62 protein-coding genes and 7 tRNA genes (1 of these 69 running past the window's edge) are annotated in these 57,671 nt (G+C 43.8%); 36 read left to right on the plus strand and 33 right to left on the minus strand.

Annotated features, from left to right (window positions below; genetic code table 11):
• Positions 1-213: 213 nt before the first annotated feature.
• Positions 214-585, minus strand: coding sequence for a CoA-binding protein (locus tag NZ875_07170; GenBank protein ID MCS7175519.1), 372 nt, complete (start codon positions 583-585; stop codon positions 214-216).
• Between the two features lie 14 nt (positions 586-599).
• Positions 600-1,604 carry an ATP-grasp domain-containing protein gene (locus NZ875_07175; GenBank protein ID MCS7175520.1) on the minus strand — a complete coding sequence of 335 codons (1,005 nt, stop codon included), beginning with the start codon at positions 1,602-1,604 and terminating at the stop codon, positions 600-602.
• A 287-nt stretch (positions 1,605-1,891) separates the two neighbouring features.
• On the opposite strand from NZ875_07175, the gene rpsF reads away from it, so the two are divergent.
• From rpsF to NZ875_07205, 6 genes are all read left to right on the plus strand, one after another.
• Complete coding sequence (gene rpsF, locus NZ875_07180) at positions 1,892-2,236, plus strand: 30S ribosomal protein S6 (protein MCS7175521.1); 345 nt, start codon at positions 1,892-1,894, stop codon at positions 2,234-2,236.
• Positions 2,237-2,242: 6 nt separating this feature from the next.
• On the plus strand, positions 2,243-2,698 hold the full coding sequence (locus tag NZ875_07185) for a single-stranded DNA-binding protein (GenBank protein ID MCS7175522.1): 456 nt from the start codon (positions 2,243-2,245) through the stop codon (positions 2,696-2,698).
• Between the two features lie 12 nt (positions 2,699-2,710).
• The gene (gene rpsR, locus NZ875_07190; protein ID MCS7175523.1) at positions 2,711-2,944 is read left to right on the plus strand and encodes a 30S ribosomal protein S18; all 234 of its coding nucleotides are present in this window, start codon (positions 2,711-2,713) and stop codon (positions 2,942-2,944) included.
• 73 nt (positions 2,945-3,017) lie between these two features.
• Positions 3,018-3,956 carry a carbamate kinase gene (gene arcC, locus NZ875_07195; GenBank protein ID MCS7175524.1) on the plus strand — a complete coding sequence of 313 codons (939 nt, stop codon included), beginning with the start codon at positions 3,018-3,020 and terminating at the stop codon, positions 3,954-3,956.
• 49 nt (positions 3,957-4,005) lie between these two features.
• Positions 4,006-4,080 (plus strand) — tRNA-Val (locus NZ875_07200).
• A gap of 8 nt (positions 4,081-4,088) precedes the next feature.
• Positions 4,089-4,164: transfer RNA gene (locus NZ875_07205), tRNA-Phe, on the plus strand.
• Positions 4,165-4,239: 75 nt separating this feature from the next.
• On the opposite strand, the gene NZ875_07210 is transcribed toward NZ875_07205, so the two are convergent.
• The 15 genes from NZ875_07210 to ffh form a co-directional block, all read right to left on the minus strand.
• Positions 4,240-5,205, minus strand: coding sequence for a TRAP transporter substrate-binding protein (locus NZ875_07210; GenBank protein MCS7175525.1), 966 nt, complete (start codon positions 5,203-5,205; stop codon positions 4,240-4,242).
• Positions 5,206-5,261: 56 nt separating this feature from the next.
• A complete protein-coding gene (locus tag NZ875_07215) occupies positions 5,262-6,440 on the minus strand; it encodes a Gfo/Idh/MocA family oxidoreductase (GenBank protein ID MCS7175526.1) in 1,179 nt (392 codons plus the stop codon).
• Positions 6,441-6,453: 13 nt separating this feature from the next.
• Complete coding sequence (locus tag NZ875_07220) at positions 6,454-7,551, minus strand: aminopeptidase P family N-terminal domain-containing protein (GenBank protein ID MCS7175527.1); 1,098 nt, start codon at positions 7,549-7,551, stop codon at positions 6,454-6,456.
• Positions 7,548-9,041, minus strand: a complete 1,494-nt coding sequence (locus NZ875_07225) for a tripartite tricarboxylate transporter permease (protein MCS7175528.1) — start codon at positions 9,039-9,041, stop codon at positions 7,548-7,550. Before NZ875_07225 ends, NZ875_07220 begins: the two co-directional genes overlap by 4 nt.
• 10 nt (positions 9,042-9,051) lie before the next feature.
• Positions 9,052-9,501: a tripartite tricarboxylate transporter TctB family protein gene (locus tag NZ875_07230; protein ID MCS7175529.1), complete on the minus strand. Its 450-nt coding sequence runs from the start codon at positions 9,499-9,501 to the stop codon at positions 9,052-9,054.
• A gap of 48 nt (positions 9,502-9,549) precedes the next feature.
• Entirely contained in the window at positions 9,550-10,509 is a 960-nt protein-coding gene (locus NZ875_07235; protein MCS7175530.1) for a tripartite tricarboxylate transporter substrate binding protein, read from the minus strand.
• A 242-nt stretch (positions 10,510-10,751) separates the two neighbouring features.
• Positions 10,752-11,375, minus strand: a complete 624-nt coding sequence (gene upp, locus NZ875_07240) for a uracil phosphoribosyltransferase (protein ID MCS7175531.1) — start codon at positions 11,373-11,375, stop codon at positions 10,752-10,754.
• A gap of 38 nt (positions 11,376-11,413) precedes the next feature.
• A complete protein-coding gene (lepB, locus tag NZ875_07245) occupies positions 11,414-12,268 on the minus strand; it encodes a signal peptidase I (protein MCS7175532.1) in 855 nt (284 codons plus the stop codon).
• A 5-nt stretch (positions 12,269-12,273) separates the two neighbouring features.
• Positions 12,274-12,618 carry a 50S ribosomal protein L19 gene (gene rplS / locus NZ875_07250; protein ID MCS7175533.1) on the minus strand — a complete coding sequence of 115 codons (345 nt, stop codon included), beginning with the start codon at positions 12,616-12,618 and terminating at the stop codon, positions 12,274-12,276.
• A gap of 9 nt (positions 12,619-12,627) precedes the next feature.
• Positions 12,628-13,194: an RNA methyltransferase gene (locus tag NZ875_07255; GenBank protein ID MCS7175534.1), complete on the minus strand. Its 567-nt coding sequence runs from the start codon at positions 13,192-13,194 to the stop codon at positions 12,628-12,630.
• Positions 13,136-13,924 carry a tRNA (guanosine(37)-N1)-methyltransferase TrmD gene (gene trmD, locus NZ875_07260; GenBank protein MCS7175535.1) on the minus strand — a complete coding sequence of 263 codons (789 nt, stop codon included), beginning with the start codon at positions 13,922-13,924 and terminating at the stop codon, positions 13,136-13,138. The genes NZ875_07255 and trmD overlap by 59 nt, the downstream gene beginning before the upstream one ends.
• Positions 13,924-14,427, minus strand: a complete 504-nt coding sequence (rimM, locus tag NZ875_07265) for a ribosome maturation factor RimM (protein MCS7175536.1) — start codon at positions 14,425-14,427, stop codon at positions 13,924-13,926. Before rimM ends, trmD begins: the two co-directional genes overlap by 1 nt.
• Positions 14,424-14,648, minus strand: coding sequence for a KH domain-containing protein (locus NZ875_07270; GenBank protein ID MCS7175537.1), 225 nt, complete (start codon positions 14,646-14,648; stop codon positions 14,424-14,426). The genes rimM and NZ875_07270 overlap by 4 nt, the downstream gene beginning before the upstream one ends.
• The gene (gene rpsP / locus NZ875_07275; GenBank protein ID MCS7175538.1) at positions 14,632-14,928 is read right to left on the minus strand and encodes a 30S ribosomal protein S16; all 297 of its coding nucleotides are present in this window, start codon (positions 14,926-14,928) and stop codon (positions 14,632-14,634) included. The genes NZ875_07270 and rpsP overlap by 17 nt, the downstream gene beginning before the upstream one ends.
• A gap of 12 nt (positions 14,929-14,940) precedes the next feature.
• On the minus strand, positions 14,941-16,242 hold the full coding sequence (ffh, locus tag NZ875_07280) for a signal recognition particle protein (protein ID MCS7175539.1): 1,302 nt from the start codon (positions 16,240-16,242) through the stop codon (positions 14,941-14,943).
• A gap of 238 nt (positions 16,243-16,480) precedes the next feature.
• On the opposite strand from ffh, the gene NZ875_07285 reads away from it, so the two are divergent.
• Complete coding sequence (locus NZ875_07285; protein MCS7175540.1) at positions 16,481-17,719, plus strand: MFS transporter; 1,239 nt, start codon at positions 16,481-16,483, stop codon at positions 17,717-17,719.
• On the opposite strand, the gene NZ875_07290 is transcribed toward NZ875_07285, so the two are convergent.
• From NZ875_07290 to NZ875_07320, 7 genes are read right to left on the minus strand one after another with little or no spacing between them, the layout of a single operon-like run.
• Positions 17,707-18,435 carry a sulfite exporter TauE/SafE family protein gene (locus tag NZ875_07290; protein ID MCS7175541.1) on the minus strand — a complete coding sequence of 243 codons (729 nt, stop codon included), beginning with the start codon at positions 18,433-18,435 and terminating at the stop codon, positions 17,707-17,709. The genes NZ875_07285 and NZ875_07290 overlap by 13 nt on opposite strands.
• Positions 18,436-18,448: 13 nt before the next feature.
• Positions 18,449-19,432 (minus strand): M42 family metallopeptidase, encoded by a 984-nt coding sequence (locus tag NZ875_07295; protein MCS7175542.1) that lies wholly within the window; start codon positions 19,430-19,432, stop codon positions 18,449-18,451.
• A gap of 45 nt (positions 19,433-19,477) precedes the next feature.
• Positions 19,478-21,007: a hypothetical protein gene (locus NZ875_07300; protein ID MCS7175543.1), complete on the minus strand. Its 1,530-nt coding sequence runs from the start codon at positions 21,005-21,007 to the stop codon at positions 19,478-19,480.
• Between the two features lie 4 nt (positions 21,008-21,011).
• Positions 21,012-21,773 carry an ABC transporter ATP-binding protein gene (locus NZ875_07305; GenBank protein MCS7175544.1) on the minus strand — a complete coding sequence of 254 codons (762 nt, stop codon included), beginning with the start codon at positions 21,771-21,773 and terminating at the stop codon, positions 21,012-21,014.
• Between the two features lie 11 nt (positions 21,774-21,784).
• Positions 21,785-23,026 (minus strand): PhoH family protein, encoded by a 1,242-nt coding sequence (locus tag NZ875_07310; protein ID MCS7175545.1) that lies wholly within the window; start codon positions 23,024-23,026, stop codon positions 21,785-21,787.
• Positions 23,020-23,553: a 3'-5' exonuclease gene (locus NZ875_07315; protein MCS7175546.1), complete on the minus strand. Its 534-nt coding sequence runs from the start codon at positions 23,551-23,553 to the stop codon at positions 23,020-23,022. The genes NZ875_07310 and NZ875_07315 overlap by 7 nt, the downstream gene beginning before the upstream one ends.
• A gap of 32 nt (positions 23,554-23,585) precedes the next feature.
• Positions 23,586-24,362 carry a mechanosensitive ion channel family protein gene (locus tag NZ875_07320; GenBank protein MCS7175547.1) on the minus strand — a complete coding sequence of 259 codons (777 nt, stop codon included), beginning with the start codon at positions 24,360-24,362 and terminating at the stop codon, positions 23,586-23,588.
• Between the two features lie 107 nt (positions 24,363-24,469).
• Between NZ875_07320 and ftcD the strand changes: the two genes are divergently transcribed.
• Genes ftcD through NZ875_07365 form a run of 9 tightly spaced genes read left to right on the plus strand, consistent with a single transcriptional unit; the run spans position 24,470 to position 32,236 of the window.
• Positions 24,470-25,396 carry a glutamate formimidoyltransferase gene (gene ftcD / locus NZ875_07325; GenBank protein ID MCS7175548.1) on the plus strand — a complete coding sequence of 309 codons (927 nt, stop codon included), beginning with the start codon at positions 24,470-24,472 and terminating at the stop codon, positions 25,394-25,396.
• Positions 25,393-26,592, plus strand: a complete 1,200-nt coding sequence (gene hutI / locus NZ875_07330) for an imidazolonepropionase (GenBank protein ID MCS7175549.1) — start codon at positions 25,393-25,395, stop codon at positions 26,590-26,592. The genes ftcD and hutI overlap by 4 nt, the downstream gene beginning before the upstream one ends.
• Positions 26,582-27,034 carry a 23S rRNA (pseudouridine(1915)-N(3))-methyltransferase RlmH gene (locus NZ875_07335; GenBank protein ID MCS7175550.1) on the plus strand — a complete coding sequence of 151 codons (453 nt, stop codon included), beginning with the start codon at positions 26,582-26,584 and terminating at the stop codon, positions 27,032-27,034. Before hutI ends, NZ875_07335 begins: the two co-directional genes overlap by 11 nt.
• Positions 27,035-27,053: 19 nt before the next feature.
• Entirely contained in the window at positions 27,054-28,355 is a 1,302-nt protein-coding gene (locus tag NZ875_07340) for a hemolysin family protein (protein ID MCS7175551.1), read from the plus strand.
• Entirely contained in the window at positions 28,321-28,707 is a 387-nt protein-coding gene (locus tag NZ875_07345; GenBank protein MCS7175552.1) for a cytidine deaminase, read from the plus strand. Before NZ875_07340 ends, NZ875_07345 begins: the two co-directional genes overlap by 35 nt.
• A 2-nt stretch (positions 28,708-28,709) precedes the next feature.
• Positions 28,710-29,597: a GTPase Era gene (era, locus tag NZ875_07350; GenBank protein ID MCS7175553.1), complete on the plus strand. Its 888-nt coding sequence runs from the start codon at positions 28,710-28,712 to the stop codon at positions 29,595-29,597.
• Positions 29,584-30,672 (plus strand): alanine/ornithine racemase family PLP-dependent enzyme, encoded by a 1,089-nt coding sequence (locus NZ875_07355; protein ID MCS7175554.1) that lies wholly within the window; start codon positions 29,584-29,586, stop codon positions 30,670-30,672. Before era ends, NZ875_07355 begins: the two co-directional genes overlap by 14 nt.
• 14 nt (positions 30,673-30,686) lie before the next feature.
• Positions 30,687-32,051, plus strand: a complete 1,365-nt coding sequence (uxaC, locus tag NZ875_07360) for a glucuronate isomerase (GenBank protein ID MCS7175555.1) — start codon at positions 30,687-30,689, stop codon at positions 32,049-32,051.
• A 5-nt stretch (positions 32,052-32,056) separates the two neighbouring features.
• Positions 32,057-32,236, plus strand: a complete 180-nt coding sequence (locus NZ875_07365; protein MCS7175556.1) for a hypothetical protein — start codon at positions 32,057-32,059, stop codon at positions 32,234-32,236.
• A gap of 48 nt (positions 32,237-32,284) precedes the next feature.
• Here the strand turns inward: NZ875_07365 and NZ875_07370 are convergent, their stop codons facing one another.
• Positions 32,285-32,857: a hypothetical protein gene (locus tag NZ875_07370; protein ID MCS7175557.1), complete on the minus strand. Its 573-nt coding sequence runs from the start codon at positions 32,855-32,857 to the stop codon at positions 32,285-32,287.
• A gap of 61 nt (positions 32,858-32,918) precedes the next feature.
• On the opposite strand from NZ875_07370, the gene NZ875_07375 reads away from it, so the two are divergent.
• Positions 32,919-34,913 carry a S9 family peptidase gene (locus NZ875_07375; protein ID MCS7175558.1) on the plus strand — a complete coding sequence of 665 codons (1,995 nt, stop codon included), beginning with the start codon at positions 32,919-32,921 and terminating at the stop codon, positions 34,911-34,913.
• Between the two features lie 155 nt (positions 34,914-35,068).
• Here the strand turns inward: NZ875_07375 and NZ875_07380 are convergent, their stop codons facing one another.
• Positions 35,069-35,194: a hypothetical protein gene (locus tag NZ875_07380; protein ID MCS7175559.1), complete on the minus strand. Its 126-nt coding sequence runs from the start codon at positions 35,192-35,194 to the stop codon at positions 35,069-35,071.
• Positions 35,195-35,889: 695 nt separating this feature from the next.
• On the opposite strand from NZ875_07380, the gene NZ875_07385 reads away from it, so the two are divergent.
• Positions 35,890-36,402, plus strand: a complete 513-nt coding sequence (locus tag NZ875_07385) for a rubrerythrin family protein (GenBank protein MCS7175560.1) — start codon at positions 35,890-35,892, stop codon at positions 36,400-36,402.
• Positions 36,403-36,417: 15 nt separating this feature from the next.
• On the plus strand, positions 36,418-36,810 hold the full coding sequence (locus NZ875_07390) for a class II SORL domain-containing protein (GenBank protein MCS7175561.1): 393 nt from the start codon (positions 36,418-36,420) through the stop codon (positions 36,808-36,810).
• A gap of 14 nt (positions 36,811-36,824) precedes the next feature.
• Here the strand turns inward: NZ875_07390 and NZ875_07395 are convergent, their stop codons facing one another.
• A complete protein-coding gene (locus NZ875_07395; protein ID MCS7175562.1) occupies positions 36,825-37,766 on the minus strand; it encodes a DUF523 and DUF1722 domain-containing protein in 942 nt (313 codons plus the stop codon).
• A 223-nt stretch (positions 37,767-37,989) separates the two neighbouring features.
• Between NZ875_07395 and NZ875_07400 the strand changes: the two genes are divergently transcribed.
• The 11 genes from NZ875_07400 to NZ875_07450 all read left to right on the plus strand — a co-directional run bounded on the left by NZ875_07400 (position 37,990) and on the right by NZ875_07450 (position 50,824).
• Positions 37,990-39,327 (plus strand): alkaline phosphatase, encoded by a 1,338-nt coding sequence (locus tag NZ875_07400; GenBank protein ID MCS7175563.1) that lies wholly within the window; start codon positions 37,990-37,992, stop codon positions 39,325-39,327.
• Between the two features lie 241 nt (positions 39,328-39,568).
• Positions 39,569-40,792, plus strand: a complete 1,224-nt coding sequence (locus NZ875_07405; protein MCS7175564.1) for an ABC transporter substrate-binding protein — start codon at positions 39,569-39,571, stop codon at positions 40,790-40,792.
• Between the two features lie 45 nt (positions 40,793-40,837).
• Positions 40,838-41,707 carry a sugar ABC transporter permease gene (locus tag NZ875_07410; GenBank protein ID MCS7175565.1) on the plus strand — a complete coding sequence of 290 codons (870 nt, stop codon included), beginning with the start codon at positions 40,838-40,840 and terminating at the stop codon, positions 41,705-41,707.
• The gene (locus NZ875_07415) at positions 41,704-42,534 is read left to right on the plus strand and encodes a carbohydrate ABC transporter permease (GenBank protein ID MCS7175566.1); all 831 of its coding nucleotides are present in this window, start codon (positions 41,704-41,706) and stop codon (positions 42,532-42,534) included. Before NZ875_07410 ends, NZ875_07415 begins: the two co-directional genes overlap by 4 nt.
• A gap of 11 nt (positions 42,535-42,545) precedes the next feature.
• The gene (locus NZ875_07420; GenBank protein MCS7175567.1) at positions 42,546-44,384 is read left to right on the plus strand and encodes a beta-galactosidase; all 1,839 of its coding nucleotides are present in this window, start codon (positions 42,546-42,548) and stop codon (positions 44,382-44,384) included.
• A gap of 3 nt (positions 44,385-44,387) precedes the next feature.
• Positions 44,388-45,377, plus strand: a complete 990-nt coding sequence (locus tag NZ875_07425) for a LacI family transcriptional regulator (GenBank protein ID MCS7175568.1) — start codon at positions 44,388-44,390, stop codon at positions 45,375-45,377.
• Between the two features lie 147 nt (positions 45,378-45,524).
• Positions 45,525-46,082 carry an MBL fold metallo-hydrolase gene (locus NZ875_07430; protein ID MCS7175569.1) on the plus strand — a complete coding sequence of 186 codons (558 nt, stop codon included), beginning with the start codon at positions 45,525-45,527 and terminating at the stop codon, positions 46,080-46,082.
• A 27-nt stretch (positions 46,083-46,109) separates the two neighbouring features.
• Complete coding sequence (locus tag NZ875_07435; GenBank protein MCS7175570.1) at positions 46,110-46,358, plus strand: LysO family transporter; 249 nt, start codon at positions 46,110-46,112, stop codon at positions 46,356-46,358.
• Positions 46,358-46,924 carry a lysine exporter LysO family protein gene (locus NZ875_07440; protein MCS7175571.1) on the plus strand — a complete coding sequence of 189 codons (567 nt, stop codon included), beginning with the start codon at positions 46,358-46,360 and terminating at the stop codon, positions 46,922-46,924. Before NZ875_07435 ends, NZ875_07440 begins: the two co-directional genes overlap by 1 nt.
• Before the next feature lie 55 nt (positions 46,925-46,979).
• Positions 46,980-49,448, plus strand: coding sequence for a VWA domain-containing protein (locus tag NZ875_07445; GenBank protein MCS7175572.1), 2,469 nt, complete (start codon positions 46,980-46,982; stop codon positions 49,446-49,448).
• 14 nt (positions 49,449-49,462) lie between these two features.
• Positions 49,463-50,824, plus strand: a complete 1,362-nt coding sequence (locus tag NZ875_07450) for a CehA/McbA family metallohydrolase (GenBank protein MCS7175573.1) — start codon at positions 49,463-49,465, stop codon at positions 50,822-50,824.
• 31 nt (positions 50,825-50,855) lie between these two features.
• Here the strand turns inward: NZ875_07450 and NZ875_07455 are convergent, their stop codons facing one another.
• From NZ875_07455 to NZ875_07480, 6 genes are all read right to left on the minus strand, one after another.
• Entirely contained in the window at positions 50,856-51,119 is a 264-nt protein-coding gene (locus tag NZ875_07455) for a stage V sporulation protein S (protein MCS7175574.1), read from the minus strand.
• Positions 51,120-51,188: 69 nt separating this feature from the next.
• Positions 51,189-51,264, minus strand: a tRNA-Arg gene (locus NZ875_07460).
• Between the two features lie 7 nt (positions 51,265-51,271).
• Positions 51,272-51,348, minus strand: a tRNA-His gene (locus NZ875_07465).
• A gap of 5 nt (positions 51,349-51,353) precedes the next feature.
• Positions 51,354-51,430 (minus strand) — tRNA-Arg (locus NZ875_07470).
• A tRNA-Gly gene (locus NZ875_07475) sits at positions 51,431-51,505 on the minus strand.
• 129 nt (positions 51,506-51,634) lie between these two features.
• The gene (locus NZ875_07480) at positions 51,635-52,135 is read right to left on the minus strand and encodes an NAD(P)H-dependent oxidoreductase (protein MCS7175575.1); all 501 of its coding nucleotides are present in this window, start codon (positions 52,133-52,135) and stop codon (positions 51,635-51,637) included.
• Between the two features lie 238 nt (positions 52,136-52,373).
• On the opposite strand from NZ875_07480, the gene NZ875_07485 reads away from it, so the two are divergent.
• The 6 genes from NZ875_07485 to NZ875_07510 form a co-directional block, all read left to right on the plus strand.
• Positions 52,374-52,449: transfer RNA gene (locus tag NZ875_07485), tRNA-Thr, on the plus strand.
• 50 nt (positions 52,450-52,499) lie between these two features.
• Entirely contained in the window at positions 52,500-53,798 is a 1,299-nt protein-coding gene (gene tilS, locus NZ875_07490; protein ID MCS7175576.1) for a tRNA lysidine(34) synthetase TilS, read from the plus strand.
• 1 nt (position 53,799) lies between these two features.
• Positions 53,800-55,680, plus strand: a complete 1,881-nt coding sequence (ftsH, locus tag NZ875_07495; GenBank protein MCS7175577.1) for an ATP-dependent zinc metalloprotease FtsH — start codon at positions 53,800-53,802, stop codon at positions 55,678-55,680.
• On the plus strand, positions 55,637-56,038 hold the full coding sequence (locus NZ875_07500; GenBank protein MCS7175578.1) for a thioesterase: 402 nt from the start codon (positions 55,637-55,639) through the stop codon (positions 56,036-56,038). The genes ftsH and NZ875_07500 overlap by 44 nt, the downstream gene beginning before the upstream one ends.
• Positions 56,022-57,467 (plus strand): B12-binding domain-containing radical SAM protein, encoded by a 1,446-nt coding sequence (locus NZ875_07505; GenBank protein MCS7175579.1) that lies wholly within the window; start codon positions 56,022-56,024, stop codon positions 57,465-57,467. The genes NZ875_07500 and NZ875_07505 overlap by 17 nt, the downstream gene beginning before the upstream one ends.
• A 39-nt stretch (positions 57,468-57,506) precedes the next feature.
• On the plus strand, positions 57,507-57,671 hold the 5' end (the start) of the coding sequence (locus tag NZ875_07510) for a TetR/AcrR family transcriptional regulator (protein MCS7175580.1). It continues 1,032 nt past the right edge of the window; only the first 165 of its 1,197 coding nucleotides appear in the window; its start codon is at positions 57,507-57,509; its stop codon lies off the right edge, out of view.

Genomic DNA, 57,671 nt, shown 5'->3' on the forward strand with positions numbered 1-57,671 from the left:
CCTTTCAACACATTGCCACGGGACAGAGATGATATAACAGTCAAACCAAATATTCCGAGCCAGAAATATTCTGGCGGCTCAGACTTCAAGACAATAACGAGTAAACATCAGATCAATCAAAGGTATCATTAGTTCAAACAAACCTTTGTAGATCGAGTAAGGCACGCTTAAAAGCTTCACTAGTACCTCAGGTTTCATCGATGTGGATACAACTTAAAAGCTCGTTTCAACCATTATGCATCGACCAAAGGAATATTCAATACCGTTGTTTTTAAGAAGATCCTCTATCTGCTTTGAACCTGCCCCGGGCTGGAACCACAAGCGTTTGAACCCCAACCTAATAGCTTTCTCCACTACTTGTATGCCGATCTCGGGTGGAACGACTAGCACTATCAAATCCACATCCTTAGGAAGTTCTTCTATATCCCTGTAAGTCTTGATCCCTTCGATCGACTCAGCTTTGGGATTGACTGGATAAACTTCAAAACCCTTCAAAGATAAGTCTCGAACGATTTTGTTGCCGTATTTTCTCCTATCCTCACTGGCGCCTACAACCGCAATCTTTCTAACACCACTCAGATCCAATTTTCCACCCCCAGCTACACATAAATAGCTTTACTGATTCCGTATCTCTTCATGGCATTCTCAAGAATATGTAGAACCAGTTCTTCGTACGTGAACCCAGCAGCTTCAGCAATCCTCGGCAAATCTGAAAAACCTCTAACCATACCAGGCAAAGGGTTGATCTCCAAGAAATATGCGTTTCCATCTTCTTGCGAGACCCTAAGGTCTATACGAGCGACGTCTTTTATATCGAGCGTCTTACAGACCTTAATTGCCATGTTCGTGAGCTTTCTTTCGAGCGCAGGATCTATCTTCGCAGGACAAGTGTAATCAACGTAGTAATCTGAGTTTTTCTTCACCTTGTAACTGTAGAACTCCTTACCATGTTTGAAGTGTATCTCCATGATCGGTAAAACTCTATATTTTTCACCTTCCTGCAGGACACCTATCGTGAACTCTCTTCCTTTGATGTACTCTTCGACGAGTACAGGTTCGTTGTACGTGGTGAAAAGCCTTTCGATTTCCCTTTTGTACTCAACTACGTCGTGAACCAAGCCCGTGTCAGAAATACCTTTCGAAGAACCTTCGGCATTCAATTTCAGTATCAAAGGAAATCTCATGTTCTTTCTCAATTTTTCATCCACGGAGCGTATCACTTGAAACCTGGGGGTACGCACATCCTTGGTCAAAAGCACTTGTTTCGTCAAAGCTTTGTCGAGACATATGGCCAGCGTGGTAGCATCAGAACCTGTGTAAGGAATCCCATAGAAACTGAGAATAGCTGGAACTTGCGCTTCTCTTGCTCTTCCGAATGTGCCTTCCGCAAAGTTATAGACAATGTCGATCTTTTCACTGAGGAGAGTGGGTATGAACTTCTCAGGTATCGCTTCCATGAGGATAACTTCGTGCCCTCCACTTTCGATGGATTGCTTGATATCCATAACAACTTCCATTGAGTCGTATTCTGCTTCCCAGTCTTCCACATCTGGTCTTACACCACGCTGCACGTTGTACGCTAAACCAACTTTCGTAAAGACCACCTCCGAAGGAATATCTTCAGTTACATTATCACGCAAAATGACGTAACGGAGTTTTTCAGAACTGGAATGATCTGTTGACTTTTTGTAGAAGAATGATCGATGATGCTCTTTCGAAAATCCCTATGAACCAGCTCCCATAAAAAACTTCACACACATTTAGTTGACATACGATTCTGTAGTGTGTATAATGACGTGGCGCGAAAACTTATGGTAGATTATAAGGAGAAACTCCCGTCTTGCCAAACAGTGGATGGTAAGACCGGAAGGCCGAGGGAGGAGGTAAATGGATGAGGATCTATGAAACCATGTTCATCATCGATCCACGGTTGAGTGAACAGGAACGTGAGACTTTCGTGGAAAAGGTCAAGAACGTGATCAACGAGCGTGTGGCAGGCAAAATCAGAGAAATGAACAGGTGGGGTTTAAGAAAACTCGCTTACCCCATCACGCACCAAACGGAAGGAGACTACACGGTAATAATCTTCAGCGCGGAACCATCGAATGTGAACAAACTCGAAGAATTTTACCGTGTGACACCCCAAATCATTCGTTGGCAAACTTTCAGAAGAGAAGATCTCGAGAAGAAAGAAAAGAAGGAATTACAGCCTAGTTCAGCTGAGCAGAAGGAGTAATACGTCGTGCCGTATTACAACAAGGTGATCTTGGTTGGTCGGCTCACGAGGGATCCAGAGACACGTATGACTACCACAGGTTCGGCTGTGACTTCCTTTGTGCTCGCCGTTGATAGACCGACGAGATCTTCTGATAGTCAAAGAGTTACCGATTTCATCAGAATAGTGGCATTCAACAAATTGGCGGATTTTGCCAGATTGTATTTGAAAAAAGGCCAATTGGTCTTGATCGAAGGTGAACTGAGGATAAACAAATGGCAGTCTCGCGATGGAACAAACATGACAACACCTGAAATATGGGCAAGAGATATCAGGTTCATGGAGAAAAAATCTGTCACTCCGGAAGAAGTTGTTGAAGAAGGGATCGAAAGAACTATTGAAGAGCCCATCGTGAATCCAGACGAAATGTTCGGCTTGGAGGACCAAACAGATAGTGAGGACGACGATAAACCACCCTTTTGAGGAGGTGTCGGTGTGGAACAACAAAAGAGAAGGAGAAAAAAGAAGGTCAAAAGGTGTAAGCTTTGTGAGATGGGAGTCGAATATGTCGATTACAAAGATATCAGATTGCTCAGCGAATTTTTGAATGAAAAGGCAAAAATCATACCGAAACGTGTGAACGGTAATTGTGCGAAACACCAAAGAATGGTGAAAGTTGCCATAAAGCGCGCTAGGCACATGGCACTTTTGCCCTACATCAAGATGTGAATCTTCAAAATTTTTTAGAAATTCGTTGGAGGGACTTCGTGTCCCTCCGCTCGTTTTTAGGGGAGGGACAGATATGAAGAAACTTGCCGTGGTTGCGATTGGTGGAAACGCTGTGAACAGACCTGGAGAGAAACCAACCGCAGAAAACATGTTCAGCGCGATCGAAGAGGCCATGAGCTATTTGGTTGAAATGTTGGACGAGTACGACATCGTCATCACTCACGGTAACGGTCCACAAGTAGGTAACATACTGATTCAACAGGAGATGGCTAAGGATTTGATACCACCTTTCCCAATAGATGTCAACGACGCTCAAACCCAGGGTAGCCTTGGTTACATGATCGTTCAATCCTTGAGGAACCAGCTGGAGAAAAAACAAATCAAAAGAGAAGTTGCAGCTATCATAACACAGATAATCGTTGACAGGAACGATGAAGCATTTAAGAAACCCTCAAAACCTATCGGACCGTTTTACACAGAAGAAGAAGCAAGAAAGTTGATGAACGAAAAAGGCTGGATCATGAAAGAAGACGCAGGTAGAGGGTGGCGGAGAGTCGTTCCTTCACCGAAGCCGCTGGACATAGTTGAGAAAGAAATCATAAAAATGCTTTTGAGAAATGATGTGATAGTTGTCGCGGCAGGTGGTGGTGGTATTCCTGTGATCAGAGACAACGGTTCACTCAAAGGCGTAGAGGCTGTCATAGACAAAGATAGAGCCAGTGCCTTATTGGCGATAGAAATTGACGCTCAAGAGTTGATCATTCTCACTGGTGTTGAAAAAGTGGCGTTGAATTATGGAAAACCCAACCAAGTGTTATTGGACACTTTGACAGTTCAAGAAGCTGAAAAATATCTCAAAGAAGGACACTTCCCAGCAGGAAGTATGGGACCGAAGATAGAGGCTGCAATAGATTTTGTCACAGCAACAAAAAGAACCTGCTTGATAACGGATATGAAAAAACTGAAGGAAGCTCTGATTGGTCTGACTGGAACGAAAGTGGTCTATGGTTGAAAGGTCTTCTCAAAGAAGATTATCTGTGGTATATTAATGAAGGAGCGGTGGGTGCGTAGCTCAGAGGAAGAGCGTCTGCCTTACGAGCAGAAGGTCGTAGGTTCGAGTCCTGCCGCACCCACCAAAAGAAGTGGCCAGGTAGCTCAGTTGGTAGAGCACTGGACTGAAAATCCAGGTGTCGGCGGTTCGATTCCGCCCCTGGCCACCAAGAGTTTTTCTAGACATTCGTTATTGACAACAAAAAGCCCGGCGTTGAAGCCGGGCTTTTTGATTCAAACTTTGTTCATTGCTTCAATACTTCAGCCCAAGTTGTGACTGGCCAAGTGGTCTTGAAGAGTTCTTCAACTGCTGGTGCTGCTAGATCCCTGATCGATTTTAATGCTGTTTCATCGAGTTGAATCAGCTTCATGCCTTTTTCCTGCAAGAATTTGATGATATCTCCCTCACTCGCTTTCAATTTTTCTGTAGCCCAGGTGCACACTTCATCCATGATTTGATGTACGAGCTTCTTTTCTTCAGCAGTTAATCTGTCGTAGGCAGCTTTATTCATTGTGATCCAACCGACACCACATTGATGGTTCGTTATGATCAAATAGGATTGAACTTCGTAGAGTTTGAACGAAGAAATCTGTGTGACATCACCTTCGGAAGCTTCCGCTCTTCCTTCTTTGAGGGCTTGATAGAGCTCCGTCAATGGCACAGGTACAGCCGTCGCACCGATGGCTTCCCAGATCTTGACCCACGTTGGAACCACTGGCAGTCTGAGCTTCAATCCTTTAATGTCCTCAGGACCACGTATTGGCTTGTTCGCTGTCATTTGCCTGTAACCACGATAGACCGTCCCCAAACAGACCATGTTTCCTTTCTCAGCTATCAGCGCCTTAGCTTTTTCACCGATGGGACCATTCCAAACTCTCAAGAAATGTTCATAATCTCTGATCACAAACGGTGCATTAACGAAGAAATACTGTGGAGCGAAAACTTCTACTGGACGACCACCTGTGAACTGCATATCCACGATGCCCTTGGAACACTGATTGTTAGCTTCTTCTTCTGAAACCTTCCCGATCTGTAGCTCCACCAAAATCGTACCATTCGTCGCTGCTTCGATCTTTTCCTTGAATCTCTTCATGGCCTCTGCCAAGATGTGTCCTTCTTGGAAAGGCGTCGTCGCCTTCAAAACAATTTGAAATCCGAACAATCCCGTGACGATAACCAAAACCAGTGCCAATGCAAAAAATTTCCTCACAGCCAACACCCCCTATCAGAAATTTGAAGATTCTCCCTTGCGATACACCTCTCACATCATTCAATGAAAATCTTCTTGCCAAGCTCTGCCGAAACATAAGCCGCATACATCACCAACATCGTTTCTTTTGCAAGTTGGAAACCACTCAAAACATCTTTACCCTCCAGAACAGCACATGCAAAGTCTTTCATTTCCTGTGGATAACCCCTCGTCCAGAACTCGTCTGGCGAAGGAAAAGTGTAACCAGCTTTGGTCTCGAGCTTTTCGCTGATGTACTCATCACCCCAAACATTTTCATTCGGTGCGAAAGCCACCATAGAATTGTTGGGTGTAATGTTGGCGATTATCATACCTTTGGAACCAAAAAGTTCTATTCTGTTTTTCACACCCCCCAGACTCACATCGGTCGAAAAAACCACCGACCTAGAACCATCCTCGAACTCAAGAACAACAACTGACCAATCCTCGACATCGTGCCAGGAACTAACCACGTAACAAGGTTTCCCCTGCAGCGTTTTCATCTTGGTCACATTGCCGACGCTCGCCAGCACCGCCACTGGTTTTATAGGCTTGCCGTCCCTCATGAAGCCTTCATAATGTTTCAAATGAATCACAGTAGCGATTGGGTGCGAACCCAGGCGCATTAAACTTCCCCCACCGGAGGTTTTCCATCTTCGTGAGTAAGCCGCTTGAGAACCTGAATGGCTACACTCAGCGCGCAACTCGAACACAACCATGTCGGAGACCTTCATCATCCGCTTCATTTTTTCAACGGCCGGTGCATATACCCAATTTTCGGCATACATGAACTTGCTACCAGATTTGTTGATTTTTTCCTCCAACAGACTGATCTTCTCTTTCACTTTTTCGAACATGTGCGCCTTTGACAGCAAACCAACATCTTCAACGCCTGGTTTATCCTCTCCGAAATAGCCTGTCAATGGTTTTTCGCAAATGATATGCTTATGATTATCAGCAGCACAGATTATCACGGCATCATGCAAGTTCGTCGGTGTGCAAACATCAACAACATCGATCTCCGAGCTCGCACAAAGTTGTTCGAAATTGTCAAATACACGGGGTATTCCATACTCTCTAGCGAACCTCTCAGCGTTTTCTCTGTGCCCAGAGCATACTCCGACTACGTCGACGATTTGATGATTTTCCCGGAAGGCAGCCATATGTATTTTGGCTATGAAACCAGCTCCTACGATTCCGATTCGAACCTTTTTCACGCGTATAACCCCCTCACAGAATGAGCATGCCTGGTCTAATGAAGTGAACACCATTCACTTTCAGTTCTAATCTTGGAAAAACGAATGGTTTGGTGATCATCAGCAGGCCAGATTCAGTGACGATGAAACCATCTTCAGATTTAGTACCACTGATCGTGGGATTCCAACAAAACGCTTGATTCTTTCTCACGATCTGCTGACAATCCGGTGTGACTCTGATGTCTCTCGCGTAGTACCCCATTGGTCCACCTTGATGGTGCAACTTCCACTCATCGTGATAACCACGTTTTTTGTATTCTTCTATCGCTGCAAGCACAGGTAGATTCATCTTCTCTCCGATCTTCGTTCGAGATATCATGATACATTCGATCTCAACGTTCTCTTCATACTGTTTCATCAATTGTTTTGGTGGTTCACCGAAGTGAACCATGCGTGTCACCGTGGTGATCAAACCTTTGTATCTCGCATTGACGGAAACCATGACCAATCTTTCTACCTTCTTCATAGTCGGTATAGGATGTCTATAGAGCCTCGCTCGGTCGTCTGCAGCAACCATGAACCCTGTAGGATCTATCCTGTACTTCCAAAGTTCTGCACTGATTCTACCCGCTATTTCTGCCTCGACATCGCCTGGTTTTGTGAACAAAAGAACACTTTCCAAAGCCCTAGAAAGCTTTTCACCGAGGTACAAGTACCGTTCGATCTCTGACTCAGTCAATTCGTATCTGAGTTCATTGAATTCACCTTCAACATGAATCAAACCCGGTATAGGGCTGTCACACCCAACTTTTTCTCCGGCGATCTTCTTGACGATCTCAAGCTCTCTGTTCTCGTACCACTCATGGGAAACAACTTCAAAACCCAATCCGTCTATTTCCTCATCCTTCATTCTCGGAGCTTCAATCTTGTTGGCGATCAAGTAACAATTATCCTTAGTCACGAGCACTGAGGTCACACCCATCTCGGTTGCAATGCCAACCATGTTGAGACCACCAGCTGTGATCCAAGAAAAATTCGGTTGCTTTTTAATCAGCATTCCAGATAAACCTTTTCCGTCCATGAACTTTCTGACGCGTTCAAGCTTGATCTTCACTTCTTCAAGCCTAGTCATGATTTCACGGTCCCCCTCTTCGAAGTCCGATAGATTCCAATTAGAGAGAACGCGACTGAAGCTATTGCAGCCAGCAAAAGTGCGAGCGAAATAGGTCTTCTAAGCAAAATAGTCCAGTCATTTTTAGCGATCAACAGGGTTCTGTTGAGATTTTGCTCGGCCATGGGACCAAGGATGAGGCCGAGTACCAACGGCGGCATGGGAAAGCCAGCTTTCCTCATGAGGTAACCTAACACACCGAAACACAATGCGACTCCAACATCGTATATGCTGTTTCTCAGGGAGAAAGATCCTATGATGCACAAGACTAGAACTATGGGCATGAGTATCTCGTCTTTGATTTTCAGGATATTAGGTGCTAACAAAATTGAGATGAACCCAACAAGGAGCATCATGAACTGAATGATGAACCATCCTGCAAAGAAAGAGTACACAACCTTTGGTTGTTGGGTGAACATGAGTGGACCAGGGCGAACACCAATGAGCACAAAAGCACCGAGCATCACTGCGGTGACAGCGTCGCCAGGTACTCCGAGTGACAGCGTGGGAACCATGGCTCCCCCAGTGACCGCATTGTTGGCTGTTTCACAAACCGCGACACCTTCGAGTGCACCTTGACCGAACTTTTCCTTATTCTTAGACCATCTTCTCAACTCATTGTAAGCTAGGAAGGTTGCAATCGTACCACCAGTGCCAGGTAGAACGCCTATCAGAGTGCCAATGATGATACCCACAATCATTGGAACAATCAAACTTTTCAATTCATCCAGTGTGAGAAATAGGTTACCTAATGAAGTCGTGATGGGAACTTGTTCGCTCTTTTTTTCAAGCCTATCTAAAACTTCAGAAACTGCAAAGACGCCTATCATGACCGGTAGGAAGTCAAAACCGTTGGCGAGCAAATCTATACCTAGTGTCAATCGCTGTGAACCAGTGATGTTGTCTATTCCTATGAGTGAAAGCAGAAGACCTATAAGACCTGCGATCAAACCTTTGACTAGATCCTTTCCTGACACACTCGCGATTATGGTTAAGCCAAAGACTGCGAGTGAAAAGTACTCCGGTGGTCCGAATCTCAGAGCAAACTTAGCCAGCAGCGGAGCCAAAAGAACCATGCATATTCCACTCGCAAGTCCTCCCACCACAGAGCCTATCAATGCGGCAGAAATTGCTTTACCTGCTTTACCCTGTCTAGCCAACGGATAACCATCTATTGCCGTTGCTGCTGCAGAAGGTGTGCCGGGTGTTTTCAACAGAATAGCTGAGATTGAGCCACCAAACATTGAAGCACAGTACATACCCGTGAGAAGTAATAGAGCGGTTTCTGGTTTCATATAGTAGGTGAAAGGAAGTAGTAGAATGATACCCATAGAAGATGTCACACCGGGGAGTGCTCCAACAACGATGCCACTCGCAACACCTATCAACATTATCAAAAGATTTGATGGTTGAACAGCTATTTTCAATCCTTCTACCCAATAATTGATCATCTTACACACCTCACGGGGAAAACCTCGGTAGTGGTACTTTGAAAACTGTAGTGAACACGTAGTAAAGAACTAAAGACGTCACAACGCTCAACACAGCATTCGTTATGTACCTCCTGGAACCAAAGAGATACATCGAGAAAAACAGGAAAAGCGATGTTAAGATCAAAAAGCCAAGTTTTCTGAGTAGATAGGCATACAAAGTGAACAAAACAACACAACCCAGAAGGCTCAAAACGAAAGAACGACTAATTTTAATGGTACGTTCATCCTTCCTTTTTGCAAAAAGAGTTTTCACGATCAAGACGATGGCACAAAGAATCAAACACACCGTGACCAATCTTGGAAAGCCTGCTGAACCGAGTCCCAATCGGGGCTTTTTCATGCCAATCGTGTTCAGAAAAAAGGTCAAACCAACGACTAAGAAAATCAAACCTGAAGCCAAATCGATTTTTTTAGACATATCAACTCACCTGAAAACCCCGCCCCTTGAACAGGGCGGGGAAGTTTCTCATTTTCCGTATTTCTCTCCAACCTTCTTTGTTTTCATGAGCATCTCCCAGAAAGCGTTCTGTTCTCTAACGAACTTTGTGTAGCTGACAGTATCCATGTAATGAAGGATGTTACCCATTTCTTTAACTTTGGCCAAGAACTCAGAATCGTTCATACACTTATAGAAAATATCATGCAATGCTTGTACTATCTCGGGTGGAGTTCCCTTCTGTACTGCCACACCTCTCCACATTCCCAGCGTGAAGTTATAACCAAGTTCCTTCGCAGTCGGTACATCTGGAAAGATGCTCAACCTTTGCGTTCCAAGCACAGCCAAAACTCTGAGTTGACCAGCTTGAACTTGTGGTACCCCTTCTGGGGCAGCTGCCATCACTGAATCTATATGGCCAGCCACAAGGTCAGTGATTGCAGGCGCACCACCATTGTAAGGTACATGAATAAATTTCACACCTACGAAATCTTCGAAAGCTAGAGCCACCAGATGGTTACCACCGCCAGCACCACCGTTACCCATCGTGATGGTTTCAGGTTTCTTGCGTGCCGCATTCAAAAGATCCTCAAGTGTTTTGTAGGGCGAGTTCGCATTGACAAGGATATAACTAGGATCGTTCACTATGTTGATCACTGGTATGAAGTCATCCACAGTGAACTTCACTTCGCTCCAGTGGATCCTCGTAATGATCGGGGTAGCTAAGGAAAGCAAGGTATAACCGTCTGGTTGTGCTTTGAGGAATTCCATCGTTCCAGTCACAGCACCCGCACTAGGTATGTTGTTGACAATCAGAGGATGACCATTTGCATATTTTGGAAATACTGAAGCGATCGCTCTGAAGAGTAAATCCGTTGCACCACCAGCGGACCAAGGTACAATGATAGTCACAGGTCTTGTGGGAAAATTGACTTGTGAGAACGCAAGAACGCTAAAAAGGACCATTACCAGTAACATCTTCAGTTTCATACGAACACCTCCTCACCTTCGAGTATGAATATTTTTTCCAAACCTTGCTATCTACTTGATGAACCCAGTGATACTTACCAGTCACATAGAAAAAGTTTTTTCTGATTTTTTTCGTAAATGGACTTCCAAAACTTGTCAAAAAAATTTTATCCCGTAAAACCAGAAAACGTGCATGTAATGTGATTACAAGATAGTTTCGTGTAGTTTACACAAAAGAGAAACAAAGATTGATTGAAGACAAATCACTTTGTTCTGTAGAGCCTGTCTCCGGCGTCGCCCAACCCAGGCAGGATATAACCATGATCGTTCAGTTGTCTGTCAAGTGAAGCTGCGTAGATAGCCACATCTGGATGATGATTCTCGATCACCTGTACTCCTTCAGGTGCAGCTATGAGACAGACCACGACAATGTTCCTTGCACCTCGTTCTTTCAATATGTCCACAGAATGTAATGCTGAGAATCCTGTCGCGAGCATAGGGTCTAGAAGAAAAATGACACTCTTGTCATCTATTTTCGGTAACTTGCAGTAATACTGAACGGGCCTAAGGGTTTCTGGATCTCTGTAGATTCCGATATGACCAACCGATGCGTTCGGCATTAACTCCAGGATGCTGTCCACCATTCCAAGACCTGCCCTGAGTATCGGTACCACAACCATTTTTTTGTCCTCGATCGCATAGCCTTTCGTTTTTTCCAAAGGCGTTTCGACTTCGATCTCCAACGTTTCTATGTTCCTAGTAGCCTCGTAAGCCAATAAAAAGGTTATTTCTCTGAGAAGCTCTCTGAACTCTTTTGGACCTGTTGCTTTACTCCTCATGATCGTAAGCTTATGTTTTATGAGTGGATGCTCCACTACATGAAACATAGTTTAAACCCTCCCAAGGACAAAATAAAAGGGAGCATTCAGCTCCCTTGTACCGGTCCAAAATCTTTCAATGGCCATATACGCAATATAGGTTTTCCGATGAGGTGGTCTTTTGGCACGAAACCGAAATAGCGACTGTCAAAACTGTCATTGCTGTTGTCTCCCATGAAGAAGTAAAAGCCCTTTGGGACCTCAACTTCGATGCCATCAGGTGTTACCCTGATGTATTTACTCAAATCAACATTCTTGTAGATTTCCGAGAATGTGCGGTCGAACGGTACACCCAAAGGTACAGGGTACATCCCTCCAACGACTGAAAACACAAGGTTCGCAGCGTAAACATCTTTCTGTGCGAGTTTCTGCAGATACTGTCGATACGCCGTTTGGTTGTTTCTCAATCTACTCGCCTCAACGAACCAATTCAAAAGTTCAGGATATTTGAATATGCCCTCAGGTGCATAAACGATATCCTTCAACTTTTCGTTCAACTTGCCGTTCACATAGAGATGATACTTGCCATCATCTGCGAGTTTTATTTGTAGCACATCGCCTTCCTTACCGACCAATCGTTTGACGTACTTCACCCTGCCTCTGAACCTGCTGGGAGCGAACAGATCCATGAACTTATCGAAAGGTCTGAGCATCGTGAGAGCGCGCTCGTCTATGAACGGAGCCCAGAATACAACGATGTCTCCGATCTGTGGTTCTTTGACGGTATAAGTTATCTTCTCAATGAACAAGCGATCACCAATGTTTATGGTGGGTATCATCGAACCTGTTGGAACAAGCATGGTTTCGAACACATAAAGTCTCACAATCGTTGCCGCGACGATTGCATAGGCCAAAGATTTCAACCAGTCCAATGCGTATTTCCTCAATTTGTCCCTGTCCATGAACGTCACTCTCTTTTTTCCTTCAACTTGATCTTCCCTCTCACATCACGCAAATAGTAAAGTTTTGCTCTCCTTGTCTCTGCTCTCTTGACCACTTCAACTTTCTCAACAACCGGTGAATGGTACGGGAAAGTTCTTTCAACTCCTATGCCTCCACTGGCAATCTTACGAACTGTGAACGTTTTGCTCAACCCAGAACCTCTGATTCTGATGACGATCCCTTCAAAAACTTGTGTTCTTTCCTTACCAGCCTCAACAACTTTAACATGAACTTTAACGGTGTCACCAGTTCTGAACTCAGGAAGTTTCCTGTATTCACTTTTCTCGATCAACCTCACGAAGTTGTCCATGCTCACGATTCATACCTCCTCTCCTATCAATCTGTCTATGATTATTGCGGCAGCCGCCCTCACTGAGAGATGATTGTAATCAGATCTCGCTCGGACAGGCTCCAAAACGTAGTCACACATGTCGAGCAACTCTTGTGGCATACCCCAGCTCGTTCCAAAAAGCACAAGCACAGGCCTATCAGTGGACCTTACGATCTCTCTTCCCTCTTCATAACTGATGCTGTTGTTCCTCTTCTTAGCAGAAGTGAAGAACATCAACGGTTTTTTATTTGTTTCTGCCTCGATTGTTTCGATGACGTCCTCGATGTAAGACTTCAATTCAACTAACTGTAGTGCCTCTGTTCGACTGATATTTTGTTCTTTTCCGATACCATCCACCCAGTACTTCAGCACCGCTTTGACCACTTCTTGCTGTGCCGGCAAGTTCGTCACAACGTAATACTTTTTGATCCCATAGCTCCTCGCAGTTCTGGCTATATCGTGTATGTCGAGGTTCGTCACCGCGCTGGAGATTATCTTACCATCTTTTCCCAGAACCGGATAATGGATCAGGGCTATCCTGACGTCGCTCAACATACCTCACCAACTCCTGTAAGAGCCAAACCAAAGCTTTCTTTTCCTGTGTTGAAAATTCCCTTGAGAGAAACAGATCAGGTCTTCTCAAAGCTGTCAGCTTCAAACTTTCAGCCGTTCTCCACAGTTCCACCATTTCATGATCTCCACTAAGCAGAACGTCAGGTACTCGCATGCCTCTATACTCAGCAGGTCTGGTGTAATGTGGATGATCCAACAAGTCGTTGTAAAAGGAATCTCGTTTCACAGACTCTTCTTCAACTACTCCTGGGACAAACCTGCTCACTGCATCACAAATGACCATCGCTGCAAGTTCTCCCCCACTGAGCACGTAATCTCCTATCGAAATTTCCAGATCTACTAGATTCTTCACTCTTTCGTCAACACCCTCGTACCTTCCACACAATATCAAAAGATTTTTCTTTTTCGATAGCTCCATTGCAAGCTTGTTGTTCAACGTGACTCCTTGAGGTGATGTCAATACGGTATAGATTTCCCCAAACGTTCGCCCGCAATAATCATGCAATTCAAAAAAAGGTTCCGGTTTCATGACCATGCCAGGTCCACCACCGTAAGGATAATCGTCGACGATACGGTGTTTATCGTGTGTGAAATCACGAAGGTTGAGTATTTGAATGTCTAATTTTCCTTTTTCTATGGCTTGTGCTATTACTCCATATTCTTTGACAACCTTCACAAAATCTGGAAAGATCGTCGCTACGATTATCCTCATTACATCCACTCCGAAAGTTTCACCACGAGCTTTCTTTCCGGTTCGAAGCTCACCACGTATTCCTTCACCATTGGAATGAGAATCTCTCCATCTTTCGTCTTCACAACAACAACGTCGTTTGAACCGGTTTCTATAATGTCGATCACTCTGCCGAGTTTCTCACCTGCTTCGCTGTACACATCAACGTTCAAAAGCTGGTAGAAGTAATACTCGTCGGATGAAAGCTTCGGTAGCTCCTCCGTCTTGAGTAAAAGTTGCATACCAATGATTTTTTTAGCTTTCTCCAGACTGTCTATACCAGCGATTTTTAACAAATAATTCTTGCCAATCTTCTTGACTTTTTGAACGTTGACTCTGTAAATGCCGTTGCGTGTCTCGTCCTTTACGAAGACTTCTTTCAAATTGAGAAAGATCTCTTCCACATTGGTCATTGGAACAACCTTCACGTTTCCAAATAAACCATGTGTTTTTGTGATCTTTCCGATCACAATATATTCATTCACCTTACCACCCTCAAGGTGAAATCTTCGGTGTCGAACAGTGCAGACATGAGAACTTTCAGTGACTTGATCGTCCTGCCGTCCTTTCCTATGACTTGGCCTACGTCTTCCTCGTTCACAACGATCTCAAACACTTTGCCTGTGGCTTCGTTGAATTCGACGATTATGACTTCTTCAGGATGTTTAACTATACCTTTCACTATGTGCTCAAGAACTTGTTTCATTTGTTGCCTCTCTCTTGCCATACTTGATCTCGTGCACCTTCTTCAGCACGCCCGCTCTACTGAGTATATCCCTCACCGTGTCACTCGGTTGCGCACCTTTCAGGATCCACTCGACGGCTCTCTCAACATTTACCTTTATATCCGCCGGTGCGCGGAGTGGGTTGTAATAACCCAGCGACTCGATGTAAGCACCATCTCTTTTTTTTCTCGAATCAACGACCACTATCCTGTAGAATGGCATGTTCCGCTTTCCAAGCCTCGTTAATCTGATCCTTACCACGCGAACACCTCCTCAAAGCCCAAAAGGCAATTTCAACTTTCCGTGCTTCAATTTTTGCACGAGTTCTCTCATCTGCTCATAAGATTTCAAAAGTTTGTTGATGTCTTGTACAGTTGTGCCACTACCTTTTGCAATCCTAAGTTTTCTGCTCGCATTCAAGATCCTCGGATTTCTTCTTTCCTCTGGCGTCATGGAATTGATGATTGCTTCGATCTTCTTGAGTTCCTTCTCACTCGCTTCTACATCGATCTTGGGGGCACCAGGTAGCATCTCCACTATTGAAGCGAGTGGCCCAAGTTTTTTAAGTTCTCTGAGTTGCTCACGAAAATCTTCAAGTGTGAACTGAGATTGCAATAACTTCTTAGCTGTAACTTCCATCTTTTCCCTGTCGAGTTCTTTCTCAACTTTTTCTATGAGACTCAGTATGTCTCCAAGACCAAGGATTCTACCTGCGATTCTGTCCGGATAGAATGGTTCAAAAGCGTCGAGCTTCTCACCCACACCAATGAATTTGATGGGCTTCCCTGTAACATAACTTATCGAAAGAATGACACCTCCACGAGCATCTCCATCCAGCTTCGTCACAATGAAACCAGTCAATGAAAGTCTTTTATCGAACTCCGAAGCCGAATTCACAGCATCTTGACCAACCATCGCATCGACGACCATGAGTATCTCGTCTGGATCCATCATCGCCTTTATATCTTCAAGTTCCTTCATCATCTCTTCATCTATGTGGAGTCTACCAGCGGTGTCAAGCACAAGTACGTTGCAATGAAGATCTTCGGCAACTTTCAGTGCATCCTTGACGATCTTCAAAGCATTCTTCCTATCTCCACAGAAGACTGGCACATTTATGTTCTTACCAAGCTTTTCAAGCTGATCTATCGCAGCAGGTCTATAAGTATCTGCAGCAACGAGCAAAGGACTTCTACCAGATTTTCTCAAATACAAAGCCAACTTACCGGCAGTGGTGGTCTTTCCACTACCTTGAAGTCCTACGAGCATAACGACAGCTGGATGGTGCTTCAACTGCAATGGAACATTCGTACGTCCCATTATGTTTATGAGTTCATCTCTGACAATTTTGATGAATTGCTGATCCGGAGTGAAACTCTTGAGCACCTCTTCGCCGAGGGCTTTCTGTTTAACGGTTTCTATGAAATCTTTGACCACTTTATAGTTCACATCAGCTTCGAGCAGGGACAACTTCACCTGCTTCACCGCTTCACTGATGTTTTTCTCTGTTAACCTTCCTTGACCAGTTATCGCCCTGAAAACCTTCGATAGTTTTTCCTGAAGATTTTCGAACATCAGCAACACCTTTACTCATATTACGCTACCGTCGGTAAGAAATCAATTAACGCACGAAGCTTTTTCGATACGGTTAAAGCTCAATTATGTTACAAGTGTTGAACGATGAATGTGTGTGTTATTTTAATTGAAAAGAAAATATCATGAATGTATCACAAACCGATCCGAGATTTTTTCAACGAGTGTTCAACTTTTTGAGTGTTCTAAGTTAACTTATGTGCTGTATAAATTTGTTCGCATGGCGAAGTATTCAAATCCATTCAGAGCGCTTAGGAACAGAAACTATCTGTTGTTTTGGTTACCCCAGAGTGTTTCACTGATTGGAACTTGGATCGATACAACGCTCAGGGGTTGGGTTGCCGTCAACCTATTTTCAGAAAACGAAGCTGCAGGGTTCATAGGTTTGGTTGCCTTCCTGAAAGGTCTACCGACGGTGATACTCTCTCCAGTGTGCGGTGTTATGATAGACTGGTTTGGTCCCAAGAATGTTTTACTGTTCACACAAATAGCTGATGCATTGAATGCAACTTTGATGGCTTACTTGGTTCATAAAGGTGTTCTCAGTGCCCTTCAGTTGCTTTTCCTTAGCTTGGTCATGGGGATCTCCCAGGCGTTCTATTTACCTTCGCGAAACACTTTCATTGGGACCATAGTACCACGAAGCTTGTTATCAAACGCACTTGCATTACACGCAATGATATTCAATTTCGCCAGAATGATAGGTCCATCCATAGCTGGGTTCATCGTTGAATACAAAGGTATGAGCTTTGGTTTTCTAATCAATGCGATCACCTTCTTACCACTCATAGTCTCATTGTTTTTCATCAAAGGTGAAAAAGCTAACGTTCAACAACCTGAGCGAAATTTCTTTACTGACATGCGTGCAGGGGTTGTTTATATCGCATCCCACAAGGTATTACTGGTAACCTTCTTATCCTCAACAATTTATGCCGTTTTCGGGATGCCATACAGCATGCTCATGCAAGCGTTCGCAAAGAGCGCTGTGAAAACAGGGCTCGTAGGTTACGGGTTGATCATGGGGTCCATGGGCCTTGGAGCGTTGGTTGGGGCAATGCTTGCTGGTTCACTTGAAGTGGATACAGTCGTCAAATTCAGGGAAGAATATTTGATACTTTGGATAGGCTTGAGCACACTGGTTTCGTTCATGTATCCTCCTGCTGCTTTCGTGATGTCATTCGTGAACGGAGCTTCACAAACGATCTTTTTCAACACCGCTAATACGAGGACTCAATACCTTTCACCGGCGAACATGAAAGGTAGGACTATGTCGCTCTACGCTTTGATCAACAATGGAGGTTCACCCGTTGGTACTTTTCTGTTCGGCCTTTTGGGCAACAAAATTGGTATAAGGAATACATATGGTGTACTCGCTTCTGCAATGATTGCATATTTCTTGGCGAGAAAAAGTATCAAAGCTTTGCAAATCGACCTAGAGGATCTCCCTCAGATCAGATAACTTACACCGCTCACAATCACGCTTGCCAGCAGAATGTATCTCAACCAATCAATGCCTTTTTTGACTGCAAATTTAGCTCCAAACCAAGCACCCACCATGCTTCCGATGCCTAAAACGAGTCCAGCCAAAATTTGAACCTTCCCATTCAGGAGGAAGATGAGCAATGAAAAGGGTGTGTACAAAAGTACGATGAAGACCTTCAATGCGTTGTTTCGCACCAAATCAAGCCCAAGGAGGATGGCAGTGAAAAAGACGAAGAAGAAACCTACCCCAGCTTGTATGAAACCTCCATAGAAACCGATCCCAAAAAATATCAATGTCACCAGTGGAACATTGAAACGCACCTTTTGATTACCAGTCCACATGGAAGGTTTCGCAACAATGAAAAAGGCCATCATTAAAAGTAGAACGCCTACGATCCTTTTCAACAGCAACTGTGGAATGTTGATCACCACATAGCTACCCAAAATGGAACCGATGGTGGCTGGTATCGCACAGAGGAGGGAGAGTTTCACCGGCAGCACTCTGTCTTTATGAAAACTCCTCACTGCTGTGATGTTTTGCAAGAGAATCGCAATCCTGTTTGTGCCGTTCGCTACACTCAGATCCATGCCAAGCAACGTCAGAAGTGGTAGGGTGATCAAACTACCCCCACCACCAACAACGTTGAGAAAACCAGAAGCTATGCCAGAAAGAAAAACGAGAAAGTACAGCAAGGTTCAATCCCCCTTAAGATTCAGTTACTAAAACAGTCAAAAGGTCGATCAGGTTTTTCAAATCTTTCAGAGAAATGTACTCAGCTGGTGAATGAAGATATCTCACAGCCAATGTGACTGGGACCATCTGAGCTCCGAATTCCATCGCCACGGATCCGTCTGTACCACCACCAGTCACGCCTACCTGAACAGGGATAGCGTTTTTCTCGGCTAAAATGAGGATTTTTTTCATCAATTCATAACTTGCAAAAGCACTGTTATCGAGCATCCTTAAAACTGGCCCATTGCCTGGAGAGATATCACCTGTGAGGGTAGAACAACACGCGAACGAATCGATAGCGTAACAAACGTCGACGTTGTGTCTGGCGACGAAAGCTTTCGCACCCTTCAAGCCTATCTCTTCTTGAACGGTCCAGACAAAATGCACTTTTTTCGCGAGCCTTTTGTTCTTCACCTTGTTAAGAACTTCGAACAGAGCGAGACAACCGAATCTATCATCGAGCGATCTCATGGCGAGGAATTCTCGATTAAGAAAACTCGCATGTTTTTTAAACACAGCGTAATCGAGAGCTTTCACGCCGAGTGATTCGGATTCTTGTTTCGTTCTACAACCTATGTCTATCTTGAGATTCTCAGCTGATTGAGTGGATGATAAATGCGGGGGTGTTACTCCAATCACACCTTCGATCGAACCAAATTCGGTAACGATTTGTAGATGGGCACCGAGGAGTAACTTATCATCGAATCCCCCGATCTTCCTGAAGTTCAAAGTTCCATCTGAGTTGATACCCGTCACAACGAGTCCAATCTCGTCCATGTGTGCCATCAACGCTATCGTTTCGTTACCCTCACCGAGAGTGACTATCAAGTTGCCCAGATTGTCCACTTTGTACGGCACATCGAGTTGACCTATCAAAAAGTCGCGTACTTTTTCTTCCCTACCAGACACACCCGGAATGGAGCAAAGCTCGATTAATCTTTCAACCAGTTTGTCCACATTATCACCTCGAAAAGGATTGTACCAAAAAGTTCGTTTCAGTAACTATTCGATTCGTCGGAACAAATAACCAATGCGTTTGATCAGTTTTTTTATCAAAAGGATCATCGTCGCACAGAACACAATGGGAAGAGCACAGATCAAACTTGTCACAAAGGACGTCGATTTGAAGATCATGAACAACAAAGATTGAAACTGCTCGGAAAAGATCGGCAAGATGCTGATAGATGAAATCAGCAGAATGAGGCCTTGGATGGTCAAAATTTTTGTTGGATTCAGCACGCGAGAAGGATTCACTAGTTCAACCTTGGTAGGTTGTTTTAGATAGAAGAACGTACCCAACGTTGATGCGAAGCTATACAAGATGAACACAAACGGTAGTAATATGTACGCAAAAATCGGTAACGAGAACCAGACATAAAAGAACACTAACATGCCGGCAAAAATGACGCTGTAAACAAAAGATGGTATGAATAGCTTCGGTAAAAAAAGTTGAAGCTCACTCACGGGGAAAGTAGCAGGTAATGGCCAGCAGGAAAGTTCTTGCTTTGTCAGCGACGCTGCGCTATAGGAAACGTACGTACCACTTATGATTGTGACCATCAGCAAAGCTGGGACAAACGAACGTGCAACGATGGCAAGCAAGATACCGAACACCACAGGATAGATCAGAGTGAAGATGGATTGCTCGCTTCTGAAAAGCAACTTGAAATCTTTCCAAAATAAACCCCCTCCAGAGAAACTGATTTTTTTCGCTGGCTGAGCAAAACTTTTCTGTTCGAAAGTGAGCCATTCGCTCACTTGCACAGAGGCAATTAAAAGTGAAAAGCTAAAAAGTAACATGAAGAATACATACAAGGGCTCATCGATAGCTTTGACTGGCCAACCAAATATGTTCAAAGGATGTATAAAACGTTTAAGAGAAAGAGTCAGAGTATGTACATCACTGTTCAAAAGTTCCTTCGCGTAAGTTGGTAAGAATTGGCTCACCATCAGAAAAATAACAACTGTGACTATGAGACTCACAACGGTCAATCGTTTTGCCGTCGATCTGCTGAGGAACAAACCAACGAAGCAAGAAAGAAGAACGGATAATGATAGGAGCATCATCGTGAAGAGAACAGCACTCATCAATCCGAACAGTGGATGTTTACCACGAGCGAGAGCATAAGCTGGAAGCACAAACACGTACAACACGACGGGAAGCGGTTGCAAAAGCAAAGTGAGACACATTTGGTATGAGACTATAGCCCAACGTCTGATAGGCAACGCTAAAAGAAGCTGCAACTCTTCATTGCGAACGAAAGAACTCACAAGGTTTGGTATGAAGGAAACTAAGAATAGAAAACCACTCACCAATGACCACTGCATGGCCAGCAAACTTGAAAGATCATATTTTTCAATTGGAAAAGAAGAAAGGACTTTGAACATCTCAAAAAATATCGAAGCGATTGGTAAACCGAAAGCGATCGATGCGGCGAGGATGAGAACAAAACTGGGAAATCGACGCATTCTGCCGCTGGAACGGTTGAAAGTCTTCAAACCGTATTTCAAAAGTACAAGAAATTGTCTCACGTCTCTACAACTCCTTGATTATCTGCGATATATCCTCTGTCGCCGTGAGCTGCAGGAAAATGTCTTCAAGACTCGCCATTCTATCTTTCACCAAATTTCTTAATTGTTCCATGGTACCTTCCACTATGAGGATCCCTTTGTCTATTATCCCTATCCTTGAACACATTTTTTCTGCTATCTCCAAAACATGTGTGGTCATGAAGATCGTGCATCCTTCAGAAGCATACTTTTGTAAAAGTAATTTCAAAATTTTTGCAGATTTGGCATCGAGTCCCACGGTGGGTTCATCCAAAAAAATCACTTTCGGTTTCCTCATCAGCACACTTATCAGAAGTATCTTTTGTTTCATACCGTGGGACATATCGGCAATGAACTTGTCCAAATAATCGACACCAAACACTGAACAAAGCTCTTCCACCCTCTGTTGTGCTATTTTTTCGTCCATATCAAAGATCTCAGCTACAAACTTCAAAAACTCGTAACCTTTCAAATTCGAATACATGCGCGGCTCATCAGGCACGACGCCTATGGATCTTTTGATTTCTATCTCTTTGCCCCACATATCCATTCCCAAGATTTTTACAAATCCAGAGGTCGGTTTGAGAGTACCTGTGAGCATTCTGATGGTCGTAGTCTTTCCAGCACCGTTTGGACCAAGAAAGCCATATATTTCTCCTTCAAACACTCTCAAATTCAATCCTTTAACAGCACAAACCTTTCCAAAGTTTTTCACTAAATCTTTGGTTTCTATGACCACGTTCGCCAAATTCATACCTCCTACAGCTTTTCAGCCACGAGACTCGCGAGTGGAGATCTGACACCCTTTTTGAGTGTTATATGCGCAACCAATGGATTCCCCATCAATCTCGAAGCCGCGTACACCAAACCGTTGCTGTCCTTGTCTAGGTAAGGAGTATCGATCTGATATGGATCTCCCACCAGCACGATCTTAGCGTTGTTGCCAGTCCTTGTGAGAATCGTTTTCACTTCGTGCGGCGTTAAATTCTGTGCTTCATCTATGATGATGAATTGATCAGGTATGGTTCTTCCTCTTATGAAACTCAATGCTTCTATTTCCATGATTTTCTTTCTCAAAAAATCTTTCAAATTCATTCCAACTTTATCGAAGAGAAACTCAAGATTGTCCATGATAGGCTGCATCCAAGGCTGAAGTTTTTCCTCGAGTCCTCCTGGTAGATAACCTACATCTTTTCCCATTGGGATGAGGGGACGAGCCACAATTATTCGCCGATACTTTTTTTGATTGATGGTTTTTTCCAATGCACAAGCAAGCGCTATCAAAGTTTTGCCTGTACCCGCCATACCGACTATCGTCACGAGTGAAACACTGTCGTCCAACATAGCATCCATAGCATAGAGCTGTTCTTCATTCAAAGCTTGGATACCCCACACGACATTAGAGAAGTCAATGGAAAGTTTCACTGCAACTCCTTTTTTTACCTTGAAATATCCTTTAGAACTTTTGATGTATTCGTTCTCATGAAAACCATCCAATTTTTGTCCTTCGACGATCACTTCTTCAACCTCTCTGTAACCATCTGGGAGCGTAGTCAGGTTTGAACGGTCAGTGAGGTAATCCTGAGCTTCAATACCAAGTGCTGAGGCTTTCACTCTCAAACTTATATCCTTCGTGACTAGGATCGTTGGAATACTACTCGTTCTGCTCAATCTGACTACGTAAGCCAAAATCCAGTTATCGAGATACTTCGAATGGAAATACTCGATGAAGTCCCTTCTCAAATCAGTGAGGCTCATCACGAACAATGTTCCTCCGTTCTTAAGCTTGACACCCCTCGAAAGATCACCCAATTCTCTGAGCTTGTCGAGTTCCCTCACGACATGCCTCGCGGATCTGCCAACCGAGTCTGATCTTCGCTTGAGTGAATCGAGCTCCTCCAGAACAACTAAAGGTATCACCACGTTGTTATCCTCAAAGGCGTAGATGCTTTCAGGATCGTGCACTAGTACATTCGTATCTAACACATAATTTTTTACCATTCCTCACCACTCCAAGTTTTCACTAGTTCTGTCACATCCATTTCCAGTTCCTTGATCATCTTCAAGAAGACTTTTGCTGTTACGATGGCATCGTCCAACGCTCTGTGTGTCGGCTGTGGTAAGTCATAGTGTTTCGCGAGCCAAGGGAGTGTTTTTCTTTCTTTAAAGATGTACTGAGCGATTTCGTGAGTGTCAAGGAAACGAATCGTTGGAAGAAAAGTGCCGACTTCCTTGGCTGCGAAATCGAGAAAAGTCAGATCAAACTGTGCTCGATGGAAAACCATTATCGATTTAGTCATGTAAGCTTTGATCTTCTCAAAGACTTTCTCCATATCTGGAGCACTTTGAAGTTGTTGGTTGCCTATACCATGAACTTTTTCAATAACGGCTGGTATTTTTATCTTCGGATTCACCAGAGAATGGTATATCCCCCTATAGAGGATCTTACCTTTGTAGATGGGAACAAGCGCGACCTCAACGATTCGATCTCCTGACGAAGGGTCTGTTCCCGTTGTCTCAGTATCCATAGCACAAAATATATGATCGGTGAACTTGTTTCTCAAAGTATTCTCCCCTTAATATGAACATCGAGTTGCGGTAGCGGTATGACTATACCATTTTCTTCAAATTCCTTCTTTATTCTTTTTGCCAAGGCGTTGATGGCATCAAAGTAGTTTTCTTTCCTAACCCAGAAGAGTACTTCAAAATCGATTGAAGAGGACGCGAACCCACTGAAAAGAATCACATTCGCACAAGATTTTTCAACCAAAGGTTCTTCCTCAAGACACTTTTTGAGAATTTCGATCACCTTTGCAAAATCACTGTTGTAGGAAACAGAAACTCTCATGGAGAACCTTCTAGTATCACTCGGCCAGTGATTGATAAGTCTTTGATTCCACACTTGTTTGTTTGGGATCAGTACTTGCCTACCATCGAAAGTTCGCAGCACTGTATGGTTGTAGTTGATCATTTCAACTGTACCAACGATACCGTCTATCTCAACTATGTCTTCCTCGCGTAATTTTCCGGTCAAAAGGACTAATAAGCCAGAAATGAAGTTGGAGAGCGGTTCCTGTACGGCAAAGCCCACGGCTATACCACCTATACCGAGCGCAGTCAAATAAGGGATCAAACTGACCTGCCAGATATCCATGATCACAAGAACCGTCACAAGTCCAATGAGCGTTGCGAAGATCGTTCGAAGGGTATTCCTCATCCTGATCCTTTTTCCAAGCCTATCGGCAGCCTTGACTGCCGCATTGTAGATGAATTTATAGACTAGAAAAGCCACAACGATGGCTATGGCAGTTTTGATGAGTGTGACTATGGTATGCATATTCAGCGCGTACCTCCCTCCTTCGGTCAAACAAAAATAATAACATACAACCCGCTCGAGCTTCCGCTTCGAGTATAATCAGTTTGTGAGTGTAGGAGGTGGAAGATGTGAAGATCGTGGAGTCCGCACCGAACTTCAGTGAAGGTAGAAGGGAAGAAATAGTGAGGGAAATAATTGCTCAGGCTGAAGGAGTTAAGGAAGTCTGGATTTTGGACTGGTCTATGGATCCAGATCACAACAGATCTGTCGTGACGCTCGTTGGGGCACCGGAACCTTTGATTGAAGTTCTTTTCAAAATGACGAAGAAAGCTATGGAACTGATAGACATGAGAGTACACAAGGGGGAACACCCACGCATGGGTGCAACGGACGTTATACCACTGGTACCAGTGATGAACATAACAATGGAAGAATGCGTAGAACTCTCAAAAAAGCTCGGAAAAAGAATTGGTGAAGATCTGGGTATACCAGTTTTCCTGTATGAAAAATCCGCCTCAGCTTCGCACAGAGAGAATCTTTCCGAAATAAGGAAGGGGGAATTCGAAGGATTCTTTGAGAAAATAAAAGATCCTCTCTGGAAACCAGATTTTGGACCGGCTCAGGTACATCCAACTGCAGGTGTTACAGCCGTAGGTGCACGAGAGTATTTGATAGCATTCAATGTCAATCTTGGAACCAACAGGATAGAAATCGCAGAAAAAATAGCCAAAGCTGTGCGCCATATAAGTGGTGGATACAGATACGTGAAGGCGATCGCGGTGGAGTTGAAAGAAAAAGGTATAGTACAAGTTTCTATGAATATGACGAACTATAAGAAGAGCCCACTCTTTAGAGTGTTCGAAACGATAAAGCGTGAAGCGGAAAGGTATGGAGTTCCTGTGATTGGAAGCGAAATCATAGGAATGGTACCGATTCAAGCGATGCTTGAAGTTGCACAGTTCTACCTGCAGATAGACGATTTCAATGTGAACCGAATCATAGAGACCAAGATTCTAGAGATCCTTGCCAAAAAGTTGGAAGGGGAAGAAAAATGATACAGCTTCTTGTCTTTGCGAAAAAACTTTACACACCCACTGGCGTCACTGCCAAGGTCGGACAATATATGTCCAAACTGAGTATTTTGGAAGACATCTATATCTGGATTGAGGACGGTCGGATAGTTGAACTTGCTTCCAAGATGCCAAAAAGCTTTGTACGGTTCATAGAAGCTGACCTAGTGGTGCCTGGCTTTGTGGATTGCCATACTCACGTTCCCTTCTATGGTTTCAGAGAAAACGATTTTCTCAAACGTGTCGGTGGTATCAGCTATCTTCAACTTCACAGCTCAGGCGGTGGTTTGTACGAAACAGTGGAAAAGGTTAGACGGGCCTCGGAGAAGGACCTTGTAAGATTCAATCTGAAAATTCTCAGCCATTTGCTGAAGAAGGGCGTCACAACCATAGAGTGCAAAAGCGGTTATGGACTCGATAGAGAGAGTGAATTGAAACAATTGAAAGTTATACACACGTTGTCTAAGATTGTGCCTCAGGATATAGTCGCTACGTTCATGGGAGCACACGCCATCCCAAAAGGTGTAACCGAAAAAGACTACGTGAATCTTTTGATAGAGATGTTGAACGAGGTGAAACAGTACACTGGTTTTGTGGATATCTTCTGTGACAGAGGTGCTTTCGATGTGGAATCCGCAAAGATGTATTTGCTCAAAGCTGTTGAAAAAGGTTTTAAGGTGCGCGTGCACGCGGATGAACTTGAAAGCATTGGTGCAAGCAAGTTAGCCGCCGAACTTGGAGCAGTTTCCGCGGATCATTTGTTGAAGATAGACGATGAATCGATCAAAGCTTTATCGAAAGCTGGTACTGTGGCTGTGCTTATGCCTGCCACGAGTTTCCATTTGAACGAGAACTATGCTCCAGCCAGAAAACTCATTGAATACAATGTACCAGTAGCTCTCGCTAGTGATTTGAACCCTGGATCCAGTCCGACGCTCGAGCCAAGTTTAGTCATGCACCTAGCTGTGAGGTATTTGAAGATGACGCCAGAAGAGGTTCTAACAGCTTACACTTTGAACGCTTCGCATGTTCTCGGTTTGGCGGACAAGCTTGGAACTTTGGAAATTGGGAAACAAGCGGACTTGGTTTTGTACGATGAAGTAGACCTTTTGACGTTACCTTACATGGTAGGTTTGATGCCTAAAGCTGTTGTGAAAAGGGGTCAAGTGTTTGAAAATTAATGTGATTGTTCTTGGAAAAATGAAGGGTTTCGCACGCATGGCAGTAGAAGAGTACAAAAAGATGCTCTCTCAATTTGTTGACGTAGAACTGATAGAATTAGGACACGATAACGTTGAAAACGAATCTACGCTGAAAAAGGACGCAATGAAAGTGCTTAGAATACTCAAGAACGATGATTACGTCGTATTGTTGGACGAACGTGGTGTTAGTTACGATTCTGTTTCGTTCGCACATCATTTGTGGGATCTTTTGGTGAGAAATGGAAAGATCATTTTTATCGTGGGAGGACCCTTCGGAGTCGATCAAAATTTGAAAAAAAGAGCAAACGAGTTGGTTTCTCTTTCGAGCATGACTTTAACACATCGCCTTGCGACCATAGTTCTGCTGGAACAGTTGTTCAGAAGTTTTAAGATACTGAACAACCAGAGGTACCATTACTGATTTGGGAGGGAGAGAACTGGTGGAGGATCCATACAGTAGTCTGTTCCAACTGCTAGCCATGATCACTTTACTCACACTTTCAGGAATTTTCTCCGCTTCGGAGACTGCTCTCACTTCCTTGAGTCGATTGAAACTCATCAAGAAAGGTGAACAAGAATCGATACACCGTGTCAACCGTATGTTGACGGCTGTTCTCATAATGAACAACTTCGTCAACCTCATGCTCTCATCAGTTGCAACTCTGCTGTTCGTTAAATTGTTCAAAGATGTCAACCAAGGAGTTGTTGCACTGCTTGGAACCGTGTTCGTCACCTTTGTTGTGCTTGTGTTCGGTGAGATTTCTCCGAAGATATACGCGAGAGAGTATGCAGAACGCATCTATGGTTGGTCTGAGAAATTGCTCCGTTTCCTTGAGCGTCTCCTTTCTCCAGTCATTAAGCCGTTACTCTTCCTGAGTAATCTCACCGTCAAACTTTTTGGTGGAGAAGCCATGGAAGATGCCCCGTTCATAACATCTGAAGACATTCTCAACGCTGTGAGTGCTGGTACTGAGGATGGAACGATAGGAAAACAGGAAGGAATGATAGTCGAGCGGACATTCAAGATGAGCGAGACAGCCATAAAAGAAATCATGACACCCAGGGTAGATGTGGTGGCAATAGAGGAAAGTGCAACAATTGAAGAGTTCATCAGACTGGTGAACAAAGAAGGTTATTCACGTATACCCGTTTTCAAAGAAGACATCGACGACATAGTGGGTATCTGTTATGTCAAAGACGCTGTGGGCCTCGTAGAGCAGTTTGGGTGGGACAGCATTAAAACCAAGAAAGTTGCCGAAATCATGCGCGAACCAATTTTCGTTCCAGAAACTATGAGAATAAGTACGCTTTTAAGAATTTTTAAAGAAAAAAAGATGCATATGGCAGTCGTGGTTGATGAATTCGGAGGTACGGCTGGTATCGTGACGTTGGAAGACATACTTGAGGAATTGATCGGCGAGATCATGGATGAGTACGACTACGATGAAACGAGTAATATAAGAAAAGTTTCTGAAAACACTTATATGGTGAAGGGCACCACTCCATTGAACGATATAGAGCGTGAACTGGGTGTAGAATTCCCAGAAACTGAGCATGAAACGCTCGCGGGATATCTCTTAGAACAGTTTGAAAGGATACCGTCTGTCGGTGAAGAGCTCGATTTGAATGGTTTTCATTTCAAAATTGTGGCTGCAACGAAGAGCAAGATCGAGAGAGTTCTGATGAGCATAAAAAGGAGAGAAAAAGATGAACGAAGCGAAGCTGATAGAAAAAGCAATTGAAGCTATGAACAGAGCTTATGCACCGTATTCCAATTTCAAGGTTGGAGCAGCCCTTTTGACCAAATCTGGGAAGATCTTCGTCGGTTGCAACGTGGAGAATGCTTCCTTTGGGTTAACCATATGTGCAGAACGCGTGGCGATCTTCTCTGCCGTGACGGCAGGAGAAACTCAATTCGAAAAGCTCGTGATCGTTGCAGATACAAATCTTCCAGTCAGCCCGTGCGGTGCATGTAGACAAGTGATGAGCGAATTTGGAGATTTCGAGGTTTTGCTAACCAATAGGAGAGGTGATATAATGAAAACGCGCGTTTCGGAACTCTTACCTCATGCGTTCAAATTCGAGGGGAGATAAATTTGAAGTCGGGCTTTGTAACGATTGTGGGGAGACCAAACGTTGGCAAGTCTAGCTTAATAAATACCTTCATGGGAAGGAAAGTGCTCATTGTGACTGAAAAACCTCAAACGACGCGAAATCGAATTCGTTGTATCTACACAGATTCAGACCATCAAATAATCTTCATAGATACACCCGGAATTCACAAACCTTTGCACAGGCTGGGACACTTTATGGTGGAAGCAGCTGTGCAAGCGATGAAGAGTGTAGATCTTATATTGTTCGTTATCGATGCTACGAAAGGCTGGGGTGAGCCGGAAGAACAAATATTGGAACTTTTAAGGTCTTCTAAGAACAAAAGCTTTCTTGTGATCAACAAAATAGACATTGCAGAAGATTATCAACGTTTGGCTGAGTTTGCACAACAAAAACACAGTTTCGAAGGGATCTTCTTCACAAGCGTTGTGAAAAATGAAGGTGTGATGGAACTCTTCGAAGCCATCAAACAAGCTTTACCTGAGGGACCCATGTACTTCCCACCTGATACTGTTACCGATCGACCTCTCTCTTTCCAGTTCTCAGAGATCATCCGTGAAAAAGTATTGTTACTCACGAGAGATGAAGTACCTCATTGTGTTGCAGTGATCATTGACGAAGTCGTTGAGAGAGAAAATGGTGTCGTTTACATTGCTGGAACAATATATGTCGAGAGGGACTCTCAAAAGGGTATCCTGATAGGCAAGGATGGAAAAATGATCAAGCAAATTGGCACACTTGCAAGATTGGAAATAGAAGCACTGTTAGGTAAAAAGGTTTACCTTGATTTACACGTGAAAGTCAAGAAAAACTGGAGAGATAAAGATTTCATCATTCTGAACGAAATTGGTATGAAAGATGATTTACAGTGAGGTGTTTCACTTGCCGAAGCTCTACATAAACCTTTCGAAAGTGGCGAGCAACGCAGAAAAGATTCAAAGAATGCTTTCGAAATATCAAATCGAACTGGTGGGTGTAACGAAGGTAACTTTGGGTGATCCATTCGTTGCAGAAGCGCTCCGCAAAGTGGGTGTTAAAATCCTGGGTGAGTCCAGAATACAAAATATTGAAAGACTCTTGAAAAACGGTGTGAGCGGACCATTCATGATGCTCAGAATTCCCCAAATCAGCGAACTTGAGAGCGTCGTCGAATTGTGCGATTATGTTTTAGTTTCTGAACTTGAAGTGGTGAAAAAAATAGAAGAGCTTTGCCGAGTGAAAAAACGAAGAGTGAAACTAATTTACATGGTGGATTTGGGTGATCTTCGAGAAGGTGTGTGGTACGAGAGAGCTGTGGAAGAAATCACTGAAGCCGAAGGGTTGTGTGACTGGGCCGAGTTGTGTGGCGTAGGTACTAATCTCGGTTGCTACGGTGGGGTTCTAACCAATGAGGAAAACATGAATTTGTTGTTGAAAATCAGAAACGCTGTTGAGGAAAAGATAAGGAGAGAATTGTCTATTGTTTCTGGGGGTAACACTTCAGCTTTGAAACTCGCTGAAGAGGGAAAACTTCCATTCGGTGTGAACCAGTTCAGGGTTGGAGAAGCGATCTATCTAGGTACAGATGTCACGAACAACAGAGAGATTGACTGGCTTGAGAAAGACGCTTTCATTTTAGAAGCTGAAGTGATCGAAGTGAAGATCAAACCATCTATACCTGTGGGTCAAGTAGGATTCGACGCTTTTGGAAGGCGTCCAAATTTCGTCGACAGAGGTTGGAGAAAGAAAGCTATTCTTGCTCTCGGAGAGCAAGACACGGTGCCTGGCCATTTGAAACCATTGCAAAATGGAGCAATCGTTCTACACGCATCGAGCGATCATACAATAGTTGACGTCACTGAGCTGAACCACCATGTGAAAGTGGGAGATGTGATGAGATTCAGACTCAGTTACGCTGGGCTTTTGAGGGCCATGACAAGTCCTCACGTGGAAAAAGTTTATGTATGAAGGGGGATTCTCCTATGGCGTTCTTGGATGAAAATTATCTTTTGACCAGCGAAACCGCGAAGGAACTCTACCAATTGGTGAAAGATCTTCCCATCGTAGATGCACACAACCACAGTGACGCAAGGGAAATCGTCGAGAACAAAGGTTGGAAGGATATATGGGAAGTGGAAGCTGCGACTGACCATTATGTTTGGGAACTGATGAGGAGGAGTGGTATATCCGAGGAAAAGATCACGGGAACAGCGAGCAATTATGAAAAATGGCTTGCACTCGCTGAAGTCTTTCCAAGATTCGTTGGAAATCCCACTTACGAATGGATACATCTGGACTTGAGACGGCGTTTCGGTATTGACGAAATTATTCGCAAAGACACAGCAGAGATCATCTGGAACAAGGCGAAAGAAAAATTGAAAAGTGAAGATATGAAACCTCAGAAGCTTTTGAAGAACATGGGAGTCGAAATCATGTGCACAACCAACGATCCTGCAGAAAATCTGCTCTACCATGAGCTCGCACGTGAAAGATTGGAGGGTATAAAGATACTTCCCACGTGGCGACCCGACAGATTTTGCAAAGTTCATTCACCCGATTTCAAAAAATTCATTTTGCAACTCGAACAGCGAACAAACATTTCGATCGCGAACTTTCACAACTTCGTCGATGCTTTGAAAAAAACGCACGATCGCTTCAATGAACTCGGATGCGTTTGTAGTGACCACGCCTTGCTCGAGCCATTAGTACACAGGGTTGATGAAAAGAAGGCAGCTCAGATTTTCGAAAAAGCTCTTAAGACACCGACTTCTTACGAAGAGCATTTAGAATTCCAATCTCACATGATCTACGTCTTCGCTGAATTAGACAGTGAGAAAAACTGGACTATGCAACTTCATATAGGTGCCATGAGAGATTACAGAACTAAGCTTTTCGAGAAACTCGGCCCAGACAGCGGCGGTGACATCATCGCAGGTTTCGTTGACGTGGCTAGAGGTATGAAAGAGTTTTTCAACGATTTTGATGGAAAAACGAAAATTGTTCTTTATTGCATGGACACGAGTTATCTGTCCGTGATGGCTACCATAGCGAGATCTTTCGAAAATGTTTTTCTTGGAGCACCTTGGTGGTTCAACGATAGTCCGTTTGGGATGAGATACCAGCTCGAATACATTGCCTCGGTAGACCTATTGAGCAACTTGGTTGGTATGGTGACGGACTCGAGGAAACTGATGTCTTATGGCTCACGCACAGAAATGTTCAGAAGAGTTCTTTGCGATGTGGTTGGAACGATGGTCGAGAGGGGACAGATACCTTTGAGGGAAGCCATAGAAGTATGCACAGAGCTTTGTTATAAAAGACCCAAATCGTTTTTCTTTGGGGGTTGATCAGCGTGGAATTCAGTGATAAAGATAGGAAAAAGATAGAAGAGAAATTGAAAGAAGGATATAACCTCATTGAGATCATAATCAAAGATAGGAATCGTTACGCCATTCTCGAGAAAAATGAGAATTACATTGCTCTAAAACTTTCAAAACTACCAAAAAGTGCTGAAAACGAACAGAAAGAATAACACCAACGTGTGTAAGAACTCAAACGTCGATGAGTGATTCAATGAGTTTCATCTGAGATCTCGAGCGTATTCTGATGGCATGCAAAGGATCTTTCCAATCTTCAGGTCGAACAAGCGCGAAGAGTTCGTAGGTTTTACCACCATGGCGGTGTCGAGTCCTTTACTCGTTCCTCCACAAGCAATGATCCATTCATCGGTTCTCACCAATCCAGCATCCGTTGCCATCAACGTTATCTCGACACAAACCTTTACCCCTTGACTAAAAAGCCTCAGCGCATCTGCAACTATCTCGGCAACGTGTATACCGCCATATTCCCTTCTGAAAGCCCTCTCCACGCTCGACAATGCGTGAGTTGCTGTGTGAACAACGTGCCCCATCTCAACAAGTTTTCTCTTGATCTCCGGCGAGAACTCATCGCAGTTTGGTTCTTTAAAGCCAACATGGTGTGTTATAACGATGAGCTTTACCCCTTTTGGAACCATTTCCAACGCTTTTTGGGCGCTGTAGCCCCGTGAAGATGCTAATAACACTTTCTTAGAATTTATTTTCAAAGCTTCCTCAAAGGCTATTCTCAAAGTTGCCTCAGTGTTGACCTCGCCTTCATCTTTGAACAACACCATGGGTTTCTCACCTCCTGATATACTAATAGTACCAAATGCGAACAAAATGGAGGTGAATTTCTTGGAAAAGATTTCAGTGGAAGATCTGCTCAAATTCAAATTCGTTTCAAACTTGGTTGTTTCACCAGATGCAAAAAAAGTGGTTTTCGTCGTGCACGAGATGAACGAACGAGATAACACTTACAACTCTAACCTTTGGATTTACGACGTCGAGAGAGAAAGGCTCTTTCAACTCACCTCTTCTAATTCCGACAGTTTGCCAATCTGGCTGGACGAATCTTCGATCCTGTTCACATCGATGAGAGATGAAAAAGACAAAAGGCGGAAAGAAAGTGGAGAACCGCTCACAGTTTTCTACATCATCGATGTGAATGGAGGAGAAGCTAAACGAGCTTTCGAAGTCCCTTTTTATGTCAAACAACTGAAGAAAATGAACGAAAATTTCCTTTTGTTCACAGCTTTGTACGATCATAGGCTCGGAGACTTTTCGAAGATGTCGAACGAAGAGAAAGAAAAAATCCTCAAGTTTCTGAAAGAAGAAAAAGATTATGAAGTGTTGGATGAGATACCTTTCTGGTCCAACGGTTCTGGATTTACTAACAAAAAGAGGATAAGATTATACACCTACGATCTCAGGTCCAACCAAATACGAGCCGTGAGCGACGAACTATCGAACGTGGAATACTTTTCGGACAGCGAAGACGGTAAAACGATTCTCTACACGGCTAACAGGTTTGAAAACGTCATGGTGAGGAGCAATGATCTTTACCTTTACGATTTAGAAAAGGATAGATCCACTAGACTAACCCACACGGAGGGGTTCAGATACTTCTTTGCCGAGCCGTTCAACGGTCATCTCGTCTTCGCCGGCAGCGATATGAAAAATTATGGAATCAATGAAAATCCCAAATTCTACTTGCTCGATCCTTCGTCAGGAACGGTCAAGTTGATCACACCAGATTTCGATGCGAGTCTATACAACAGTGTGAACAGTGACTGCAGGTATGGTTCACTCAGGACAATCAAAGTCGATCAAGGATTCCTCTACTTTGTGAGTACGCAATGGCACAGTTGCCAACTTTACAGGCTGGATCTTTCCGGCAAGATAGAAAAACTCACCGAAACGGAAGGTTCAGTGGATGGTTTCGACGTCGTTCGTGGAAGGATCTTCTTCGTTGGTATGAAAAATCTGAAACTCCAGGAAATCTATGAACTTTCCGGTGAAGAAAGACAAATCACATTTTTCAACGAGTGGGTTCAAAAAGAAAGATCCATTTCGAAACCAGAACGCTTTACTTTTACGAGTGAGGATGGGACACTCCTGGAAGGTTGGGTAATGAAACCGATAGGCTTTCAGCCCGAAAAGAAATATCCCGCAATTTTGCAGATACACGGTGGACCAAAAACAGTTTATGGTGAAGTTTTCTTCCACGAAATGCAATTACTCGCAAATGAAGGCTACTTCGTGTTGTACTGTAATCCTCGAGGCAGTGACGGGAGAGGAAACGCATTCGCAGATATACGTGGAAAATACGGAACTATAGATTATGAGGACATAATGAGTTTCTTGAATGAATCACTGAAGAGATATCCTTTCATCGATGAGACAAGAATCGGTGTGATTGGCGGTTCTTATGGGGGATTCATGACTAACTGGATCGTTGGACATACGGATCGTTTCAAAGCAGCTGTTTCTGACAGAAGCATCGCGAATTGGATAAGCAAGTTCGGCACCACGGACATCGGTTATTTCTTCGTGGAAGATCAGCACATCGCAACGCCTTGGAGCAATTTTGAAAAACTCTGGTTTCACTCACCAATGAAGTACGCCGATAAAGCGAAGACTCCTACACTTTTCATCCATTCCGAAGAAGATTACAGGTGCTGGCTGGTTGAAGGATTACAAATGTTCACATCGTTGAAGTTCCACGGTGTCGATGCAAAGCTCGTCATGTTCAGAGGTGAAAATCACGAATTGAGTAGAAGTGGAAAACCACTACACAGGATCAGAAGATTGAAAGAAATCGTTGGTTGGTTCAACAAACATCTAAAATGAGGGGGCAGCATGCCCCTTCATTTTAGGAAAGATATCAGCGTGGTATCATCACGTCGATCGACGTTCTGATTGATCATGTTCACGTTTATTTTCGATCCTCACCGGTGTTGATGAGAACGTGATCTGGCTTTCCTAAAGATTGCCATTCTGCATAGTTAGCGAATATTGACCGAAGCTGATTTTGCAGAAGCTGAATTCTTCATCCAATCAGTAGACCTTTTGTGCGTTAAGATCACCACAGTTGGATTGGCTCGGTCAGTTTCGAAGAGTGCCAAGAGCATGTGTGAAACACCTCCGGCTCGATCGATCATTCTTCCTGTGATATCTCATAGATGATCGTACTTTGCGTAAATGACTGAGTTACATGATACCGCTTGCGCATTTGTTGATAGTCTGAACTGATTTTTGATCTATCTTGACAGGTTAAAGTCCAACACAATCGAGCCACCTGGTTCAACGTGGAATCTTTGCAAAGGACACTTCAACGATCTTGAGCTCACCCTGGGTGGGTGTGATTCACCGTTGGTAGTTATCGTTGTATTCGAAATATTCAATATCAATTGACCGTAAGCTTCCATCGGTACCTCGCCAACTCGAATTTCCGTTCCAACGAAAGAAAATTAACCACTGTTGGTTCGTCGTTTATCATCATCGTTTCTTCCTCGTTCAACAGTAAAATTTATCGATTGGAAGAACCTTATCTATGAGATGCACACCGATCTCATCCGACTGTTGACTCTGCGACTGTTCTTCATAGAATCTTTAGAATCTTTAGAATCTTTAGCTTTGTTGAACAATCAGACTAAAACACGCAATCGTTAGGAAGATAACAACTAAACTCGTCAAGAAGAGTGTTTTGAACACACTGGTCATTCCCTTCAAATAATAACAAATGCATTTTATTGAAGTTTCACCAAGAAGTTGTTCCAATCGGTACCAACTCAGTTACAATAGAATAGTAAATGGGAGGGATGCTATGAGGGAGATGACGAAGAAATTCCTTGAGGATGCTTTCGCGGGTGAAAGCATGGCACACATGAAGTATCTCATCTTCGCAGACGAGGCTGAAAAGAAGGGATTAAAAAATCTCGCTAACCTTTTCAAGGCCATCGCATATGCAGAGTTCGTTCATGCGCGAAATCATTACAGAGAACTCGGAAAAATCTATCAGCAACTGGAACAAAACGTTCAACAATGTATTGATGGTGAAACCTTTGAAATCAACGAAATGTATCCAGTCTACAACCACACAGCACAATTTCAAGGAGAAAAGGGAGCTGAGAGATCCACGCGTTTTGCTTGGGAAGCTGAAAAGATCCATGCAGAGATGTACAAACTCGCCAAGAAACTTGTCGAAGAAGGCAAAGATTATGCGACCAGTAGGATCTATATCTGTCCAGTTTGTGGTCACACGGTGGAGAATGAACCACCGGAAAAGTGCCCTGTTTGTGGGGCTCCGAAGAGTTCTTACGTTTCTTTCTCCGCATGAAAGGAGGTTTTGAAGATGCCCTTGTCGCAGTTCATAAAGACTGAAGATTTCAAGAAAGAAAAGCATGTTCCAGTGATCGAGGCACCAGACAAAGTGAAGGCCAACGAGAAAGTTGAGATCACGGTAACAGTTGGTAAAGAGATCCCTCATCCCAACACGACCGAGCACCACATAAGTTGGATCAAGTTGTTCTTCCAACCTGATGGGGATCCTTACGTTTACGAGGTGGGTAACTACGAGTTTTTGTCTCATGGAGCCACGGTGAAGGGACCAAACACGGGCGCTGTCTATACAGAACCTTGCATCAAAACGTTTGTAAAGCTTTCCCAACCTGGTACTCTCATCGCACTTTCTTACTGCAACATACACGGTCTGTGGGAGAGTAGTAAGAGGATCGCGATCGAGTGAGGCCTCCTTGGGCCTCACTTTTCCGATTCGAGTTCTCTAGGGTATGGATTCAAATATTTTTGGTTCAGAAGATAGTTGTCCTCAAAATTCAGTGCATAGATTCGAAAAACTTCCCTGATCGTTTTCAAGCTGATCTTCCCTCGCGAAAATTCTTCCAACAGCCTAGACATGTTCTCCTGCTCTTTCTCCCTCAGCTTTTCTTTCAAATGTGAATAGAGATGCTGTAATACATTGTAATGCTTACCCAATGTTGGTTTGACCGAGAAAGCTTTATTGAAAAGTTCGCTGTAAAGCGACACGATTTCCTTCATGGGAGCAACTTTCAAATTGGAGACCAATTTTCCAAGCTGCCGCAACAGGGAGGGACTATGTGCCATGAGTAAATATTTGTAACTTTCATGGAACTGGACCAGTTCTAGTTTATTGAATGATCTTGATTTCAAATCTGCACTCGAAAAAATTCTGGTCAAGAAATGCTCACGAATCCAATAGCTTTTCAACCTACCTTCGTCAGCGAATGCTGAATTGGGGAACTTCTCCATAGCCAACTCTGCAAAAATTCCGACAGTTTTTATAACAATCTTTTCTCCACGCAGGATTTTGTACGCAACAGCATCAGCGATGGCGCACGATGGAGATTTTTTCTTCAGCACGAATCCATCGATCTCTTTGAGTTGATTCAGAAAAACTTCACTGAACATTTTGATCGAATCTGTCACATCTCGACCCATGTCGGTTTGAATCACACGCTTTTCATCGTTCTGGAAAACTATCTTGATCGCAGGCCTAGGAACCCCAAAACCAGCACCAACTTCCGGGCATACTTTCACAACTTCAACATATTTGGAAAGTTTTTCACAGAACTCATCTTTGATCAGCTGGCCATTGTACCTAACTGGCTCAAAATTCAAACAAGCCGAGAAAACCACCTTTGGTCTTGCAAAAACCTCTCGCACATTGCCCACCTCCAATTGTTATGGCGAGCCAAATGTATAATTTACTAGTGGTAAGGTGCATCACCACAAAAAGTCGTTTTAAATAGAGACAATGATCCTTCTTGAGCTGTTCCTCAGAATTATTTTAGAATTTTCTCATGAACATGAATACAAATTTAAATACAAATTTAACGGTATAAGAATACATTTGTGGCGGAAGATCTTCAAAGAGGAGGGGTGAAGTGTGAAGAAGTTACTCACAGTTTTATTGTTGTTCGCCTCCATCGTGTTAGTCCTTGCACACGTAAAAAACGTCATCTATTTCATAGGTGATGGCATGGGTTTCAACCACGTTTACTTGGCAAGCATTCTCGAAGGACGACCTCTCAACATGATGAAAACTCAATATGTAGGCATAGTGAGAACTTTCTCGGCCAATACGTGGGTCACGGACTCAGCAGCTGCCGGTACAGCTTTGGCGTCTGGATTCAAGACGAAAAACGGTATGATTGGTATGCTACCCAACGGTGAACCTGTACCTTCCATAGCCGAAGTACTCAAATCCTACGGTGTTAAGGTGGGAATAGTTGTTACGTGTAGAATCACTCACGCTACCCCTGCCGCTTTTTATGGTCACGTGCCAGACAGAGACATGGAAAACGAGCTAGCTGAACAGTTGATTAAGAGTGATTTCGATGTGATCATGGGTGGTGGTTTGAGACACTTCATACCCGCCTCAGTCAAGGGAAGCAGCAGGAAAGATGAAAAAGACTTGTTGGCACTAGCCAAGGAAAGAGGCTACACGTTGGTCACGAAAAAGAGTGAGCTGGCACAGATCACTTCAGGAAAGGTCCTTGCACTTTTTGCCTCGAGTCACCTCGCTCCAGCGAGCGAGCGTACGGGTGAACAACCTATGCTCTACGAAATGGTTCAAAAGGCTCTCGAACTACTTTCAAAGGATGGTGAACCCTTCTTCCTCATGGTGGAAGGTTCCCAAATCGATTGGGAAGCTCACGGTAACGACCCATATGGTGTGTGGAAGGAAGTTGTAGAATTCGACAAAGCAATCGGTGTGGCTCTCGAATTTGCGAAGAAAAATCCTGACACTCTTATCATCGTCACATCTGACCATGAAACTGGAGGACTTTCTACTTCTACTGGTACGTATATGCTGGAAGTCGAAAAGCTGAGAAAATTCAAGGCGAACACCGATTGGTTCCTTGCCAGGTACAACATAGACGAGAAGCAAAAATTTTTGGCTGGAGTGAAAGAATACTACGACATTGAGATGACAGATGAAGAGTATGAACAACTTTTGAACATCAAGAAGACCGCTAAAACCGCTTATGACTTGCCCAATGCTTTTGGAAGATACATCAGTTCGAAAGCATTGCTCGGCTGGACTACGTTCGATCATACGGGTGATCCCGTTCCCCTGTTCGCTTTTGGTCCAGGTGCGGAACACTTCACAGGTTGGCTTGACAATACAGACATTCCACGCACCATTGCAAGGTTGATGGGCTATCCTCTCACCTATCCAATCCAAAAAGAACCAATCATTACAGGGCCTGTGTTGTACTGATCTTGAAATGGAACAGTGGGTGGGCGCACGCCCACCTTTTTGTTAACTCAACACGTTTTTCAGAGAAAACGAGAGTTTTTCTGAAATTAAAAGGAATATCTTCCAAGATTTCGTTGTTTTTACTCTTTATTCATTTATTTCCCGTGTCTATTGATGTTGACAAGATATATTTCTGTATGGTTAATTTAAATTCGGAAGTTGCCGGTAACGTTACCGATAATCTAAAAGGGGGGATATTTCTATGAGGAAACTGCTCGTACTGTTCTTCGTATTGTTCACGCTCTTACTCTTCGCAAAAGAACGCATAGTGATCAACAGTTACATGTCAGATCCTGCGCCCAGAAAGGCTTTGGCAGAACTCGTTGAGATGTTTCAGAAGAAATATCCAGAGTACGAAGTAGTCGTGAACACCTTTGCTCATGAAGATTTCAAAGTGCTTCTGAGAACGTGGCTCGCTTCACCGAAAGGTACAGCAGATGTGGTGACATGGTTCGCTGGAGAGAGAATGCGCTATTTTGCACAAATGAATCTCATCACACCGGTGGAAGAAGTATTCAAAGGAGCCAAATGGGAAGATTTCTTCCCCGCATCCTTTAAAAGCACATGTTCCTACAAAGACAAGATCTATTTTATACCACAAAGCTGGTATTGGTGGGGCGTGTATTATAGGAAATCAGTGTTTGAAAAGCTTGGGATCAAGGAACCAAAAACCTGGGACGAGTTCCTGCAAGTTTGTGAAACGCTGAAGAAAAACGGTATCGTACCCATAGCGATTGGAACCAAATTTCCATGGACGGCCGCAGGATGGTTCGACATATTGAACTTGAGGATCAACGGCTTAGACTACCACATAGCGCTCACTGCTGGTGAGGTTCCTTACACTGATCCAAAACTCATGAAGGTCTTCGAGTATTGGAGTCAGATCATAGACAAAGGATACTTGTTACCAAACCACACAGCTTACGAATGGCAAGAAGCAGCCACTTTCCTGTTCAGGGGCCAGGCGGGTATGTACTACATGGGTCAGTTCATAAAGGACGTCGCTCCAGCTGAAGTTAAAGACGATTTAGATTTCTTCAGATTCCCAATCATTGATCCCTCTATACCCCTCTATGAAGAAACACCTATCGACGGTTTCATGATTCCAGCAAATGCTCCAAACAAGAATGGAGCTATAGCATTCTTGAGATTCATCGCCTCGAAAGAAGCGCAGGAAAAGTTCGCTAAGGATCTTGGAAGACTTGCTGCTAACGTGGCAGTTGCGCCTCCGGACGATCACGCGAGAAAAGGTCTCGACATGATTCTAGCTTCTTCTGGTGTGGCACAGTTCTACGATAGGGATACCAATCCAGAGATGGCCGAGGTCGGTATGAACGCATTCATCGAATTCATGCTCAATCCAAAAAGAATTTCTGACATACTGAGAAAACTCGAAAGTGAGAGAAAAAGAATCTACGCTAAATGATCTTTCCCCACGGGCCGAGTGCCCGTGGGTTTTCGAGGTGAAAGAATGAGAAAGAGATTGACACCTTATCTTTTCTTGACGGGGCCTTTAGCCCTGTATTTCATCTGGGTCATCTATCCCATCTTTCGTACTTTCATAGTGAGCTTCACACGTTGGGACGGTATGACTAAGGAAAAGTTCGTTGGTTTAGACAACTTTGTGTTGTTGTTCAATGATCGGTATTTTATTTTGTCTTTGATCAACAATTTCAAATGGATGATCGGTTTTGTGATCTTGTCGATACCACTTGGCTTGTTATTCGCGATGTTGATGGATCAAAAATATCCAGGTCACAAAGTGTACAAGTCACTCATCTATCTCCCCATGGCTCTATCTTTCGTCGTTATAGGTCAAATATGGTCATGGATACTCGAACCTACCGGGGGGATAGTGAACAGTTTTCTAAGATACATAGGACTTGGGACCCTTGCAAAGCCGTGGTTGAGCGATCCAAAGATTGTCACGTACTCTCTGATCTGGGCTGCACTGTGGAGACAGATACCTTACGCGATGGTGCTCTTTCTTGCAGGACTTCAAAGTGTCAATAAAGAGCACGTAGAGGCGGCTATCGTTGACGGTGCTAATGCGTTTCAAAGGTTTTGGTACGTGATACTCCCAGAACTCAGACCGGCCTTGGTCATAGCAGTGACGGTGAACATCATTGATTCCCTGAGAGCTTTCGACATAGTTTTCGTCATGACGCGTGGTGGACCATTCTATTCATCCAGTGTGATGGCGAATTACATGTACATACAAGCATTCCACAATTACAGAATGGGTTACGGTGCGGCCATAGCTGTGGTACAGTTCCTCATCACGCTTGGTTTCATCCTTGTCTACGTTCTCAACGTACTCAAGAGGGAGGAAAGGTTATGAAAAGAAAATGGAAAGCCGTTGCCTTCTATGCGCTGTGTACTTTGATAGCTATCATCTGGATGGTACCATTCATGGTCGCGATCTTCACATCTTTCAAAACCATGGATGAGATCTTCATGCTCAGGAATTTTTGGTCTCCGCCCAAAACGTGGACGTTCGAAAATTTCAAAATTGCTTGGAGAGAAGGAAGAATGGGACGTTATTTTTTCAATACAGCTATCGTAACGTCTGTCTCGGTGGCCGGTACGCTTTTCCTCTCCAGTCTCAGTGCTTACGCGTTGGCTTGGTACGAGTTCAAGTTTCGAACGGCGATTCTCATGGTTTTCGTCGCTGGTATGCTCATACCCTTTCAAATGCTGCTCATACCGGTATACAGATTCTCTGTTGTGACTGGACTATATGATACTTTGATCGGTGTTATCCTGTTCCACGTTGCTTTTCAGCTTGGCTTCTGCACTTTCTTTCTAAGAAATTTCATGGTGACGATACCTTCCAGTTTGTTCGACGCAGCGAAGATGGATGGAGCCGGCGATTTCATGATATACTCAAAAATCGTTATGCCATTGGTCAAACCTGCGGTGGCCGCCCTGGGGATCTTGGAGTTCACATGGATATGGAACGATTATCTGTGGTCTTTGATATTACTGCAGAGTGATGCCAAGAAAACTGTGACAATCGGTCTCACAACACTTCAGGGACAATGGATCAGTAGTTGGAACATAATAGCGGCTGGTGCTCTACTTGCAGCGACGGTTCCCGTTGTAGTGTTTTTGATCTTCCAAAGATACTTCATCCAAGGTCTCACTTTGGGTAGCATTAAAGGGTGAGGAGGGATTCCATGCAGATCTATGGTGCAGATTATTACCCAGAACATTGGGAAGAAGAAGACTGGAAGGAACATGTCAAGATCATGAAAGAAATTGGCATTGAATGGGTGAGGATCGGAGAATTTGCCTGGTCTTTCGTGGAACCTGCTGAAGGCAAGTACGATTTTTCAAAGCTCGAAAAAGCGATGAAATTTCTGAAAGATTCAGGCATAAAGATCATCGTTGGGACTCCGACAGCTGCTCCACCCAATTGGTTGGTGAAAAAGTATCCTCACATTCTTCCTGTGGACAAATATGGAAGACAAAAAGGGCCTGGTAGTAGGAGACATTACTGTCCAGCCAACGAAATCTATCGAGAATATTCCAGGAAAATCGTAGAGAAGTACGCAGAACATTTTTCACCTTACGCTGATATGTGGCAGATCGATAACGAGTTCGGTTGCCACGACACGACTCTTTGTTACTGCGAGGCTACCAGAAAGGCGTTCATCAAATGGCTCAAGAGTAAATACAAAACGCTCGAAGAGTTGAACTATCGTTGGGGAAACAGGTTTTGGAGTCAAACGATCGGTGATTGGGACGAAATATTCTTGCCCACCAATACGCCTGCTTTTGAGAATCCACACATGGTACTCGATTTCTACAGATTCTCAACGGATATTCATATAGATTACATGAACATGCAAATTGATATCATCAAAAAATATTCGGACAAGCCCATCACACACAACTTGATGGTCGACTTCTTTGACATCGATTACAAGAAACTCTCTAAGAATATCGACCTGGTGAGCTTTGACAACTATGTACCAACACCACTGTACGATCCATTCAGACAATCGATCAACCACGATTTGATGAGATCTTTGAAGAAACAGCCGTTCCTTGTTATGGAACAACAACCTGGCAGGGTGAATTGGAAGAGTGTGAACGAGAATTATCCAGAAGGTCAAGTGAGACTCTGGATCAAGCAGTCGTACCTTCACGGATCGCTGGGTGTACTTGTGTTCAGGTTTGATCAAATCCATTGGGGCGCGGAACAGTTCCATGGAGCATTGCTCGACTATTCAGGTAGAAAGACGGTCAGGTGCGATGAGTTTTCTCAAGTGAAGTTAGAAACAAACGATGTAATCGAACCGAAAAAAGAAGTGGCTGTTTATTTTTCGTACGAAAACTGCTGGATGCACAGAATAAACCATATCAACAGAAATTTCGATTATTGGTCAGCGATACTCGAAATCTACAGAGCTGTACGGAAGCTCGGCTACAATGTTGATTTTGTCTTTGAAGATGACGAGATTCAATCATATCAACTTTTGATTGTTCCATACGCCATGTACCTACCTGAGGTTTTCATTGAAAAGATTAAAGCCTTTAATAAACCAGTGATAATGACCTGCATGAGCTCCATTAAGGATGAACACAACTGGTTGAGGAAGGAGTTTCCACATGGCCTTCAAGACATACTCGGTTTGGAAATCATCGACTTTGGAGGCTTGGACAACGTCAATGTCAATTTCTTGGGTTTGAACTTGAAAGGAACTGTCTGGTGCGATAAAATTGTTCTCAAAGGTGCTGAGGTGATGGGTGTATTCAAAAACGGTCCATTCGCCGATTGGCCTTGTGTAACGAAGAGTGGTAACAGATACTACGTAGCGACCGTGATGAGCGAAGAATTCTTCCTGGTCTTGTTAGAAAGGCTGATTCCAGCAAAATTCGTTGCGAGCGATGTGGACTCGGTTCAGATGTCAGATAAATTGTTGCTACTGAACCTCAAAGGCTTGAAAAATACCGTGTGGAGTTCGTCCAAAAAGCTCGTCATGGAGCCCTTCGAGACACGGGAGGTTTGAGTATTGAAGAAAAAGTTTGTGACCATAAGGGATATAGCTGAAGAAGCTGGAGTTTCCATCAACACAGTTTCTCGAGCTTTGAACAATAAACCTGATGTGAGTCAAGAAACCAAGAGAAAGATTTTAGAAATAGCTAGAAGACTCGGTTACATAAGAAATTCTGATGCCGTTTCCTTTAGAAAAGGTATGACGAGAACCATAGGTGTAGTTTTTGAAGATAGCTCGAACCCTTTCTATGCAGAGGTGTTCAAGGGAATAGAGGTCAGCGCAAGAAAGTACGGTTACCAAGTGATCTTGATGAACACAGAGAGAGATTACATAAATGAAATACAAGCTGTGGATACACTCTTACAAAAACGTGTTGATGGTATCATCATCTCACCTACTCAGTTCGACAGTAAAGATATAGAACAACTCGCCAAGCTGAATTACCCATTCGTGATACTCGGGGTACATTTTGAAGGAAACAATCTCGACGAGGTCTACTCGAACGATTTCAAGGGTGGTTACCTAGCAACAAAGCACCTTTTGGAGAAAGGTAGAAAGAAAATTCTCATGCTCAACGCTTATATGTACAAATCCGTCGCACAGATGAGATATCAAGGTTATTTACAAGCGTTGAGCGAATATGGTCTTCAACCTTACCTGATGGTTGAAATTGAGGAAGGTTATGAGTCTGCTTTCGCCAAAATTATGGAACTCAAAGACATCGATTTCGATGCCGTGTTTTGCTTTAACGATGTTTTCGCCATAGCTATCCTCAAAGCATTCCGATTGCTTGGAAAGAGTGTTCCTAGAGATGTTTCCGTCGTCGGTTACGATGACATATCTTACGCCGAGTTCGTTCAGCCTCCTTTAACTACGGTCAAGATAGATAAATTTTTGGAAGGCATCGTTGCTTTCGAAATGTTGTACGAAAAGATCCTGGGGATGAGAACAGAACCAAAGCAAGTTATCTTGGACGTTGAACTAGTGGTGAGGGAAAGCACGTGAAAATTGTGCTCGTAGCTGAAGCTTCAAAAAAGATCCAACGATTTTTTAAACTGTGGGGTCTGTCATTCTCGATCGATGATACGATTCTTTTTGATACATTTTCCAACGGTCAGGTGCTCTTGAGGAATCTAAAAAAGCTCAGCATAAATGTTGAAGGGTGTTCGTCACATAGTTCTCTCCCATGAACATTGGGACCACGTGGGTGGATTGGACGAGATGCTGAGATCCTGTAAAGACATCAAACTGTATGTTTGTAAAAGCTTCAGCCGAGAATTCAAAGAAAAGTTAAAAAATATTCGATCTATCGAAATCATAGAGGTGAACGGTCCGATTCAAATCGCACCTGGTGTTTTCAGCCCTGGTGAAATCAGTGGAATTTACGCCAATAAACCCATCACAGAGCAGTGTCTAATTGTGGATCGTGGTGAGGATTTGGATATGCTAGTGGGATGTTGTCATCCAGGAGTTGATAGAATGATCTTTAGAGTGATCGAAATCTTTGGAAAACCGATCCGTCTGCTGGCGGGAGGTTTTCACTTGATGGAAAAGAGGTATGAAGAGATATCTCACCTCGTTAACGAAATAGAGAAAATGGAAGTGAAAATGATCATGCCGTGTCACTGTACTGGTAAGAAAGCAGTTGAACTGTTTTTAGAAAGATTTCAGAACAGATTCATCACTGCGAGAGTTGGACTTGAACTTTGAAAGGTGTGATGGCAACTGCTCTTAGCTTTGATCGCGTTGTTCTTCGCTGGTTTTGTGATTGGGAAGTTCTTGAAGATCGATTGGATAAGAAAGTACAAAATCCTGATAATCTTGACCTTTTTGCTGTTGTTCGCACTGGGTGTTGAGATAGGTTCCAACGACGATGTGGTCTCTCAGCTTAAGTCCATTCTTTCTTCGTCGTTCATGATTTCAACTTTCGCCATACTTGGAAGTTTTGTCGTTGCAGTTTTCTTCGGAAGGATGTTCAAAAAATGATGGCACTGCTGTTGTTCAGCTCTGTCATAGTTGGTGTTTTGACGGGAAAGTGGTCTCAATTCAGACTTCCCGATTGGTCAGTTAGCGTGGTACTGTACATCATAGTTTTTCTAGTTGGACTCGACTTGAGTAGAGAGAAAATCCGTCGCGAAGTTTTGTTGAAAACAATCTTCAGTGTGATTGCAACGCTGGTTGGAACATACGCGGGAGTCATGCTCCTTTCTTTCTTCTTAGAAATCAAGCGAACAGAACTTTTTGCAGTCGCCTCTGGTTTCGGTTGGTACAGTTTATCTGCCGTCATCATCACCAACATTCACAGTGCTCAACTCGGTGCAATCGCTTTCTTTTCGAACGTGATCAGGGAACTCTACGCGATCGTTTTGACGCCCATCCTCTCAAGGTATTCCAAGATGGCGGTGATCTCCATAGCGGGTGCAACCTCTATGGATACACTTCTTGGTCCCATCTCCCACTATACGGATGCCGAAACATCACTCGTAGCGTTTGCACACGGTTTCATCGTCACGATGCTCGTACCCCTGCTGGTCAACTTATTCTTGCTGTGATGTTGATTGTTCTTCCCATCGGGTGTAAAATAAACTGAACCAAGGGGGGAAAACCATGAAGATAACTCTGGTCGTGGTATTTTTGACCATCGTTTCATCGATTGTTCCCGCACGACAACTCGTTCTCAAGAACTACGAAGTTTGGTGGCGAGACGGATTGTGGAATGCTCTGTGGTGTTCAGTCAGTGTTCAAGAGGGTGGAAAGTTCGTAACAGGTTTGAAGCTCGAAGATTTTGTTGTGAAAGAGATAGCTTGCGATGATAAAGGAAAGATTCTTGCTGAAAAGTCTGTGGTTTTCAACAGGCCGTATTACCAATTCGATGGACCAGGGTTCTGGGAAAAATCGGTGAACGCAGACAAACTGGACATCGTGTTCCTCATAGATGGCACAGGATCCATGGAAAAGCATATGGCAAACATCAAGAACCAGTTGCACAAGTTCATTGACAGAATGATCCAAACTGGTACCGATTTTAGGATTTTCATAGGTCTTTACGAGACGGAGGACGAACCAACGTGGCCAGATGGTGAAAGGGCTACTCTCTGTGGGCCATTGATGGTGGAAAAGATAAGAAAACAAATAGACAAGATTGAAAGTTGGGGAGAATGGTGGAACTTCAGTTGGGGTTATGATGTTATCCTCTGGACTGTTGGTCTGAACTGGCGTGAAGATTCAAGAAAGATAGTTGTAATCATTACCGATGTTTTCACAGATTCGGTCTATGGACCGAATTGGTATTTCTCTTCCGGTTGCATCGGATCGATGTGGGCTGTGGATCTGGCACTGAGGGAAAAGAACATTCGCTTGCATTATTGTCAGCCTAGCGAAGAACACATGGCAAAAATCGAGCTTTCGGAATGTTATTCACCAAAAGTCAATATAAAGGTCAAGCAGAACAACTTCGATGCTTTAGAGAGACAAAACAATCTTGTGAAAAAACTCTCTTGGCCCTTTGATCAGAACGAGATCGAACTTGAGAATTCTCCAATGATTGATTCTCAGTATTTCTTCGCGTGGGTCAGCGATTGGGGTAAAGAGAGGTTCGTCTCCAAAGTGGACGTTGAGATTTCTCTGAGGTCTGAGGGAAACTCTACCAAGTTTACTTTCTATCCCTTGCTCGATCCTGAAGGTAGAAGGTTGGATGCTAGGTCTCGTGGGCAAAGGTTCACGATCATCGACGAATCTGGGACCATCATGACCAGCAAAGCGAATGTCTCGATCGATTTTTACAAAGTCATGGGACAGTTTGATCTCTTTACGCTCATCACTGGTATGGGAGATAAACGCGATGAGAATGGATACGTGGTCGTTGACAATGTCAGACCTGGTAAATATTACGCAGTTCTTTACACTCCTGGAAAGCCTTCGTATGCTTATCATCAGTTAGGCTACACTGGGTCTTGTTGGGTGGAGATCGGTTTGGACCGTGTGAATCCTGAAAGGATCGCAGCTCAAGTTCTAGCCAAGGACACTGAAATCTACAGAGCTTTAGGTCTTATATCTGAAATTGAAAAACTCGATATTTCAAGTGAGAAGTTGAAACTTCTAGCTTTACAGGCAAAAACTTGGCTGGAAAAGCTGAGAAAAGATGGTGTTACGCTCCTCGAGTTAGAAGCTTTGAAAAGGTTCAATGTATCTCTAGGTGCCATGATCAATTGTAGCGGTTATGCAGACGTCGTTCAACGTCGTGCGAAAGAAGATTTTCTCTTCGTGGTAGGTAAAGCTGTACAAATGGTCAGAGAAGCGGTTCATGTAACCAATTCAATTTCGGATGTGAAGTGTGTCATTGCGGAGATCGTCAACACATTCATTGACGTCATAACGATGAACTGGAGCGGAGTAGCAGCAAAAGTCACGATCGAGCAATTGGTGGATAGATTCGTCAGTTATGTAACTAACGAGCTTGTGGATGATATCTTGGCGACTGTCGAAACGAAACTTCTGGAAGTCATTGAGAATCCGGAAAAGATGTTCAACTATTTTGAAAATTACGTGAAAGATTGGGTCAAAGAACAACTCAGTTCTGAGCAAATTAACGAAGAAGTTGAGAATTTTGTGAGACAAGCGCTGATTTATGAAGAGTTCACAAATTTTTTTGAAAAAGAATTTCAAAAACTCCTTTCGATGTCCAACGATTTCGTCCAGAAAAATCAGGGAAAGTATTGGAGCATCGATGTGAGATCCAACGTCATGAAAAGTGACTTCTATAAAATGAGAGATGAATTGATGAACCCTCTCTTTGATACTTCTTATAAAGCTTTAAAAGATCAAGATACAATAGATGATTGGAAAAACACCCTAGTGATTTTCGAAGAGACAGTGCCGTTGATAATAGAATTTCTTCAGCTTTTCGAGGTACGTTATCCTGAACTGCACGGAGTGAAGGTTGCCTTGGAGAAACTATCTTCAGTTTTGGACAGTATAGGAACCCTCACCAAAACTTATGAGCTAGCTTTGAAAGTGAACCATCTCAGTGCACTTCGAACTAGAATGGTATCGATCGTTGATCGTATCTATCATTGAAAGGAGTGAAGAGTTTGAAGAAACCATTCTTCCTTTTTACAATCATTGTCCTTTTAACGGTTTCATTTTCGGCGAAACTATCAGGTTGCATCACGGACGAGTTTGATCGAACTATATCTGCAAGGTTGAGATTCATCTCTTTGGAGAAAAAATTTCTCACGACGATCTATACGAATTGGCACGGTGAGTTCGAGGTGGATCTTCCCGATGGTGAGTACGAACTAGAGATAACGAAAGGACCAGAGTACGAGAGAAAAATCGTGAAGGTAAGTGTGCCGAGTGATCAGCGAAAGATCATCACTTTGAAAAGATTGTTCAACCTCACCGAGCTTGGTTGGTTTTCTGGCGACACGCACCTGCACACTTTATACAGTGATGGCAAAAATCTTGTTGAAGAACTTGCACTCTCATGTTCTGCTGCCGGTTTGTTTTGGGCTGTTTTGAGCGATCACAACACCTTGAATGGTGCGGATGAATGGTTGACTTTCAGAAAAAAAGGTCTTTTGACCATCGCAGGTCAAGAGATCACTATGAAAAACGGACACATCAACGCCATTGGAGTACAAAAGTTGGTTCCCTGGCAGCATTCTTCCACAGATGAGGAGATGATCGAAATTTTCAAGGTTGTAAAGATGCAAGGTGGGATCGTTCAGATCAATCATCCCTTCGATTTGAGGAGTCCTTTCGAAAAGCTTCCCCTTGAAGGATACGATCTGATAGAAATATGGAATGGAGGGGGTCCTCCCAACTTGGCTGGCTTTCGAAACAATGAAAGTAAGGAACATTGGTTCAGGATGCTGAATGAAGGTCGCAGGGTGGCAGCGGTGGCGGCGAGTGATTGTCATGATGTGTACAGTACCTACTCGATAGCGGCGCTCCTACCGATGTTTCTCGTAGTGCAGCTTATGAGGAGGGATTTCGGCGAGTACTTGGAAGCAGCCAGGGCAAACGAAGAAAAGTTACGCGCTTGGGCACTCTATGGTCTATTTCCCGGTACACCGAGGACGTATGTGAAAGTGAGTGAACTGACCCAGCAAGAAATCATCGATTCTTTAAGGAAAGGAAAGAGTTTCCTCACGAACGGACCATTAGTGTTGGCCACGGTGAACGGTGCTGGACCGGGCGAAACTGCAGTTGTGACAGAAAAAGCTTTGTTGGATATCAAGATCTTTTCAAATGTTCAAGTGAACCGTTTGATCGTGACGCAAGCCGGCAAGTGCGTGCATGAAATTGCTGTTGAGACGGTCAACGGTGAATTTGAACATCGAGTGTATCTAGATCCCAGCGACGGTGAATGGGTTGTGGTTGAAGCCTTCGGAGATTTTCCAGTCTACGCGATGACAAACCCCATTTATCTTTCAAGGCAACAAAAATAAAGCCCCGCGACTGCGGGGCTTTCGGTTTGCTTCAACTTCTGGGGAAAACTATGAATTTGATGGCGGTCCTTGTTTCTTTGTCGATCTCAACGTCGGTGAAAGCAGGAATGCTGACGAGATCGATCCCGCTGGGTGCCAAATAACCCCTGGCAATGGCGATTGCTTTGACAGCTTGATTCACAGCACCCGCGCCGATAGCTTGAAGCTCCGCCCTGCCATGTTCTCTGATCATACCTGCAAGTGCTCCAGCCACCTTGTTAGGATTGGAATTCGATGCTACCTTCAGTACTTCCATCGCTTCTACCTCCTTTTGAACAGCTATTCTAACCATCGTTGTATACAACGTTGTTTCCACCAGGGGACCTGGCGCGCCTGGCAGGACTTGAACCCGCAACCATCGGATCCGAAGTCCGACGCTCTATCCATTGAGCTACAGGCGCGCATCTCTGGGGTGACCAGCGGGACTTGAACCCGCGACCACCTGATCCACAGTCAGGCGCTCTACCGTACTGAGCTATGGTCACCACGCTGGCGCGCCCGGCGGGAATCGAACCCACAACCCTCGGATTAGAAGTCCGATGCTCTATCCTGTTGAGCTACGGGCGCTGGAGCGGGCGACGGGATTCGAACCCGCAACCCTCGGCTTGGAAGGCCGATGCTCTACCGTTGAGCTACACCCGCTTGTACCAACTTGTATTTTACTACGACTCGTAGAAAAATCAAGAGTTTCTGAAGGTTGTTCCAAAACGGTGGAAAACGATTTCCACTTTTTTCATCGTACGATGGATCAAAACCACCTCGACGACACCTTCATTGGTGTTTCAAACCTTGAACCTGCTTTTCTATTTCGCTCAACCAAATGGAGATCTTTTCTTTTAGATCTTTATTTCTGCCTCCATAAGTTACGAATTCTTTGAGCACCTTCGAGTTTGGACACACGCTCTTGATGGTTTCGATGACTCTCTGTTTTCCACCCCCTCCATGTGTGCAGAACGGTATCACGATCTTTCCCGATAGATCGTACTGTTTCAAAAAAGACATAACAGGTGGCGCAATGGTCCCCCACCAATTAGGAGAACCAACGAATATCACGTCATAGAGCTCAATGTGTTCGATCTTCGTTCTCAGAGTGGGTTTATGGCCAGTTCGTATTTCCCTCTTCGCTTGTTCTACAGTTGCTTCGTAAGAGTTGGGGTACGGTTCTTCTGGCTGTAACTCTACAAGATCACAACCCAACATTTCTTGAATCAGTTTTGCTACAGTACGTGTGTTGCCAGACCAACTGTAATAAACTATGAGGGTCTTCCTCATGATGATTCCCCCAATTCTGAGTACTCTTTGACCAATTACTTGTTCATGCCAACAAGATTTTTCCCGTTTGAGTGTCGTCTCACGAGACAGTTATGAAGAAACCTTGATTTAAATATAACATTGAAATCGTCAAACGATCATGAGAGAAAATATATTGTGTTCGAGCAAACATGATAGAATCTAGAGCACTTGATAGGTTGAACAAGTTGATGTATAATGAAAAACAGTGAATGTGTGAGCCAGCGTAGCTCAGCAGGCAGAGCGGCGCACTCGTAATGCGCAGGTCGGGGGTTCGAATCCCTTCGCTGGCTCCATTTTTATTTTTGGGTGGTGTAGAGAGATTCTCGATCCACTTGAGTTCAAAGTGCTTAGGTTCATCGAAGATCTTCAGTTGATCTCTCCAAGCCAAAGTGTTCTCGTTGCTCTCTCCGGTGGCATTGACTCGGTGAGCCTCCTCAACGTTTTGCTTCAGATCCATAAAAAACTCAAATTTCGTGTTTTTGCAGCTCACTTGAACCACATGTTGAGACATTCAGCAACAAGAGATGAAAATTTTGTTAAGGATCTGTGCCGAGACCTAAACATCGAACTGTACGTTGAAAGAGTGAACGTTATCGACTTCTGCAGAGAGAATGGATTGGGTATAGAAGAGGGAGCAAGAAAGCTGAGATATGAGTTCTTAGAAAGGGCAAAAAATGCATTACATTGCGATGTAATAGCACTTGCTCACAATTTGAACGATCTTGTAGAAACGATCATCCATAGGATGGCCCGAGGGACAGGCCCGACGGGGTTGGTGTGTATGAAGCCAAAAACTGATGATAGAATAAGGCCGTTTCTTTACATAAAGAGATCCGAGATTGAGAGTTACGCTAAGAGGAGAAATCTGAATTACGTTGAGGATGAGACCAACTTGGACATCAAATACACGAGGAATTACATTCGCCATCAAGTTATACCTATGCTGAGAAAGATCAATCCATCAATAGAGGAAGCCCTTTTTCAACTACACCTTTCGTGCTTGATGCTCGAAGAACATGTAGAACGCTTCATCGAAAGGCAGAGAACGATTGAATCGGATCGAAGAATAATTTTTTCGATTCGAGAGCTGGACATGTTTCAAATTATCGAATTGATCAAACGAGCCACTGAAAAATTCGGTGAAAGGCTCGAGTTCGAACACGTGAGACAGTTTTTGCAACACCTGCACGATTCATCGTGGACGTTGAGATTGAGTAAAAAACTATGGTTGGAAAAAAGCTTCGAGCTCGTGTGTGTGGAAAAAGAACACACCAAGATTGAATCGATGGACATAACACACCCAGGCTTATACGATTTCAACGGCTGGTTGTTCAAGGTCAGCGAGGATGTGGAAAGTGAACTCTTTGCCTTTGTAAAGCTACCAATTCTTTTGAGAACTAGGAAGCAGGGAGATAGAATAGAATCGAAAAAACTCAAGGATCTGTTGATCGAAGCACGGATTCCTAGTTTTCTGAGGAATGAAATGCCCTTGGTGTTTGAAGATGATATAATTCTTTGGGTACCTTACGTGTACGTTGACGAAAGGTTGAAAAACAGAATAAAAAACGATAATTTTGCCATTCTCAATCTTCTGAATGATCCGATGCGGTTTATACTTGAATTGAGAAAGGAGGCAGGATGATTTGAACGGAAGTAGACCGAACTACATCTCACTCATTTTCGCAGCACTCGTCATACTATCGATCTTTTGGCTTGTTCGTTCACTCTATAGCCCCAGCACCGGTGTGTCGAAGATGAGTTTCAGTGATTTCATACAAATAGTCGAAACAGATCCAGGTCGCATCGCAGAAGTTGTTGTCAGAGACGACGGAACAATTAGAGTTATATCCAAACGTGGCGAGTATTACGAAATCTATGCTCCGTGGTTCTCACAAGATTCCCAGACTATAAAGATGCTGAGTGAGAAAGGCATACGCGTTACAGGTGAGAAAGGCCTGAGCAGTTCGTTCTGGATCAACGTTATAGGAAACGTCCTGTTCATAGGATTTTTGCTGTTCATGTTTTTCTTCATGATGAGAGCGATCTCTGGACGAAACAACCAAGCCTTCACATTCACACGGAGCAGAGCACAGATGGTGAGGCCAGGTCAACAACGCGTTACGTTCAACGATGTGGCTGGCGTTGACGAAGCCATCGAAGAGTTGAAAGAAACGGTACTGTTTTTGAAAGATCCAGGCCGTTTTGCACGCATAGGCGCGAGGATGCCGAAAGGCATCCTACTCGTTGGTCCTCCTGGCACCGGTAAAACGTTGCTCGCTAGAGCGGTCGCTGGAGAAGCGAATGTTCCATTCTTCCACATAAGCGGTTCGGATTTCGTTGAATTGTTCGTCGGTGTAGGTGCAGCGCGTGTGCGAGATCTCTTTGCCCAGGCGAAAGCCAATGCTCCTTGCATAGTGTTCATCGACGAAATAGACGCAGTTGGAAGACACAGAGGTGCGGGTCTCGGTGGCGGACACGATGAAAGAGAACAGACACTCAACCAACTTTTGGTTGAAATGGATGGTTTCGACATCAATCAAGGCATCGTGGTCATGGCCGCAACGAACAGGCCCGATATACTCGATCCAGCTTTGCTTAGACCTGGAAGGTTCGACAAAAAGGTCGTCTTGGATGTACCCGACGTTAAAGGAAGAGAAGCGATTCTGAAAATACACATCAGAAACAAACCACTCGCCGAGGATGTGGACTTAAAGGTGCTCGCACAGAGAACCACCGGCTTTGTAGGGGCAGATCTTGAAAATCTAGTGAACGAAGCAGCACTTTTAGCAGCTAGGGCTGGCAGAGACAAGATCACCATGGCAGACTTTGAGGAAGCCATCGACAGAGTGATCGCTGGTCCAGCAAGAAAATCGCGTATAATCAGTCCCAGAGAGAAAAGGATCGTGGCTTACCATGAAGTCGGGCACGCCATCGTTTCGAGTCTGCTACCCAACGCAGATCCAGTACACAGGATTTCCATCATTCCGAGAGGTTATCGTGCTTTAGGTTATACCTTACAACTCCCCGCTGAAGACAGATACATCGTCACGAAAAATGAGTTGCTCGATCAAATCACCGCACTCTTGGGTGGTCGAGCAGCAGAAGAGATCATCTTCAGTGAAATTTCAACTGGAGCTGCTTCAGACATCGAGCGAGCCACTGAGTTGGCAAGAAAGATGGTTTGCCAACTTGGCATGAGTGAGCGGCTTGGACCTCTAGTCTGGGGCAAGGCTGAGCAGGAGATCTTCTTGGGAAAGGAACTCACCAGGCTTAGAAATTACAGCGAAGAAGTCGCAAGCGAAATAGACGAAGAAGTGAAGAGGATCGTTACTGGATGCTATGAAAGGGCAAAACAAATGTTGATGGAGCACAGAAAACAACTCGACGAACTTGCAGAACTTTTGCTTGAGAGAGAAGTCATAGAAGGTGAAGAACTCAGGAAAGTTTTGAAGAAGGAATTGAGTGAGGAAGTGATGAACGGTGAGAAACTTGGAACAGTTGCTCGGGATGGGAAAAACGGTTGAATTCACCATCGATGAGAGTTTAACGTGGCGTGAGGATCGGGAAATGGAAATGTTAGAGTTGGCGAGTACTTCTGGCCTTTGTGCCCATGTTTTTCACATTGCTTACGATTTGATTCAACCATTTCTGTCAGAGAGCGAAGTTTCTGTGGTGACCGAAGCGAATGTTAGGCACGTTGCGCCCATCAGAGTTGGAGAAACAGTCGCAATGGGTGTGAAGATCCTAGGAGTGACAGATAACAAGATCAAGATCCGCGGTGTTGTGATGAGAGGTGAGACAAAAATACTTGAAGTTGAATTTGTGAGGGCGGTCGTTTCAAGGAATTATCTCAGGAGGGCTGCCCTTGAGAAGACCACGTAACGCTAGGGACGTTAGGGAGCTTGGCAAGATCGATCTTCTCAGATCGAGTGAAAAACATATAGAAGAAATAGATTTGAAGGGCGATCTGATGGTCGCCCTTATTTTTCCAAACAACTATGAGATTGCTGTTTCAAATTTAGGATTCAACCTGGTATGGAAATACCTCAACCAGCTCGAGCATGTTCGTTGCGAACGGTTTTTCTTTGATGAAACCTTTGAAAGGTTTTACTCCTTAGATACCCGTACCCCCATAGATCAGTTCAGGATATGGGCCTTCACGTTCCACTTCGAAAACGATCTTACAAACATTTTAAAGTTGCTATTGAAGAAATCTGTACCACTCAGGAATGTTGATCGTTCAGAATCACACCCAGTTTTGTTGTTCGGTGGTTCTCTGTGCTACATAGACTTGCCTGTACTCAAACCGCTCGCCGACGTTGTCTTGCACGGAGACATCGAACCAATGTTGGAGGACTTGAACAGATCGATTTATCCAACCACTAGAGCTGAATTGATCGAGATGTTTTCAAAATTCCCTTTTTCAACTGTGCCCATCTTGGGAAAGAGGTTCGAAAGAATCGCTTTATGTCAAGATCTTGACCGTTTTCCTCCGATTTCGCCGTTGATCCCAAAGCACAGTGAATTTGCCGATAAATTGTTGGTAGAGATAGAAAGAGGCTGTGTACATAGATGCAGTTATTGTATGATGGGGAGAGTAAAAAAACCCGCAAGATTTCTGAGCCTTAAGACAATCGAAAAAACGGTTGAAAAAAATCGATCGATCGGCTTGATCGCTTCAAACGTGACCGATTATCCATGGCTGGACGAACTTATAGACCTATTGGAGCAAAGAAGAGTTTCTGTGTCGGTTTCTTCACTGAGAATAGACCGATTGAGCGAAAAATTTTTGAAATTTTTGAGAAAACATCAAAGAAGTCTCACAGTAGCTATAGAAAGCGCAAGTGAGAGGATCAGAAATATGCTGAAGAAGAATTTAACCGACTCTCAAATAGAAAAAGCTCTATCTTCAGCAAAAGACGTTGGTTTCGAAGAACTGAAGATGTACTTCATGTTCGGTTTCGACGAAGAAACTGAAGACGACCTGAAGGCTATCGGGGATTTTGTACGACGTACACTCAAGTTTGGTTTTAAATCGATAAAGCTTTCTATAAATCCATTCGTACCGAAACGAGGAACTGAACTTGAAAATAGACGAATGCAAGATGAGAAAACTCTGCGCGAAAAAATGAGGATCATCTCTTCTTACTTGCCAAAACATATCAAGGCGCAGTTCGAAAGTCTTCGAGAGTGCAAATTCCAATACATGGTGAACAACTTAGAAGAGGATTTGGCAAACGAAATTCTTGAAAGGATCCAAAACACAAAGCTCTTAGATGAAACTTTGTCTGATTTGATCGAAGCAGTATAATGAATGTGAAAACTGATTCACAAGACAGGGGGAAGAATTCTGAGGAGAAATCCAAAACGCTCCGATGGTAAGAAAACTTTTTCCAATCTTCTTAAGTCCGCGTGTGAACTCTTTGCGACACATGGCTACCACGGAGTATCTGTTCCGATGATTTCGAAAAAAGCCGGTGTGAAACCTTCCACATTTTATCAGTACTTCAACGAC

This window comes from Pseudothermotoga sp. (assembly GCA_025060105.1).
Lineage (GTDB): Bacteria > Thermotogota > Thermotogae > Thermotogales > DSM-5069 > Pseudothermotoga_A.

Coding starts and splice junctions, on each gene's coding strand:
- rpsF (MCS7175521.1), top strand. CDS start 1,892: ATGAGGATCTATGAAACCATGTTCATCATCGATCCACGGTTGAGTGAA.
- arcC (MCS7175524.1), top strand. CDS start 3,018: ATGAAGAAACTTGCCGTGGTTGCGATTGGTGGAAACGCTGTGAACAGA.
- NZ875_07220 (MCS7175527.1), bottom strand. CDS start 7,551: ATGACTAGGCTTGAAGAAGTGAAGATCAAGCTTGAACGCGTCAGAAAG.
- NZ875_07225 (MCS7175528.1), bottom strand. CDS start 9,041: ATGATCAATTATTGGGTAGAAGGATTGAAAATAGCTGTTCAACCATCA.
- NZ875_07230 (MCS7175529.1), bottom strand. CDS start 9,501: ATGTCTAAAAAAATCGATTTGGCTTCAGGTTTGATTTTCTTAGTCGTT.
- NZ875_07235 (MCS7175530.1), bottom strand. CDS start 10,509: ATGAAACTGAAGATGTTACTGGTAATGGTCCTTTTTAGCGTTCTTGCG.
- upp (MCS7175531.1), bottom strand. CDS start 11,375: ATGTTTCATGTAGTGGAGCATCCACTCATAAAACATAAGCTTACGATC.
- lepB (MCS7175532.1), bottom strand. CDS start 12,268: ATGGACAGGGACAAATTGAGGAAATACGCATTGGACTGGTTGAAATCT.
- rplS (MCS7175533.1), bottom strand. CDS start 12,618: ATGGACAACTTCGTGAGGTTGATCGAGAAAAGTGAATACAGGAAACTT.
- NZ875_07255 (MCS7175534.1), bottom strand. CDS start 13,194: ATGTTGAGCGACGTCAGGATAGCCCTGATCCATTATCCGGTTCTGGGA.
- trmD (MCS7175535.1), bottom strand. CDS start 13,924: ATGAGGATAATCGTAGCGACGATCTTTCCAGATTTTGTGAAGGTTGTC.
- NZ875_07270 (MCS7175537.1), bottom strand. CDS start 14,648: ATGAAACAAGTTCTTGAGCACATAGTGAAAGGTATAGTTAAACATCCT.
- ffh (MCS7175539.1), bottom strand. CDS start 16,242: ATGTTCGAAAATCTTCAGGAAAAACTATCGAAGGTTTTCAGGGCGATA.
- NZ875_07285 (MCS7175540.1), top strand. CDS start 16,481: ATGGCGAAGTATTCAAATCCATTCAGAGCGCTTAGGAACAGAAACTAT.
- NZ875_07310 (MCS7175545.1), bottom strand. CDS start 23,026: ATGGTAAAAAATTATGTGTTAGATACGAATGTACTAGTGCACGATCCT.
- NZ875_07315 (MCS7175546.1), bottom strand. CDS start 23,553: ATGGATACTGAGACAACGGGAACAGACCCTTCGTCAGGAGATCGAATC.
- NZ875_07320 (MCS7175547.1), bottom strand. CDS start 24,362: ATGCATACCATAGTCACACTCATCAAAACTGCCATAGCCATCGTTGTG.
- hutI (MCS7175549.1), top strand. CDS start 25,393: ATGATACAGCTTCTTGTCTTTGCGAAAAAACTTTACACACCCACTGGC.
- NZ875_07345 (MCS7175552.1), top strand. CDS start 28,321: ATGAACGAAGCGAAGCTGATAGAAAAAGCAATTGAAGCTATGAACAGA.
- NZ875_07355 (MCS7175554.1), top strand. CDS start 29,584: ATGATTTACAGTGAGGTGTTTCACTTGCCGAAGCTCTACATAAACCTT.
- uxaC (MCS7175555.1), top strand. CDS start 30,687: ATGGCGTTCTTGGATGAAAATTATCTTTTGACCAGCGAAACCGCGAAG.
- NZ875_07370 (MCS7175557.1), bottom strand. CDS start 32,857: ATGGTGTTGTTCAAAGATGAAGGCGAGGTCAACACTGAGGCAACTTTG.
- NZ875_07380 (MCS7175559.1), bottom strand. CDS start 35,194: ATGCTCTTGGCACTCTTCGAAACTGACCGAGCCAATCCAACTGTGGTG.
- NZ875_07385 (MCS7175560.1), top strand. CDS start 35,890: ATGAGGGAGATGACGAAGAAATTCCTTGAGGATGCTTTCGCGGGTGAA.
- NZ875_07390 (MCS7175561.1), top strand. CDS start 36,418: ATGCCCTTGTCGCAGTTCATAAAGACTGAAGATTTCAAGAAAGAAAAG.
- NZ875_07405 (MCS7175564.1), top strand. CDS start 39,569: ATGAGGAAACTGCTCGTACTGTTCTTCGTATTGTTCACGCTCTTACTC.
- NZ875_07410 (MCS7175565.1), top strand. CDS start 40,838: ATGAGAAAGAGATTGACACCTTATCTTTTCTTGACGGGGCCTTTAGCC.
- NZ875_07415 (MCS7175566.1), top strand. CDS start 41,704: ATGAAAAGAAAATGGAAAGCCGTTGCCTTCTATGCGCTGTGTACTTTG.
- NZ875_07420 (MCS7175567.1), top strand. CDS start 42,546: ATGCAGATCTATGGTGCAGATTATTACCCAGAACATTGGGAAGAAGAA.
- NZ875_07430 (MCS7175569.1), top strand. CDS start 45,525: ATGTTGAAGGGTGTTCGTCACATAGTTCTCTCCCATGAACATTGGGAC.
- NZ875_07440 (MCS7175571.1), top strand. CDS start 46,358: ATGGCACTGCTGTTGTTCAGCTCTGTCATAGTTGGTGTTTTGACGGGA.
- NZ875_07445 (MCS7175572.1), top strand. CDS start 46,980: ATGAAGATAACTCTGGTCGTGGTATTTTTGACCATCGTTTCATCGATT.
- NZ875_07455 (MCS7175574.1), bottom strand. CDS start 51,119: ATGGAAGTACTGAAGGTAGCATCGAATTCCAATCCTAACAAGGTGGCT.
- NZ875_07480 (MCS7175575.1), bottom strand. CDS start 52,135: ATGAGGAAGACCCTCATAGTTTATTACAGTTGGTCTGGCAACACACGT.